At 65.3% G+C, this 57671-nt stretch carries 38 protein-coding genes and 1 tRNA gene (1 of these 39 running past the window's edge); 23 read left to right on the top strand and 16 right to left on the bottom strand.

The genetic code is table 11. The annotated features are described in order from the left end of the window. Positions 1–1515 (top strand): 3-keto-disaccharide hydrolase (locus tag G4L39_RS00040; RefSeq protein ID WP_205880669.1); only part of this gene is annotated, 1515 nt, incomplete at its 5' end. Positions 1516–1541: 26 nt separating this feature from the next. Next, the gene (locus G4L39_RS00045; protein ID WP_165104981.1) at positions 1542–2882 is read left to right on the top strand and encodes a Gfo/Idh/MocA family protein; all 1341 of its coding nucleotides are present in this window, start codon (positions 1542–1544) and stop codon (positions 2880–2882) included. Between the two features lie 125 nt (positions 2883–3007). Here G4L39_RS00045 and G4L39_RS00050 read toward each other — a convergent pair whose 3' ends face one another. The 3 genes from G4L39_RS00050 to G4L39_RS00060 form a co-directional block, all read right to left on the bottom strand. After that, positions 3008–3922, bottom strand: coding sequence for a metallophosphoesterase family protein (locus G4L39_RS00050; RefSeq protein ID WP_165104982.1), 915 nt, complete (start codon positions 3920–3922; stop codon positions 3008–3010). A 54-nt stretch (positions 3923–3976) separates the two neighbouring features. After that, entirely contained in the window at positions 3977–4588 is a 612-nt protein-coding gene (locus tag G4L39_RS00055; protein WP_165104983.1) for an OmpH/Skp family outer membrane protein, read from the bottom strand. A gap of 282 nt (positions 4589–4870) precedes the next feature. Next, the gene (locus G4L39_RS00060) at positions 4871–5914 is read right to left on the bottom strand and encodes an L-threonylcarbamoyladenylate synthase (protein ID WP_165104984.1); all 1044 of its coding nucleotides are present in this window, start codon (positions 5912–5914) and stop codon (positions 4871–4873) included. Positions 5915–6300: 386 nt separating this feature from the next. Between G4L39_RS00060 and G4L39_RS00065 the strand changes: the two genes are divergently transcribed. The 7 genes from G4L39_RS00065 (at position 6301) to G4L39_RS00095 (ending at position 22632) form a co-directional block, all read left to right on the top strand. After that, the gene (locus tag G4L39_RS00065) at positions 6301–7128 is read left to right on the top strand and encodes a type II secretion system protein (RefSeq protein ID WP_165104985.1); all 828 of its coding nucleotides are present in this window, start codon (positions 6301–6303) and stop codon (positions 7126–7128) included. Between the two features lie 105 nt (positions 7129–7233). Continuing rightward, positions 7234–10584, top strand: coding sequence for a translocation/assembly module TamB domain-containing protein (locus G4L39_RS00070; RefSeq protein WP_165104986.1), 3351 nt, complete (start codon positions 7234–7236; stop codon positions 10582–10584). 155 nt (positions 10585–10739) lie between these two features. Next, the gene (locus G4L39_RS00075; protein WP_165104987.1) at positions 10740–12914 is read left to right on the top strand and encodes a T9SS C-terminal target domain-containing protein; all 2175 of its coding nucleotides are present in this window, start codon (positions 10740–10742) and stop codon (positions 12912–12914) included. 37 nt (positions 12915–12951) lie between these two features. Continuing rightward, positions 12952–14514 (top strand): MGH1-like glycoside hydrolase domain-containing protein, encoded by a 1563-nt coding sequence (locus G4L39_RS00080; RefSeq protein ID WP_165104988.1) that lies wholly within the window; start codon positions 12952–12954, stop codon positions 14512–14514. Then, positions 14499–17630, top strand: coding sequence for a DUF6298 domain-containing protein (locus tag G4L39_RS00085; protein WP_165104989.1), 3132 nt, complete (start codon positions 14499–14501; stop codon positions 17628–17630). The genes G4L39_RS00080 and G4L39_RS00085 overlap by 16 nt, the downstream gene beginning before the upstream one ends. 249 nt (positions 17631–17879) lie before the next feature. Beyond that, complete coding sequence (locus tag G4L39_RS00090) at positions 17880–20546, top strand: hypothetical protein (protein WP_165104990.1); 2667 nt, start codon at positions 17880–17882, stop codon at positions 20544–20546. A 58-nt stretch (positions 20547–20604) separates the two neighbouring features. Then, positions 20605–22632: a glycoside hydrolase family 127 protein gene (locus G4L39_RS00095; RefSeq protein WP_165104991.1), complete on the top strand. Its 2028-nt coding sequence runs from the start codon at positions 20605–20607 to the stop codon at positions 22630–22632. 86 nt (positions 22633–22718) lie between these two features. Here G4L39_RS00095 and G4L39_RS00100 read toward each other — a convergent pair. Together G4L39_RS00100 and G4L39_RS00105 are read right to left on the bottom strand one after the other, a co-directional pair. After that, positions 22719–22794: transfer RNA gene (locus G4L39_RS00100), tRNA-Met, on the bottom strand. 92 nt (positions 22795–22886) lie between these two features. Further along, positions 22887–23909, bottom strand: coding sequence for an aldo/keto reductase (locus tag G4L39_RS00105; protein ID WP_165104992.1), 1023 nt, complete (start codon positions 23907–23909; stop codon positions 22887–22889). 244 nt (positions 23910–24153) lie between these two features. Between G4L39_RS00105 and G4L39_RS00110 the strand changes: the two genes are divergently transcribed. Beyond that, positions 24154–25554, top strand: coding sequence for a Gfo/Idh/MocA family protein (locus G4L39_RS00110; RefSeq protein WP_165104993.1), 1401 nt, complete (start codon positions 24154–24156; stop codon positions 25552–25554). A 178-nt stretch (positions 25555–25732) separates the two neighbouring features. Here G4L39_RS00110 and G4L39_RS00115 read toward each other — a convergent pair whose 3' ends face one another. From G4L39_RS00115 to G4L39_RS00125, 3 genes are all read right to left on the bottom strand, one after another. Next, positions 25733–27139 carry a glycosyl hydrolase gene (locus G4L39_RS00115; RefSeq protein WP_165104994.1) on the bottom strand — a complete coding sequence of 469 codons (1407 nt, stop codon included), beginning with the start codon at positions 27137–27139 and terminating at the stop codon, positions 25733–25735. A 38-nt stretch (positions 27140–27177) separates the two neighbouring features. Continuing rightward, positions 27178–27972, bottom strand: coding sequence for a 3-ketoacyl-ACP reductase (locus G4L39_RS00120; RefSeq protein ID WP_165104995.1), 795 nt, complete (start codon positions 27970–27972; stop codon positions 27178–27180). Between the two features lie 390 nt (positions 27973–28362). After that, the gene (locus G4L39_RS00125; RefSeq protein WP_165104996.1) at positions 28363–29112 is read right to left on the bottom strand and encodes a sulfite exporter TauE/SafE family protein; all 750 of its coding nucleotides are present in this window, start codon (positions 29110–29112) and stop codon (positions 28363–28365) included. 113 nt (positions 29113–29225) lie between these two features. Between G4L39_RS00125 and G4L39_RS00130 the strand changes: the two genes are divergently transcribed. The 4 genes from G4L39_RS00130 (at position 29226) to G4L39_RS00145 (ending at position 33152) form a co-directional block, all read left to right on the top strand. Further along, positions 29226–30356, top strand: coding sequence for a M20 family metallopeptidase (locus G4L39_RS00130; protein ID WP_165104997.1), 1131 nt, complete (start codon positions 29226–29228; stop codon positions 30354–30356). Positions 30357–30391: 35 nt separating this feature from the next. After that, entirely contained in the window at positions 30392–31675 is a 1284-nt protein-coding gene (locus tag G4L39_RS00135) for a lipopolysaccharide biosynthesis protein (protein ID WP_165104998.1), read from the top strand. 197 nt (positions 31676–31872) lie between these two features. Next, positions 31873–32733, top strand: coding sequence for a 6-phosphogluconolactonase (locus tag G4L39_RS00140; RefSeq protein WP_165105000.1), 861 nt, complete (start codon positions 31873–31875; stop codon positions 32731–32733). A gap of 164 nt (positions 32734–32897) precedes the next feature. Next, positions 32898–33152, top strand: coding sequence for a hypothetical protein (locus G4L39_RS00145; protein WP_205880670.1), 255 nt, complete (start codon positions 32898–32900; stop codon positions 33150–33152). A 413-nt stretch (positions 33153–33565) separates the two neighbouring features. On the opposite strand, the gene dps is transcribed toward G4L39_RS00145, so the two are convergent. Then, a complete protein-coding gene (gene dps, locus G4L39_RS00150) occupies positions 33566–34057 on the bottom strand; it encodes a DNA starvation/stationary phase protection protein Dps (RefSeq protein ID WP_165105003.1) in 492 nt (163 codons plus the stop codon). Positions 34058–34530: 473 nt separating this feature from the next. Between dps and cysS the strand changes: the two genes are divergently transcribed. From cysS to G4L39_RS00165, 3 genes are all read left to right on the top strand, one after another. Continuing rightward, positions 34531–35973 carry a cysteine--tRNA ligase gene (gene cysS / locus G4L39_RS00155; protein WP_165105004.1) on the top strand — a complete coding sequence of 481 codons (1443 nt, stop codon included), beginning with the start codon at positions 34531–34533 and terminating at the stop codon, positions 35971–35973. A gap of 72 nt (positions 35974–36045) precedes the next feature. After that, positions 36046–36702 carry a dTMP kinase gene (gene tmk, locus G4L39_RS00160; protein WP_165105006.1) on the top strand — a complete coding sequence of 219 codons (657 nt, stop codon included), beginning with the start codon at positions 36046–36048 and terminating at the stop codon, positions 36700–36702. Positions 36703–37145: 443 nt separating this feature from the next. After that, a complete protein-coding gene (locus G4L39_RS00165; RefSeq protein ID WP_165105161.1) occupies positions 37146–40124 on the top strand; it encodes a vitamin B12-dependent ribonucleotide reductase in 2979 nt (992 codons plus the stop codon). Between the two features lie 169 nt (positions 40125–40293). Here G4L39_RS00165 and G4L39_RS00170 read toward each other — a convergent pair whose 3' ends face one another. Next, entirely contained in the window at positions 40294–41334 is a 1041-nt protein-coding gene (locus tag G4L39_RS00170; protein WP_165105008.1) for a helix-turn-helix transcriptional regulator, read from the bottom strand. 456 nt (positions 41335–41790) lie between these two features. Here G4L39_RS00170 and G4L39_RS15265 point away from each other — a divergent pair, with 456 nt between their 5' ends. The 3 genes from G4L39_RS15265 (at position 41791) to G4L39_RS00185 (ending at position 46316) form a co-directional block, all read left to right on the top strand. Beyond that, on the top strand, positions 41791–42780 hold the full coding sequence (locus G4L39_RS15265; protein WP_165105009.1) for a uracil-DNA glycosylase: 990 nt from the start codon (positions 41791–41793) through the stop codon (positions 42778–42780). 214 nt (positions 42781–42994) lie between these two features. After that, the gene (locus G4L39_RS00180; RefSeq protein WP_165105010.1) at positions 42995–43828 is read left to right on the top strand and encodes a FecR domain-containing protein; all 834 of its coding nucleotides are present in this window, start codon (positions 42995–42997) and stop codon (positions 43826–43828) included. 85 nt (positions 43829–43913) lie between these two features. Next, a complete protein-coding gene (locus tag G4L39_RS00185) occupies positions 43914–46316 on the top strand; it encodes a CHASE2 domain-containing protein (protein WP_165105012.1) in 2403 nt (800 codons plus the stop codon). 65 nt (positions 46317–46381) lie between these two features. Here the strand turns inward: G4L39_RS00185 and G4L39_RS00190 are convergent, their stop codons facing one another. From G4L39_RS00190 to G4L39_RS00205, 4 genes are all read right to left on the bottom strand, one after another. Beyond that, positions 46382–47074 carry an acyltransferase gene (locus G4L39_RS00190; protein WP_165105013.1) on the bottom strand — a complete coding sequence of 231 codons (693 nt, stop codon included), beginning with the start codon at positions 47072–47074 and terminating at the stop codon, positions 46382–46384. A gap of 273 nt (positions 47075–47347) precedes the next feature. Next, the gene (locus G4L39_RS00195) at positions 47348–47989 is read right to left on the bottom strand and encodes an NAD(P)H-dependent oxidoreductase (RefSeq protein WP_165105015.1); all 642 of its coding nucleotides are present in this window, start codon (positions 47987–47989) and stop codon (positions 47348–47350) included. A gap of 228 nt (positions 47990–48217) precedes the next feature. Beyond that, positions 48218–49120, bottom strand: coding sequence for a SphA family protein (locus tag G4L39_RS00200; RefSeq protein ID WP_165105016.1), 903 nt, complete (start codon positions 49118–49120; stop codon positions 48218–48220). Next, the gene (locus tag G4L39_RS00205) at positions 49117–50451 is read right to left on the bottom strand and encodes a TrpB-like pyridoxal phosphate-dependent enzyme (RefSeq protein ID WP_165105018.1); all 1335 of its coding nucleotides are present in this window, start codon (positions 50449–50451) and stop codon (positions 49117–49119) included. Before G4L39_RS00205 ends, G4L39_RS00200 begins: the two co-directional genes overlap by 4 nt. Before the next feature lie 564 nt (positions 50452–51015). Between G4L39_RS00205 and G4L39_RS00210 the strand changes: the two genes are divergently transcribed. The 3 genes from G4L39_RS00210 to amrS all read left to right on the top strand — a co-directional run bounded on the left by G4L39_RS00210 (position 51016) and on the right by amrS (position 54607). Continuing rightward, positions 51016–51924 carry a sulfide/dihydroorotate dehydrogenase-like FAD/NAD-binding protein gene (locus G4L39_RS00210; RefSeq protein ID WP_165105019.1) on the top strand — a complete coding sequence of 303 codons (909 nt, stop codon included), beginning with the start codon at positions 51016–51018 and terminating at the stop codon, positions 51922–51924. After that, positions 51921–53348: an NADPH-dependent glutamate synthase gene (gene gltA, locus G4L39_RS00215; RefSeq protein ID WP_240893695.1), complete on the top strand. Its 1428-nt coding sequence runs from the start codon at positions 51921–51923 to the stop codon at positions 53346–53348. The genes G4L39_RS00210 and gltA overlap by 4 nt, the downstream gene beginning before the upstream one ends. Before the next feature lie 86 nt (positions 53349–53434). Then, a complete protein-coding gene (amrS, locus tag G4L39_RS00220; protein ID WP_165105020.1) occupies positions 53435–54607 on the top strand; it encodes an AmmeMemoRadiSam system radical SAM enzyme in 1173 nt (390 codons plus the stop codon). 85 nt (positions 54608–54692) lie between these two features. On the opposite strand, the gene G4L39_RS00225 is transcribed toward amrS, so the two are convergent. After that, positions 54693–56318: a M16 family metallopeptidase gene (locus G4L39_RS00225; protein ID WP_165105022.1), complete on the bottom strand. Its 1626-nt coding sequence runs from the start codon at positions 56316–56318 to the stop codon at positions 54693–54695. Beyond that, positions 56315–57671, bottom strand: the 3' portion of a protein-coding gene (locus G4L39_RS00230) for a M16 family metallopeptidase (protein ID WP_165105024.1). Its footprint extends 251 nt past the window's final position; 1357 of the gene's 1608 nt are visible here — the last part of the coding sequence; its start codon lies beyond the right edge, outside the window; its stop codon occupies positions 56315–56317. Before G4L39_RS00230 ends, G4L39_RS00225 begins: the two co-directional genes overlap by 4 nt.

The raw sequence follows: 57671 nt of genomic DNA on the forward strand, positions 1-57671 counted from the left end.
GATGACGACCGGGGGGTGGGGCACGGCGGCGCAGGCGCGCGGGTCATGCTCTGGGGTGGGTGTGGGGGCCGGGCTTACCAGTTAGCCAATGGTGCAGAGTCCGGGTGGATGGGGGGTGCGGACTTGACGGTGGATTGGGTGGGGGTGAGTCTGCAGGCTGATGGAGCCGAACGGGGAGTGGCCAGGCATATGAATCCGGATGATCAAAAAAGTTGGGGTTGGTGGTGGCCGGTGCGGATCACATTGGGTGCGGTGCTGTGGGTGGTGGCGCGGGTGTGGGCTGCGGAGCCGGCGGACGAGCCCGGGTTTGTGCCGTTGTTTGATGGCCGGTCGCTGGCGGGCTGGCAGGTGGTGGATGGAGCGCCGGACGGGTACGAGGTCCGGGACGGGTTGTTGGTTTGCACCGAACGGGGCGGCAAGCTGTACACGACGCGGGAGTATGCGGATTTTGTGCTGCGGTTTGAATTTCGTCTGCCGGAGGGGGCGAACAACGGGGTGGCGGTTCGGGCTCCGCAGGGGGGCGACCCGGCCTATGTGGGCATGGAGATCCAGATTCTGGAGGAGACGGCGGCGTTGAAGGGCAAGTGGGGTCGGTTGCGGCCCGAGCAGTTTCACGGGTCGGTGTATGACGTGGCGGCGGCGCGGCAGGGGGCGCTGAAACCGCCGGGGCAATGGAACACGGAGGAGATCCGGGTCGAGGGCCGTCGGGTGCGTGTGCAGGTGAATGGCCGGGAGGTGTTGGATGTGGATTTGAACCAGGTGCGGGACCCGGCGGTGCTCCGCAAACATCCCGGGTTGTTTCGGGACCGGGGGTACATCGGGTTTTTGGGGCATGGCGATCGGGTGGAGTTTCGGAACATTCGGTTGAAGGAGTTGGCGGTGTCGGCGGCGCAGAAACGGGCGGGTTTTGCGAGTTTGTGGAACGGTCGGGACCTGGAGGGGTGGCGTGGCTGGGTGGATCCGCGGAAGGCTGCGCAGATGACTGCGGAGGCCCTGGCGGCGGCCCGGGCGGAGGCGGATGAGTTGATGCGCCGAAACTGGCGGGTGGAGGAGGGGGCGCTGGTGTACCGGGGACAGGGCTTCGACAATCTGTGCACGGAGCGGGAGTTTGGCGATTTTGAGCTGGAATGCGAATGGAAGATCGCGCCACGCAGTGACAGCGGGATTTATTTGCGCGGGGTTCCGCAAGTGCAGATTTGGGATCCTTACACCCCGCCGGTGGAAGGCGGGCGCGAGGTCGGATCGGGCGGATTGTACAACAACCAGCAGCATCCGTCGCGGCCGTTGGTGCGGGCGGATCGGCCGGTGGGCGAATGGAATCATTTTCGGGTGGTGATGGTGGGGGAACGGGTGCACGTGTTTTTGAACGGCCAGTTGGTGGTGCAGGACACGGTGCTGGAGAATTACTGGGACCGGACCCGACCGGTGCCGGCGCGTGGGCCCATCGAGCTGCAGGCGCACGCCACGCCGGTGTGGTTTCGGGAGTTGTGGGTTCGTGAAATCCCGTCCCGTTGAGGGGCGTCATTGCGGAGGGCAGGGAGATGAAACAGGGCCATCTGACGCGGCGTGAGTTTTTGGGCTGGTTGGCGGCGGGTGCGGTGGCCGGTTGGGGTACCGGTTGTGCGAGCGGGCCGAGGGGGCGGCGGGTGGCCCCTTCGGAGACGGTGCTGCACGCCTGCGTGGGGGCCGGCGGCATGGGGGCGAGCGATCTGGCCAGTTTCGCCCAGCACCCGTTCGTGCGGATTGTTGCGATTGCGGATGTGGACCTGGCCCGGGCCGAAGCTTGGCGGGAAAAATTCCCCGGGGTGCGGATTTACCAGGATTGGCGGCGGCTGCTGGAACGGGAGAAGGAGCTGGACAGTCTGAACGTGTCCACGCCCGATCACATGCATGCGCCGATCGCGATGGCGGCGATGCAGCGCGGGTTGCACGTGTATGTGCAGAAGCCGCTGACGCATGATTTGTACGAGGCCCGGCAGTTGACACGGATGGCGCGCGAACGCGGTCTGGTGACGCAGATGGGCATCCAGATCCATTCGCTGGCGGAGTATCGCCAGGCGGTGCAGGTGTTGCGGCGGGGACTGATCGGGAAGGTGCGGGAAGTCCATCTCTGGAGCGACAAGTCCTGGGGCGATCCGGAGCCGTTGCCGGCGCGGGTGGATCCCGTGCCGGAGGGTTTTGACTGGGACGGCTGGCTGGGGGTGGCCGAATGGCGGCCGTTCATTGGCGGGGGCTATTATCACCCGGCGAACTGGCGGCGGCGATTGGACTTCGGCACGGGCACTCTGGGGGACATGGGTTGTCACATTTTTGATCCGGTGTTCCTGGGGCTGGCGCTGACCGCGCCGCGGACGGTGCGTTCGGAGGGGCCGGCGCCGAACGCATGGAACTGGGCCACCGACGGGCGGGTGGAGTACGTCTTCCCCGGCACGGCGTATACTGCGGGGCCGGAAGTGCGTTTGACGTGGTATGACGGGCGACAGAAGCCGCCGCGTGCGGTGGTGGCGTTGTTGGAGGGTGATCCCCTGCCGGCCCAAGGGTCTATTTGCGTCGGGACCGAGGGCGTGATGTTGTTGCCGCACATCGGATGGCCGCGATTGTATCCGCGGCGGCGGTTTGAGGGGGTGCGGTTGCCGGAGGTGGAAGCGGGCAACCATTACACGCTGTTTTTGGAAGCGGTTCGGGGCAGGGGCTCGACCACGGCGGGGTTTGATTACGCAGGGCCGTTGACCGAGACGGTGTTGCTGGGGTGCGTGGCGAGCCGGTTTCCGAAAACCACGCTGGCTTGGGACTCGGAACGGCTGCGGTTTACCAACGAGTCGGAGGCGAACCGGTTTGTGCGGCGCAGATACCGCCGCGGTTGGGAGGTACGGGGTTTGTAATCGCGGCCGGCCTCGTCGTAGGGCTGTGGGGCAGGAATCTTCAGCCCGGTCCGCGTGGCGGAGCGAAGGGGTGTGGAGCCGGTGAAGGCGGGGCGCCGGGGACGGGCCGGGCGGGTGAAAGGGTTTCAGGCGGTGCGCCAGGTGAGTTGGACGTGGCGGCCGTGATCGGGATGGTGCGGGTCCAGGCAGCGCAAATGGAGGTGGATGCCGGTGGGTTCGAGGCGGGCTTGTACCCAGCCGACCGGGTACTCGGGGCGGAAGACGTAGGAGGTGGGGGGCAAATTGATCAGGTGAATGCCGCTGGGGTCGGTGGCGAGATTCCAGCGATGGGTATGGCCAAAGATGATGGCCTTGACCTGGGGACGTGGTCGCAGGATGGCGAGGAGTGTTTCGGTGTCTTTGAGACCCAATCGGTTGGGGCTTTTGTCGGGGTGATGATGGAGGACGATGATGGCGGGGCGGCGCCGACGGGCATCCAGTTCACGGGCCAGCCAGTTGAGTTGTTCCGGGCCGAGCAGGCCGGGGGTGGAGAGGGTTTGCTCGAGTGAGTCGAGCAGGAACCAGTTGGCCCTGGGCGAGGGTACAATGGCGCAACATCGGGCGCGCCAGGGGCGGTCGGGACGAAACGCCCACGGGATGGCTTCGAGGAAGCGTTCCCTGTGGTCGTGGTTTCCGACTAACAAGTGGATGGGCAGGCCGGCGGCGCGCAGTGGCTGGAGGATGGAGAGGAGTTGATGGTAGTCGCCGGTTTCGCCCTGGCTGTAGGCGAGGTCGCCGGCGATCAGGGTGTGGGCGGGTCGGGGTCGGGCGGTGAGGATTTCGTGGATGACCGTTTCGAGGTTGGGCGCCATGGCGACGCCGTTGTGGAGCCGGGTGCGGTCGGCTGCGATGTGGGTATCGGCCAACAATGCCCAGTGGTGCGGATCGGGTCGGAGTGTGCCGGCCCACAGCCGTGTACGGCCGAGGCCACCGGCCAACCCGCCGATCAACAGGTGTCGGAGGAAGGTGCGTCGGCTGAGTGGTGGGAGACGAACCGGCATGTGGGGTTTCGGGTGTGACGGTGCGTGTGGGCGGGTGCTTGGCAGTGGCCGGGGTTACGGGGCTTTGGTTCGGGAGGACGTTCCCGTGGCGGAGGCGGGTGCATTGAGGTTGAGCTGGTCCAAGACGGCCTGGGTGATGTCGTTGTCGCCGCTGCTATAGAGGACGATGGGGGTGTTTTGGGCCGACCTGGCGGAGACGTCGAGGACGAGGGAGTACCCGGCGGCGCGGGCCCGGGATTGTACGGCGGTGCGGATCTCGCCCAGGAGGTTGTTGCGCATGCGATTGCGCTGTTCGTCGATGGTGGCGCGGGCCTGGCGTTCGAACTGGGCGATGGACTCTTGCAGGTCGCGCATTTGTTTGAGTTTGGCTTCGGCGCTTTGTTTGCGGCGTTCCCGTTCCTCTTCCGAGACGGCCTGATCGGTGGCAGAAGCGAGAAGCCTTTGGTACTCCTCACTGTGTTTGCGCAGTTCTTCCAGCATGCTGCGGTGGTCCTGTTCCAGGTCGGAGGCCCGCTTTTTGAGGGCCGCCTCGGCTTCCCTGGTTTTCCAATAATTGTCGAACAAGTGGTTCAGGTCGACTGTGGCGATGCGGCCCTGGCCGAGCGCGGAGGCCGCCAGACCCATGGAGACGACAAGGGCAAAAAGTGATGCCAACCGTTTTGTCATGGGCCCAGTTAAGCAGAAGCGGTCCTGTCCGCAACGGCAAAGGCGTGGAGGCGGACGGCTGCGAGGGCGACTTGTTTCGGTGTGGGGATGGGAAGTCGGGCAGAACACGCAGCCGACCGGCTGGCCGGCTGCATGGGTCGCTTTCCGGGGGCGGGCTCGGACCGGGGTTGAATTCATGTCTTCGGGTAAACTGGCCGGGGAAGCCGTGAGGAGTTGGCCGGCAATGGCAGCGGCAGAACTGTCGCGTGGTTGGGCAACCGGGCTGGCGCGTTTGCGGATGAGCTAGGCGGGTCCGGCGTTTTCGCCCTGGGCACGTTGCAGACGGTCGGCGATGCCGGCCCAGGCGGGGTCGTCGGGCACGGCTTCCATGACGATGAGTTGAGCCCCGGATTGGTCGCAACGGTGCCAGGCGGCGTAGAGGGCGCGGGCATAAGCGCCGGGTTCGTGCGGCAGGAGGCGGACTTCGGCCACGCGCGCGGGGTCGGGCACGCGGCTGTGGGCCAGCACGTGGGCCCGGGCCGGGTCGAATCCGCGGGTGCGGAGTTTCCGGCACAGGTCGTCGGTGTTGTGCCAGCGGAGGACCAGGAGGGGCGCGGCCGGGGCGTAGTGTTTGGGGAACAGGCCGGGGCTGGCTTGTGGGGCGTGGGGGTCGGGCGCCGACCGGAGCCGGGTCACGGGTGTGTTCAGCACGGCAGCCAGGGCGTCGGCGTGGATCATGCCCGGGCGCAGGATGCAGGGGGGAGAGACCGTAAGGTCCAGGACGGTGGATTCGATGCCCACGGTGCAGGGTCCGCCGTCCACAATGAGTGGGATTCGACCGCCCAATTGGGCGGCGACGTGACCGGCTTCGGTGGGTGAGACCCGGTTGGCGAGGTTGGCGCTCGGAGCGGCCAAGGGGAAGCCGCAGGTTCGAATGACAGCCTGGATCAGCGCATGGTCGGGCCATCGCAGGGCCACCGTGGGCCGGCCCGCGGTAACTTCGGGGGGAATGATGTCTGTTTTGGGGAGGACCAGGGTTAAGGGCCCCGGCCAGAAGGCACGGGCCAGGGCCTCCGCTGCCGGGGGCCAGGCGCCGGCGCAGCGCCGGGCCATTTCGAGCGAAGCCACGTGGACGATCAGCGGGTTTGACGGCGGGCGGCCTTTGATCTCGTAAATCTTGCGGACAGCGGCAGGGTTCAGGGCATTGGCCGCCAGGCCGTAAACGGTTTCGGTGGGCAGGGCCACGACGTTGCCCGCACGCAACAGTTCCGCCGCCGCCCGCACGGCTTCTTCGAGCCGTTCCGGCGTGTCGGCCGACAGAATGAGTGTCTGGTCGGGATCTGTCATTTTCCACAGGCCCGGCCGGCTTTGTCCGCGGGGCTCGGTGGACCTGCACCGGGCGGGATCTGATGGTGCCGAACGGGCTTCACCGGGCCGGTCATCATGAGGCGCCGCAGCACGGAGGGCAAGGCTGCCGGGGGTGATTGCGGAAACTGCCGGGGGCCAATGGCAGGATTCGCAAGGCTTTTGGCGCAATGAACATTATGGTTCGTGATGGGGGCCGGGTATATTCGAGGTGAGATGACGGAAATTCCGCACAGCGCCAGCGGCAGGGTACCGCGCGGACCGGAGAGGCCGGTTGAAGGGGAAGACCGGCGGTTTCGAAACAAGCCGGGGTGCGGAGGAGTTCCGTCGGGATACCAGGCTGAGAACATTTCCACAGGATGGCTCCCATGCGCGTGACTGTTCCGATGCGGAATGACCTGCGTACGTTGCGGACCGGGTGCGGTCCGGTGCCGAAGGGGTTTACGTTGATTGAGCTGCTGGTGGTGATTGCGATCATTGCGATCCTTGCGGGGATGTTGTTGCCGGCACTTTCGAAGGCGAAGGGCAAGGCGCAGGGCATTGCCTGCATGAACAACACCAAGCAGGTGATGACCGGGTGGATGTTGTACGTGGGGGACAACGACGATCGGATGCCGCCGAAACTGGTGGGCAACGGTGTGGACTGGTTCATGAACCCGGACAATACCAATGCCTTGAAGCTGATTGATCCGGAGTCGTCGCTGCTGGCGCCGTATGTGCGGCAGCCCGGGGTGTACAAATGCCCGGCGGACACGGTTCCCTCCCAGAACGGGCCGCGGGTCCTGAGCATTTCTGGTAACGCGTTTTTGGGCGGGATCAGCGTGACCGTGATCAATCCGAACGTTTACAACCGGATCTACCCCGAGAAAGGGTTCACGAAGGTGACCCAGCTTGTGAAGCCGGGGCCTGCGATGACGTTCGTCACGTTGGATGAGCATCCGGGGAGCATTGACGATGCGGTGTTCCATTCCGTGGGCGGGGCGGATCTGGCATCGGCCGTGTTCCGCAATTTGCCGGCCAGCTATCATGCCGGCGGCGGCGCCAACTTCTCGTTTGCCGACGGGCACTCGGAGATTCACCGGTGGAAGGATGCCAGGACGAAACGGCCCGTGGTGCCGGGCCAGGTGGAACGGAACGTGCCGGCCCGCGGCAATCCGGATTACCTTTGGCTGAACGATCGGCTGCCCTACAACTGACGGTGGCGCGTGGCCGCAACCCGGGGGCGGTGCCGCCCGGTCAGTTGTTTTGGATGTTTCAGGACCAAACCCGGAACCCCAACCTTGGACTCAGGAGATGTCAACATGCTGCAGAAACCGGCGGATTGGCGTGGGAACCTGACGAGCGTGCCTGGCGGATGGCGCAGGTCGTGGCGGGTGCGGGAGCTGGCAGTGTTGCTGGGCTGTTTGTTGCCCGCATGGGTGGGGGCGCAGACGGTTCATTTCCGCACCATGCAATTGCGTCACACGGTGCCGGTGGGATCGTCGGGCTCGGTCGTTTGGTCCAACTATGCGGTTTTGACGGGGGTGACCGGGCCGGTGAACGTGACCGTGTCGGGTCTGCCCGCCGGGGCGTCTGCGACCGTGAGCCCGTCGTCGTTGACGGAATCGGGGCCGGTGATGTTGACGCTCAACTGGAACAATGTGGCCGAGGGCGAGTATCCGTTCCGGCTGGAGGGTTCGGGTGGCGCGACGAACCACCTGGTCCTGACGTTGCAGGTGGCGCATTTCTGGAACGGGAGTGACGGCGTGGCCGGTTCGTGGTCATCGCCCTCCAGTTGGTTGGGTGGGTCGGTACCGCCGGAAGGGGCTGACATCGTTTTCAGCGATCTGGGCGGTCAGACGGCGCAGTTTACCAATGTGTTGGTGGACCGTGATGTGCGGGTGGGTTCGATTCGTTTCGCCACCACCAATACCACGCGATACTACACGCTGGCGTTGGAACCCGGCCGCACGCTGGAGGTGGTGGGTCCGCTCGGGTTCAGGGTCCTGCGGGACTATATCGAGGACAACTCCACCGGCTGGTTGTGGCTTGGTAATTCCCCGATGATTTCCGTGGTGGGGCCGGAGGCGACGATGGTGGTGAGCAACACCGCGGCGGAGATTGCGGTGTTGGTGGGGGGGCAGCAGAACCATGAGCTCAATCTGGCGGCCCTGGGGACGCTGGTGGCGCACGTGCGCCGGCTGGGTTTTGGTGATTACGCGTCCTGGCCGAATTACATGAACCTGCTGGACAACGGGTATGCGGGGCGTCCCCGCCGGTTTTTGCCGGCGGTGTACCTGGCCCGGACCAATCGGATCACTGCGACGTACACGGATCCGGACAATTACCAGAACCCCGATACGCGGATCTTTTCGATGACGTTCCTGAGCAGCGCGCTTTCGGGCACGACCTCGCAGCGGGATTTCTTCCTGGGGGCATACAACGAATTCTTCATGGAGAGTGTGTGTTTTATCGGGGCCAATTCCCAGGGGCGGGTTCGATTTAATCCGGCCTTTGCCACGAACCGTCCGGTTGCGATTTTCCGCAATGTGGATGGGGGTCGGATGAAGGTGTTTGCCGTGTCGGACGAGAGCGGTCCGGGGGCGGGGTCTAGCAACATCAAGAGCTGGTTGTACTTCGGCGACAACAACGGCAGCGTGGATATTTTGGCGGATTTGTTTTACATCTCGCGGGACCGGCCGGTGTTGTCCGGGGACCCCAACTTTCAGGGGCAGATGTTCGTGGGTGGGGGTGTGATTGATGTGAACCGGGCGGTGCTCGGTTTTCAGGATGGCGGATCGCGGGAGGGGATGGCCGGTTTCAACGCGCGCGGCTACTGTCAGGGGTTGCTGGTGATCAGCAACACGGCGGTGCTGCGGGTGAACGAGGTGTTGGAGTTGGGTTATACCACCGAGACCATCGCCGAGGGCGAGCCGTGGAACACGCGCGGGCAGTTGGTTGTGGGGCCGGGCGGCACGGCCATGATCAACCGGATCGAGGTGGGCGGCGTGACGAAATTGTCGGGCGACAACGCGGTGGTGGTGACGAATGGCGCGACGCTGATCCTGACCAACACGGCGGCCGGTCCGGAGAAGAAACTGGCGCGGCTGGTGTTGCAGAATGCGCGGCTGGTCTTGCACGTGGACGGTACGCGGACCGAGCCCTACATCTACGTGACCAACTTTACCGCGACGGGCACGGCGACCGAGCTGCGTCTGGCGGAAATCCGGAATGTGTCGCAGTACCCGGCCGAGATTCCGCTGGTTGCCTATGAGACGGCGTCGGCGAGTCTGGCGCTGACGCTTCCGGACGGGTTCTATGGTTACCTGGTGGATGACACGGCCCGGAAACTGCTCGTGGCGGTGGTGGACACCAACGCACCGGCGCAGGTGGTGTGGGACGGCACGGTGAATGGTCAGTGGGACTTCACCACGGCCAACTGGAAGGGTGGCGGGAAATTCGCCAATGGCGCCCCGGTGGTGTTTGACGACACGGCTTCGGGCACGACCAGTGTGACGGTGATGGGGACGGTGGCGCCCGGGGCGGTATTGATCACCAACCAGGCCAGGCCCTACTCGTTCAGCGGCGGCATCATCGCGGGCACGAGTCCGATGACCAAACAGGGCACGGGCATCGTGACCATGGATGCGCAGAGTCAGCTGCCGTTGATGTTGGAGCAGGGCACCGTGCAGGGTGCCGGGACCCTGGGGACCACCACGGTGGGGCCCGAGGGCACGCTGAACTTTGCCGGGACCATCAATGGTTTGATCTCCTCGGGCCGGGTGGTGAGTTCGGGCCTGATCAACAACGGGATCACGATCGAGGGTGGCAGCTTTGAGGCTTCGGGCATCATCACGGGGCCGGTCCGGATCAATGGGGGCACCGCGCGGATCACCGCCACGGGCACGGTGAACGCGACGGGCACGTCCACGGTGGAAGCCGGTGGGACCCTCATCCTGGACGGGCGGTGGGTGAACACCGAGGGCCGTTTGAATGTCAACGGCACGTTGATGGGTGAGGGGGTGGTCAGTGATCCCGATGGGTACACCCTGGGCGTGGACGGACGGCTCTCCATCAACAGCGGGGGCGTGCTGTCGCCGGGCCATTCGATCGGCGTGCTGTCGGTGGAAGGTCGGTTCGACCTCAACCCCGGTGCGCGGCTGATCATCGAGGTGGACATGAATCACCCGGCCCGGAACGATGTGGTGGCCGTGGACGTGTTCGGCAACATCCGCGGCATCATCACGATGACCAACATTGGCAACGTACCGTTCGCGGTGGGTCAGAGCTTCCTGATTGTGAGCAACAACTTCAACCTGCCCAATTCACCGCTGAACCCGAACATTGACTTCCAGTTTGATCCGCCCTCGCCGGGGCCGGGCATGCGCTGGGACGGCAGTGATCTGGCGACCAACGGCATTGTGCGGATCGTGGGGGCGCCGTTGGAACCGCCGCAGGTGGGTGTGACCGTGGCGGATGGCAGGATCACGTTGGAATGGCCCCAAGCGTACGTGGGTTGGACGCTTCAACGGCAGGTCCGCACGCTGGCGCAGGGCATCAGCCTGAATCCGGCGGACTGGGAGCCCGTGCCGGGTTCGCAAAGTACGAACCGGTATGTGATCACGGTGGACCCGCAGGCGCAGGCGGTGTTCTATCGGTTGGTTCAGCCGTGATCCGGTTTGGCGATGGGATTTGGCGCCGGTCCGGTTTCGCCCGGGCCGGCGCCCCTTTTCGTCGGCTGGCCCGACAACGTTTCGCGCGGCCCGGGTTTGGGCTCCTCTTGCTGACCGCCCTTGTCCTGGTCTGGTGGGTTTGGGAAGGGCACGCAATGGCGTCCGTACGTGTGGACCTGAATCCACCGGAGCCGCGGCAGGATGTGCGGACGCCTCACTGGGAGAACTGGCACTGGCGGGGCGACCGGGAAGCGACGGCCGGCTTTGATGGTGTGCGTGTGACGTTGCGGCCGGTGGGTTCGAACCGGCTGGAGGTGTTGTGGGTGAAGGCGTTTTTGGACGACGGCGTGCGATTGGGGTCGGACGGCGTGCGGGTCCGATGCCCCGGTGGCACCGGCGGCCTGGAACTGCTGTTGGAAGGGCTGTCGCCGGGGCGGCACACGCTGGCCACCTGGCACAATGAGCCGCGGGAGACCGTTCCGACCCCGTTTTCGGTGTGGCTGGAGGGTCGCAAGGTGGTGGGACCGATCCGGCCCTCGCATCGGGTGCGACATGACGACGACATCACCACGGTTTGGGTGGAGTTTGAGGCCGGGTCGGATGGGGCAGTGGTGTTCACGTTTCGCCCCGAGCCCGGTGGCGGTGGCGATGGAGGGGAACTGGTGCTGAATGGTTTTGCGCTGGACGTGCCCGATCCTTCACGACAGGCGCGGCGACCTTGGCCGGCCCGGGACGATGAGCATGTGGCAGCCGGGCCGGGCGGCACGGTCCGTTTGACCTGGGTGTCGGGCGCGGGGGCGGTGGCGCATCATCTGTACTTTGGGACGAATTGGGCCGAGGTGAGTGCAGCCCGGCCCGGTGACGAACCCTACCTGGGCCGTCTGACGACGATGGCCCATGCGGTGAGTGGGCTGAATCATTTTCCGGAGTATTTCTGGCGGGTGGATGAGGAGGACGCGACGGGGCGGATCACCCGGGGTGAAGTGTGGCGGTTTCGTGTCCGGCATCGAGCCTTTCCGACGGCCGAGGGGTACGGTGCCTTTGCGCGCGGGGGTCGGGGCGGGCGCGTGATCAAGGTCACGAATTTGAACGACAGCGGACCGGGCAGTTTGCGGGCGGCGGTGGAGGCGGAGGGGCCGCGGACGGTGGTGTTTGATGTGGGGGGCATGATTACGTTGAAATCGCCCCTGGTGGTTCGGAATCCGTATTTGACGGTGGCGGGGCAGACGGCGCCCGGCAAGGGGATTTGCATTCGGGGGTACAACTTCGGTGTGCTGGGCACGCACGACGTGATCATCCGTTACATCCGTGTCCGGCCCGGGAACATTTCGGGCGAGACGCTGGACGGCATGGGTTTGGCCTCGAGCGATCACTGTATTGTGGACCATTGTTCGATCAGTTGGACGCTGGACGAGGCGTTCAGTTCCCGCGGGGCACGGAACATTACGTTACAACGGACACTGATCGCGGAGGCGTTGAATGAGGCCGGGCACCGGAAGTATCCGCCCGGGACGCGCCACGGGTACGCGGCCAGCATCGGCGGGTTGATCGGCAGTTTCCATCACAATCTGTTGGCCCATTGCGCGGGGCGGAACTGGAGTCTGGCGGGTGGTCTCAATCAGAGCGGGCGGCACACCGGCTGGCTGGATATCCGGAACAATGTGGTGTACAACTGGCATCATCGGACCACCGACGGCGGGGCGGCGAAGGTCCAGTTTGTGAACAACTACTACAAGCCCGGCCCGGCCACGGAATGGTTCTGGATTCTGCGCCCGCAGCGTGAGGGAGTGGCTCGGTTCGGACCGCAGGACTATTACGTGGTCGGCAATGTGCTGGAGGGTCGGGTGGGGCCGGACGAGAAATGGGGTGGTGTGCGGTTTTGGCCGGGCGAACCTCCGGAGAGTTATTTGCACGAGGAACCGTTTTTCGATCCGATGGTGCGGACGCATACCGCTTACGAGGCGTTTACGAACGTGTTGGCGAACGTGGGTTGCAATGTTCCCGTGCAGGATGAGACGGACCGGCGGATCCTCGAGGAGGTGCGGACCGGCACGGCGCGGTATCGGGGGAGTCGGACCGGCCTGCCGGGGTTGCCCGATTCGCAGGAGGACGTGGGCGGCTGGGAGGAGTATCCGGAAGTGCACCGGCCGGAGGGATGGGACCGGGACGGGGACGGGATGCCGGATGATTGGGAGAGACGTGCGGGGCTGGACCCGCTCGACCCGACCGATGCGTGGGGGGATCGGGACGGCGACGGGTACACCAATTTGGAGGAGTATCTGGGCTGGTTGGTGGGCGAGTTTCCGGACCCGGACCGACCGGGATCGTGACCGGTCGTGGCGCCGGACGCGGAGACCGGGGTGACGCATGCGCAACGAGTTGCAAGGTGGGTGGAGACCGTGGCTGTCGGGGGTTCTTTGGGCCTGCGCCTGGGGTGTGTCCGTGGCCGGGACGGACCGGTTGCAGGTGTTGGATGCGGAGGCTCATCGCCGGTGGGTGGAGGAGTTCAATTCCGGCGATGTGGAAACGGTGGTGAATGCGGTTCCAAACGCCGTGGCATGGGGTTGGTTGCGGGACCAGATCCCTTTTTTTGATTGTCCGGACGCTGCGGTGGTGCGGACGTACTATTTCCGGTGGTGGGTGTACCGGAAACACCTGCGGTGGACGCCGACGGGCTGGGTGGTGACGGAGTTTTTGCCGCCGGTGAGTCATGCCGGGCCCTTCAACACCATCAGTTGTGCCCTGGGCCATCATTTGGCGGAGGCACGCTGGTTGCGTGATCCCGTTTACGGGGAGGACATGTTGCGGTTCTGGCTGCGGGGGCATGAGGGCGGGCCGCAACCGCACCTGCACCGGTTCAGCCAATGGCTGGCGGCGGCGGTGCATGACTGGTATTGCGCACGGGGGGATTTGCGGGCGGCCGGTGCGTGGCTGGACGATCTGATGGCGGATTACGAGGCCTGGGAGCGCGAGCGGGGTCGGCCGGACGGTCTGTTTTGGCAGTACGACGTGCAGGACGGGATGGAGGAATCCCTGAGCGGGTCGAGGACGCAGCGCCATGTCCGTGTGCCATTGAACGCCTACATGTACGGCAACGCACGGGCCATTGCGGAGATGGCGCGCCGGGCGGGGCGCGGGGAGCTGGCCGCCGCGTATGAACGCAAGGCGGAGCTGCTGCGGGAGCGGTTGCTCCAGCGGTTATGGGATCCGGAGGCGCAATTTTTCAAGACATTGCGGGAGGATGGACGTTGGGCGGATGTGCGGGAGGCGACCGGGTTTCTTCCCTGGGCGTTTGGCGTGGTGCCGGCGGGACGGGGTTATGAACGAGCGTGGTTGGAACTGACGAATCGGAGCGGGTTTTGGGCGCCGGCGGGTCTGACGACGGCGGAACGGCGGCATCCGCGGTTTCGGTCCCATGGGGTGGGTCGGTGCGAGTGGGATGGTGCGGTGTGGCCGTTTGCCACGTCGCAGACGTTGGGTGCGTTGGCGCGTGCGTTGCGGGAGGATCCGGCCACGCCGCTGTCGTTGAGGGACTGGTTTGAGGCATTTCTGATCTACACGCGATGTCACGAGCGGCGGGGTCGTCCGTGGATCGGGGAGTATTTGGACGAGGTTACGGGCGACTGGATTGACCGGGGCGATCGGAGCAAGGATTACAACCATTCCACGTACGCGGATTTGTTGATTACGGGCCTGGTGGGGGTGGTGCCCGGGGCGGGGGCTCGTTTGGAGATCCGGCCCTTGTTGCCGGGATCGGTCTGGGACTGGTTCTGTTTGGACGGTCTGCCGTATCACGGTCGGACGGTGACGATTCTCTGGGATCGGGATGGCACGCGGTATGGTCGGGGTGCCGGCTTTCAGGTGTGGGTGGACGGGGTGTTGATGGCCCGGTCAGAGAGTTTGGGGACGTTGTCATGCGAACTGCGGTGAGAGGATTCGGACTGACGTTGTGGCTGGGTGCGGGCCTGTTGTGGGTTATCGGGGTGCAGACCGCGGGAGGGGAAATGCAGGTCCGCGTGCCGGAGGTGCGGTCTGATCGGCAGGGGCGCCTGGAACCGGTGGCGACGGAGCGGGGCGACCGTATCCCTGACTTTTCGTACTGCGGGTACGCGGAGGGCAGGGAGCTGTTGCCCGGGGTTCCCGTGGTCTGCGTGGTGCGGCCGGGTGCGGGAGACGACACGGCACGAATTCAAGCGGCGCTGGACCAGGTGGGCGCGCGGGAGCCGGACGCCCGCGGGTGGCGTGGGGCAGTGTTGCTGTTGCGGGGCCGGTATGAGGTGGGAGGTCAGCTGGTGCTGCGTGCTTCGGGTGTGGTGTTGCGCGGGCAGGGGATGGGCGAAGATGGCACGGTGTTGGTGGCGACGGGGGTGGATCGCCGGCCGTTGCTGCGCGTGGCGGGGGTCGATGACCGGCGGATCCGGACCAACGCGGCTTGGGTGATGACGGATGGATACGTACCGGTGGGAGCCACCAATTGTTCGGTTGTCGATGCGGCGGGGTTGGAGGCGGGTCGGCGGGTGTTGGTGGTGCGGCCTTCGACCCGGGCGTGGATTGAGCGGTTGGGGATGCAGGAACTGGGCGGGGGCGTGGGGGCGGGATGGAAGCCGGGATCGCGGGACGTTGCGTGGGAACGCACGATCACCCGGGTGGAGGGCAACCGGGTGAGCTGGGAGGTACCCATCACCACCGCGCTGGAGTCGGACCTGGGTGGGGGCTGGCTGGCGGTTTTGGACTGGCCGGGCCGGATCCGGCAGGTGGGGGTGGAAAACCTGCGCATGGAATCGGCTTATGACGTGCAGCGTCCCCTGGACGAGGATCATGCCTGGTACGGGGTTACGCTGGAGAACGTGGAGGATGCGTGGGTGCGGCGGGTTGTCTTTCGACATTTTGCCGGCGGTGCGGTGGCGGTTTATGAGACGGCGCGCTGTGTGACGGTGGAGGATTGTCTGGCTCTGGCGCCGGTGTCGGAGCCGGGGGGGCACAGGCGACAGAGCTTTTTCACCGCCGGGCAGCAGACGTTGTTTCTCCGGTGTTACGCGGAGGAAGGGGTTCATGACTTTGTGGTGGGGCACTGTGCGGCCGGGCCGAACGCGTTTGTGTTGTGTGAGGCGGAGAGGTCTCTGGGCGACAGTGGCCCATGGGAGAGTTGGGCCAGTGGCGTGTTGTATGACAACGTGACCGTGGACGGGGCGGCGTTGAGTCTGGGGTTTTGGCCGGGGAATCATCGTCGGGTGGGCTGGGCGGCGGCGAATTCGGTGTTGTGGAACTGCAGTGCGTCGGTGGTCCGGTGCTGGAATCCGCCGGGGGCGTGGAACTGGTCGTATGGGTCGTGGGGTGCGTTTGAAGGGGACGGTGTGTGGCGGCAATCGAACGAGTTTGTGCAGCCGGTGAGTTTGTGGGCGGCCCAACTGGTGGCGCGCGGGGTGGGGGACGCGGCGCGTCTGCGATTTCCGCCGAAGTCGCGGGAGGATGTGACCAATCCTGCGCCGGACCGGGCCCGGGAACTCAGCGAGGGCTCGCGCCAGCCGGCCCTGACGTTGCGGGCGTGGATTGAGAACCTGGTCGAGAGGGAACCGCTGCCGTGCGAGCCGGGGTCGGCGCCGGAGCTTGCCGCAACGGCTCCTGCAGGGGCGGAGGACGTGGGGCGACCGCGATTGCCCGTGCGGGTGGAGAATGGCTGGGTGGTGGTGGGCGACCGGTTGTTGACGGGCGGGATTTTGGAAACGGCCTGGTGGCGCGGCAGCCGTTTGCCGGGAGAAGCCGGGGAGCACGGGCCGGCGCTGACGCGGTTCATGCCGGGCCGGGTGGGGCGAGGCTGGACGGATGACCTCAACGAGGTGGCGGCGCAGATGGAGCGGGAGAATCGGCCGGTTTTCGAGCATCACTACGGGTTGTGGTATGACCGACGCCGGGATGATCATCAAATGGTGCGGCGGCGGGACGGCGAGGTGGTGGCGCCGTTCTTTGAGCAACCGTTTGCGCGGAGCGGACAGGGGAAGGCCTGGGACGGGTTGAGCCGGTACGACCTGACGCGGTTCAACCCGTGGTATTGGGATCGGTTGCGGGCGTTTGCGCGGATTTGCGATGCGCGCGGTTTGGTGCTGCTGCATCAGCACTATTTCCAGCACAACATCCTGGAGGCGGGGGCGCACTGGGCGGATTTCCCCTGGCGCCCGGCCAACAACATCAACGACACGGGCTTTCCCGAACCGCCGCCGTATGCGGGGGACAAACGCATTTTCATGGCGGCGCAGTTCTATGATGTCGGTCACCCGACCCGGTCGGCCCTGCATCGGGGTTACATCCGGCAATGTCTGGGGGCGCTGCGGGAAGCGGGCAACGTGTGGAATTCGCTGGGTGCGGAGTTTACCGGACCGGAATCGTTCATGCGGTTTTGGCTGGAGACCGTGGCGGCGTGGGCGGCGGAGACGGGCTCGGACCCGGTGGTGGTCCTGTCGGCGACGAAGGACGTGCAGGACGCGGTCCTGGCGGACGAAGGGCTGCGGTCGGCGGTGGACGTGGTGGATTTCCGGTATTGGTGGCGGACGGCCAGGGGTGAGTTTGCGCCGCCGGGGGGTGCACATCTGGCGCCCCGGCAATTTGAGCGGCGCTGGACCGGCGGGCGTCCCACGGACGAGGATCTGGCCGGGATGGTGAGCGAGTACCGACGACGTTATCCGGGTCCGGCGTGGATCTGTAACTTTGACACGGCCCGTTGGGCGTGGGTGTGTGCCGGGGGGTCGCTTCCGCGGCTGCCGTCCACGACCGATGCCGGGTTGTTGCGGGCAATCCCGCGCATGCAACCGTGTTCGGGGCTGACCGGCAATGGTGCCTGGGGTTTGGAGGAGACCGGTCGGCAGTGGCTGGTCTATGTCCGGGCGGGCGCGGAGGTGACGATCGAGTGCGGGCCGGAGGGTTGGGAGGTTTGCGAACTGGAAACCGGCTCGGGTCAGGTCCGGCACCGCCTGGATTCCGTGGGTCCGGTTGTGAAATTGACGGGCCCGGGCGTGTGGTGGCTGATCCGGCAACCGGCGGGCGCGGGCTGAGGCGGAAGCTCCGTCCGGAGTGGCCCGAGGCGACCTGTCGCAACTGCGGGTCGCGGAGGCATGGGCTCCGGGTTGAGTCCGTTGCGTGGGGAAATCGCACGGCGGCGCCCTGCCGGGGGTCGGGTGCCCTGGCTCGTGTGGAGGATTGAGGACGGGAGCAAGAACAGCGGTATGTCGAGTTGCCTGGTGCAGAGGAGTGGGAGCAAACCGCCTTTGGGGGCGGCGTGCGTGAGGTGGGTCGTTGCCTGGATGTGGTTCCTGTGGGGAATGGTTTGGGCGGTTGGGTCGCCCGGGTTTGCCGGACCGGCATGGGGGCCCGGCGTGACCGTGGTGTTGGACAGTGGCGATGTTGTCGGTCCGCGGGTGGAGTACGGTTTGCATCGGTTGAGGGAGGCGTGGATTTCAGCGGGGGCGCGGGTGGTTTCGGCGGGGACTGCTTTGGGGACGAATCCTGTCGTGCGTGTGCGTCTGGAGCGCAGGAAGGTCGGGGCGAGCGTGGCGGAAAGTTTTGCGGTGCGGGTACGTCCCGGCGGGTGGGTGGTGGAGGCCGGAGATGAGACGGGGTTTTTGTACGGCTGCCTGGGCCTGGCGGAGGAGGTGCGTCGAAAAGGGGGCGGGCCGGTGGAGGATCGGGTGGAGAGGCCTGCTTTGAAGCTGCGCGGGGTTTGTGTGGGACTACAGAAGCCGACGATTCTGCCGGGTCGGCAGGTGTACGAGTATCCGTGGACGCCGGAGCTGTTTCCGTGGTTTTACGATCGCGCGATGTGGAGGGAGTTTCTCGATGTGTTGGCGGAGTGCCGCTACAACACGCTGTATTTGTGGAACGGGCACCCGTTCGGGTCGGTCGTGCGCGTGCCGGAGTATCCGGAGGGCGTGGAGGTGCCGGAGCCGGTGCTGCAGCGGAACATGGACATGATGCACTGGCTGGCCCGGGAGTGTGATCGGCGGGGTATCTGGCTGGTGGTGATGTTTTACAACATCCTTCTGCCGCAGCCGCTGGCGGAGAAGCACGGGTTGCCCACGCAGTTGAGCCGACCGCATCCGGTGGCGGCGGATTACACGCGCAGGGCGATTGCCACGTTCATCCGGGAATATCCGCATGTGGGGTTGCTGGTCTGCCTGGGCGAGGCGTTGCAGGGCGCGGAGCACCAGTTGGATTGGGCGACGAACGTGATTCTGCCCGGGGTGATGGAAGGCGCGCGTGCGGCGGGATTGAAAGAACTGCCGCCCCTGATCATCCGAACGCACGCCACGTATGCCGAACGGGTGTTGCCGCCGTGTTTTGCGTTGTACACAAACCTCTACACGATGACCAAGTTCAACGGCGAATCGCTCACCACGGATCGTGTGCGCGGGCGGTTGCAGGAGTTGCACCGGCGGATGGCGGCGATGGGGCCTCACGTGGTGAACGTGCATATTTTGGCCAATCTCGAGCCGTTCCGGTATTTCGCGCCGGGTTTCATTCGGCGATGCGTGCAAGGGATGCGGGAGGATCTGGGCGCGGCCGGGTTGCATTTGTATCCGCTGGCGTACTGGAACTGGCCGGACGCCCCGGACCGGGTGGAACCGCCGCTGCGCCAGTGGGAGCGCGACCGGGGTTGGTTCGAGGCGTGGGGCCGATATGCATGGGATCCGGACCGGCCCGAGGAGGGAGAACGGGTGCATTGGCGGGAGCGGGTGCAAGAATGGTTTGGTTGTGGTGCGACAACGGCGGACCGGTTTGTGGAGGCGTGTGATGAGGCAGGGTTGGTGGCGCCAATTCTCCTGCGGCGCTTCGGCATTACGGAAGGGAACCGGCAGACGTTGTCGCTGGGGATGACCCTGGAACAGTTGGTGCATCCGGAACGGTTTCAACCGGTGCGAGATTTGTGGGAGTGTCTGGCCCCGCCCGGCTGGCGGTTGCAGGAGTACGTGGCGCGGAGTGCGGCAGGGGAACCGTGTCCGGGGGAGACGCCGGCGCGGGCCCGGGAGGAGGCCCTGGCAAGGGCGGAACGTGCGGTGGCGCTGCTGGAGGGTGCGGAGGCGGACGTACGGAGGAACCGGGAAGAATTCCGCCGGTGGCAGAACGACCTTCGGTGCCTGGCAGCGATGGCGCGCTTTTACGAGGCCAGGACGCGCGCAGCCGAAGAGGTTCTGAGGTACCGGCGGGACGGCGATGCGGTGCGGTTGGACCGGGCGGCGGCGGCTCTGGCGGAGAGTGTGACCGCGTTTGAGGAACTCACCCGGCTGGCAGGCCCGGCTTATCGCTTTGCGAACAGTTTGCAGACGGGACATCGGCGGATTCCGTTTCCCGGGGTGGTGGCGGGTGTGGTGACGAATTATCACTGGTCGCATGTGTTGCCGCTGTATCGTGCCGAGCTGGCCACATTTCAAGGGCGGTTGGAACAGTGGAGACAGGGCCGGTTGCAGGGCCGGGAGCCGCCGCCACGGCCATGGCGGGCGGCAAGCGTGCGGGTGTGGAGCGACTGGGCGGAGACCTATGAGGTTGTGCCGGGCGCGCAGCCTTTTCGGGACCGCGGATATCGTCTGGTGGAACTGGCCCCGGAACTCCACGGCTTGACGGGGATTCGGTTTTCGCATGAGGAGGCCAAGAACGGTCGGTACCGGCCGGTGGAGTTTGAAGTGGAGGAGGCGGTGTACGTGTTGCTGGGCCTGTTTCGGGACGAACGCGACATCTGGTTGCAACCGCCGAACGTGGATGCGGCGGCGCACTGGGCGGAACAGGGTGGCTCGGAACCCATTCTGCGGGGGGCGGCGCGGGTGGAACAGTGTCCCTTGGTGGACGTGTACGCTTTGCGGTATCCAGCGGGGCGGCACCGTCTGGAAGTGCCGGGTTCGGGAAGTTTTGTGGTATTGGGCGTGGTACCGGCTTCCGAGACCTTGCGCCGGCGGGACCTGGAAGATCAATGGCCGTAACCCGGCCGGGGCTGTGTTGGGAGGAATCGTGACGGTTGGGACCGGAGGAGATTCGAGGATGAAATCCGGAGTGAAGAGTCTGAGGCGGGTCGGCCCGGTGCTCTGGGTTGCGGCATGGCTGGTGGGTGTACCGGTGTCCGGCGCCGGACCCGGGGAGCCGCGGTGGGAGACGTTGGAACCGGGGTCCTCGCGTTGGACCCAGGGATTTTGGGCGGGACGATGGGCGTTGTGTCGGACGCAGACCCTGCCGGCGCTGGACCGGCTGTTTTCGGGGGCCGAGCCCACACATTTCTGGCGCAATTTCGAGGTGGTGGCCGGTGAAGCGGAGGGGCGGCGCCGCGGCGCGCCGTTCAACGATGGGGAATGTTACAAGTGGCTGGAGGCGGCGGTGGCCTTTCTGGCGTTGGCACCCGATCCCGGACTGGAAGCGCGGGTGGAGGACCGGATTGCGTTGATTGCCCGTGCCCAGGATCCCGATGGCTACCTGCAGACCAGTGTTCAGTGGCGCATGCGTCAGGGGGACACGAATGCGGTACCGTTCGGCGACCGATTTCAATTCGAGCTCTACAACCTGGGGCATCTGTTCAGTGCGGCGGCGCTGCATTACCGGGTGACGGGTCGCACCTCGTTGCTGGCCGTGGCGGAGAAGGCGGCCGGGCGTCTGGAACGTGCGCTGATCGAGCCGGTGCCGGAGGCGGTCCGTCGACCGGTTTGCCCCTCGCATTTCATGGGTTTGGTGGACCTGTACCGGGCGACGGGCCGGACGCGCTGGCTGGATCTCGCCCGTCGTTGTTGGGCCGTGCGCAGCGGGGTGGCGGGCGGGGATGACGACAATCAAGACCGACTGCCGTATCGCGATCATGCCGAAGCGGTGGGACATGCGGTGCGGGCCAACTACCTGTATGCCGGGGCGGCCGATCTGTATCTGGAAACGGGAGACGCCGGGCTCTGGCCGCCGTTGACGCGGGTCTGGTCCAACGTTGTGGAGAAGAAGCTCTATCTGACCGGCGGCTGCGGCGCCCTCTATGATGGGGCTTCGCCGGACGGGGCTCGGGACCAGGACCAGATCAGCCGCGTGCACCAGGCCTACGGACGCGACTATCAGTTGCCGCAATTGACGGCCCATTGTGAGACCTGTGCCAACATCGGCTGGGCGTTGTGGAACTGGCGGATGCTGCGGGCCACGGGTGCCGTCCAGTACGCCGACGCCCTGGAACAGGTGCTGTACAACAGCGTTCTGTCCGGCATGGGGCTGGACGGGACAAACTTTTTCTACACGAACCCGCTTCGAGTGACTGATCCGATGCCGTTTGAACTGCGCTGGCCGCGACAACGGGTGCCGTTCGTCAGCTCGTTTTGTTGTCCACCCAATTTGTTGCGGATCGTGGCCGGGTCGCCCGGCTGGGTGGCGATGGTTTCCAACCGGACGGTTTGCGTGGTGTTGTACGGGGCCAGTGAGGTCCGCGTCACGGGGCCGGAGTTGGGTGAAGTGCGGTTCCGGCAGGAGACCGAGTATCCGTGGAGTGGACGGGTACGGCTGGTGATGGAGCGGGCGCCGGAGGGCCCCATGACGTTGCGGTTGCGCGTGCCGGCGTGGACGGGTTCGGCCCGGTTGCGGATCAACCTGGGCCCGGAACAGAAGGGGCCTGCCCCGGGTGCGTGGTGGGATGTGACGCGGGAATGGCGGGCCGGGGACGTGGTGGATCTGGATCTCGAAATGGAACCGATCTGGTGGGAGGCGCATCCGTGGGTGGAGGAGAGTTACCAGCAGGTGGCGCTGCAGCGCGGGCCGGTGGTTTACTGCCTGGAATCGGCCGATCTGCCCCGGGGGATCAGCCCGATGGACGTCGGGCTGGTGCCGGGGTCACCGCTGCGGGTGCGCTGGGACGGCCGCTTGCTGGGCGGGGTGGTGGTCCTGGAAGGGACGGGCCGATGGCGGGCCCGCGGGGATTGGACCGGCCGGTTGTACCGGCCATGGATGGAAGCGGAATGGCAGGAGCTCACGGTGCGACTGGTTCCGTACTGTGTGTGGGGAAACCGACAGCCGGGCGAGATGACGGTCTGGCTCCGGGCGCTGGTGCGGTAAACCGTTGTCGCGTGAGGTGCGGCGACGCAGCGGGGCGGATGGAAAAGGGCAGCGGCTTGTGCGGTGCCGCACAAGCCGCCGAAAACTGGTGCCAGGGGAGGGACTCGAACCCCCGACCAAAGGCTTATGAGTCCTCTGCTCTACCAACTGAGCTACCCTGGCGTGTCGGTGCGGGCATGTGGGCCCTGCTCGGGCCTGCCCGCTGTCACCGCACATGAATCTAAGCACGCTGCGCGGGGCGCGCAAGCGCCGTCTCACGAGGTGCGGGCCTGCCGGTGCCACCAGTCGCAGCCGTAATTGCCGACCTTGTATTGTTCGATGTGGCCGTCTGCGGCGGGGCGTTCGGCTTTGGCCAGCAGGTCGGCAATCTCGGATTCCGTGAGCGGCTGGAAGTTGCGCGCCATGGTGATGTCCTGCCGGAGATCGTCGCGGGATTGAATCCCACAGACGAGGCTGGTCACCGGCAGACTGAGGACGTAACGCCGGAGGGTGGGAGCCGGGATGCCGAGTTCACGGACCAACCGGCCGTTCTGGGACGCCAGGGCCTTCATTCCCAGGACGCCGATGTTTCGTTTCTGGCACACGGGCAGGACCTGTTTTTGGAAGCTCTGGTAGTGGGCGTCCAACAGGTTGAGCGGCATTTGGACGGCGTCCCATGGGAAGTCGCGGGCCAGCATGGCCAGGTGGTATCGGGGATGTTGATGGCCGGTGAAACCGATGAATCGGATTTTGCCCTCCTTGCGGGCTTCCAGGGCGCATTTCAGGGCGCCGTTTTCGGCGAAGATGAGGTCGGGATCGTCATCCCACTTGATGCCGTGAAATTGCCAGAGGTCGATATGGTCGGTGCGGAGCCGGCGGAGGCTGTCCTCGAGGTGTTGTCGGGCGGTTTTGTAGTCGCGCCCGCAGACCTTGGTCATGAGAAAGACCTTGTCGCGTCGGCCACCGGAACTGAGGGCGCGGCCCATGAGTTCCTCGCTGCGTCCGTCGTGATAATCCCAGGAATTGTCGAAGAAGGTGAGCCCTTCATCGATGGCCTCGTGCATGATGGCGATGGCCTCGTTGTCGTCGCGGACGGCGCCGATGTTCCAGCCGCCGAGGCCGATGATGGGGATTCGGACCCCGGTGTGGCCCAGCGGGCGTGTAGGGATACCGCCGGGGCCCGGTTGTTGCGCCTGGAGGAGGACGCGGCCCATGGCCAGACCGGCCAGGGCGGTTTGCAGGAAGGTGCGCCGGCTGATGGGGCCGGCGCCGGCGAGGGGTTGGAAACGCGTGTTCATGGCGCAAGTAAGACGGGGTGGGATCGCTTGTCAACCGGCGGGCCCGGGGCCGGGAGATTCATTGGGCTGAAGGGCCGGGCCGGTGCCGGCCGGCTGGTTGCCGGATTGCGTGGGGCACAACCCGCGCGCGGCCCGTGCCCGTGCGTTGAAGGTGAAGCGAATGTGGCAGCCGGCTTTGGCGTCCAAGCTCCCGGAAACAAAAGGCGCGTTGACATGCAAAGGGCGCGCCGGAGAGCATGCTGCCATGCAAACGGAATCCTCAACCGACAAACGATGGCCCAATCGAAGGGAGTTCCTCATTCAAACCGGTCGTCTTGCCGCGGTTTCGGCCCTGGCGGGGGTGTCCCTGCCCCATGTCCACGGCGGTGAAGGCGGTGGACTGCGACTGGCACTGGTGGGTTGTGGCGGCCGGGGCACCGGAGCCGTGGGCGACGCGATCCATGCGGGCGTGGTGCCGGTGAAGCTGGTGGCGATGGCGGACGTGTTCCGGGACCGGCTGCAAAGCAGTTACGAAAGCCTCAAGAGCCAGTTTGCCGATCATGTGGATGTGCCGGAGGATCGCCGGTTCCTGGGGTTCGACGCCTACAAATATGCGATGGACTGCCTGCGCCCGGGCGACGTGGTGATCCTGACCACACCACCGGCCTTCCGCTGGGTGCACTTCACCTATGCAATCCAGAAGGGTTTGAACGTGTTCATGGAAAAGCCCGTGACGGTGGACGGACCGACCAGCCGGCGGATGCTGGAACTGGCCAAGCAATCCGAGGCCAGGGGGTTAAAGTGTGGCGTGGGCCTGATGTCGCGGCACAGTCGGGCCCTGCAGGAGCTGGCCCAGCGGGTGCGGGACGGCCAGCTGGGCGAGATCATCCTCCAACGCGGCTACCGCATGCACGGGCCGGCTGGATACTTTGCTTCGGTGGCCAAACCACCCGACATGAGTCACCTGCTCTACCAGTTGCGGCGGTTCCACAGCTTCATTTGGGCCAGCGGTGGATGCTTCAGTGACTTCTACATCCACATCATTGACCATCTGGCGTGGATGAAGGGGACGTGGCCGGAACGGGCCCAGGCGGTGGGCGGCCGTCATTACAAGACCGATCCAGAGGGCCGACCGTACGTGGACCAGAACTTTGACGTCTACTCGGTCGAGTACACGTACCCCGATGGGACCAAGATGCTGTTCGACGGGCGGTGCATGACGGGATGCCGCGATTTGTACGCCAGTTACCTGCACGGCACGAACGGGATGGCGGTGGTGTCGAGCAGCGGCGATTGCGGCCTGCCGTCACGGATTTTCAAGAGCCACCGGATGCGGCGATCCGACCTGGTGTGGGAGTCCCAGGTGCCGGAAAACGAATCGAACCCTTACGTCAACGAGTGGCGGGCGTTGTTGACGGCCATCGTCAAGGATCAGCCGTTCAACGAGGTGGAACGCGGGGTGATGGCCAGTGTGGTGACCTCCATGGGGCGCATGGCCGCTCATACCGGCCAGGAGGTCACCCTGGATGAAATGCTGAATCACGATCACGAGATGGCGCCGGGACTGGACCGGTTGACCTACGACTCGCCCGCTCCGCTGCAACCGGGTCCGGACGGCCGGTACCCGGTGCCGGAACCGGGCCGAAAACGCAATCGGGAATACTGAGCCTGCTGCAGGCCATCGCAGTTCCCAAACCTCACGAGGGCAACCGGTGCGGTCCGGGTTGAACCCCCGTTGGGGCCGCGATTTTCGTCAAGGGTCTGGCCGGCCCCGCCCCGGCCGTGGTTTCCCATGGCCGGGCGCGGCACGGGTGGGCGTCGTCGGCCGGACTGGCGGTTCCGGATTATTTCGAGAGAACGCCGCTGAAGAAGGTGGGGTACACCTCGCCCCGGGCCTCGCGAAGGATGAGCAGGGCCAGCTCCCGCGCGTGGTAGTCGCCCCACATGGAGCTTTCGCCGTTGGGGACCTTTTGCCCGCGCGGGACGTGGTCCCAGCCGTTGGGGCGATGGTAGACCGAGTGCAGGATGAGCCCCTGGTGGCAAGGATCCGTGCTGAGGTAGGGTTCGCGGAAAAGGGTTCGGGCGATGGTCAGGGCGGCCTGTCGGTATTTGCGACCCTGCGCGGTCCGACCGTGAGCCTGGAGGTAGTTGCCCAGGCGGAGCAGGCCCTGTGCGGCGATGGAGGCGGCGGAGCTGTCGACCGGCTCCCACGGATTGAAGGGATCGGACGGGCGGTCGAGGTAGTCCGCCGGCAGGCGATGGAGATTGGGCGCGCCGGTGTCCCACATGGGGACGCCGTCGGCGCAGCAGTGGGTCAGGTAGAAATCCGCGGTGACCGTGGCACCGCGCAGCAGTTTTTCGATGAAGGCGTCGCGCCCGCCCACCGCCGCGAAGTCCTCGTCCGCTCCGGGCACGCCGGCATGGAAGAACTCCAATTGCTCGGCACAACCGAGCAGGGCCCAGGCCAGTCCGCGGGTCCAGGTGGTGAAGGGCGAGAAGCCCTGCTGGGAGTTGGGACAACGGTAGACGCCGCTGGTGGTGTTGAAGATGGCCTCGTGAGCGACGCGCCCCGGCACGTCGTACGCGTCGCGTCCCTCGCCATAGTAGATGTTGTAGCGAAGGGTGTTCCAGGCATGGTGGACGAGGCGTTCGAGCAACGAGATGCGCCGGTCCTGCTCGCCCATCAGCACATGCCCCAGCGCATGGGCCACCCCCAGCACGCGCAGGGAGCGGATGGTGTCCACAAACAGGGAATGCGGGCCGTTGAAGCTGTGGATGAAACCGGTGCCGTCGGCAAGGCGGGTCCAGCGGGAAGCCTGGATGGCCCCACTGACCTTGAGGGCCAACTCATAAAAGGCGCGTTCGTTGGGGTCGGCGGGAATCCTGCCCTCGTGCATGAGCCGCAGCAGTTGGCCGTAGGTGGAGATGTTGTTGAACCCGTGGTCATGGACGCCGATGTGGGACAGGTGCGGGGCCATGCGTTCGAACGTGCCGCGGCGACCAATTTCCAGGAACCGTTCATCGCCCATGGCATCGAATTGGAGCAGGGCCGACCCGTATTGGAACCCCTGGGTCCATTCCGTCCAACCGCGGGTGGTATAGCGCCCATTGACGGTGAACACGGGCGTACCGCGCTCGGGCGACCAGCTTTTTTCCAGTGCGAGGATTTTGGCGGCGGACAGTTCGAACAACCGTTCGATGTCAGGGACGAGCTGACGACAGGTGAGTTTCGAGTCAATGCGAATGGCCATGAGACGTCTCCTCGGCTTGCGCTGGGCGGGCCGGCGCTTCAGAGCCGGTGAAGGTGGAACCCGCCGTCCACGTTGAACACTTCTCCGGTGCTGAACGGGAAAAGGTCCTGGGCAATGGCAGCAACGGCACGGCCGACGTCCTCGGGCGTGCCCCAGCGCCGGATGGGAGTGAGCCCCTCGGCAATCAACCGGTCGTACTTTTCCTTCACGGCGGCGGTCATGTCGGTGGCGATGACGCCGGGCCGGATCTCATACACGCCGATGCCGTGTTCGGCCAACCGCACCGCAAACAATTTGGTCATCATGGAGAGGGCTGCCTTGCTGAGACAGTAATCGCCGCGGTTGATCGAGGCGGTGTAGGCCGAGATGGAGGAGATGATGATGATTTTGGGTCGGGGTGCTCCGGGGGGGGCTTCCCGGACCTGGTCGATCATCCAGCGGGCGGCCTGTTGGGTGAGGAAATAGGGGCCTTTGAGGTTGATGGCCAGCACGCGATCGAAACTTTCCTCGCTGGCCTCCAAAATGTCGGCCCGCACGGCGGGTGCCACCCCCGCGTTGTTTACCAGCAAATCCAGCCGGCCAAAGCCGGCCCGGGTGAAGTCGAGCAGGCGCTGGCGATCCGCGGCCTGGCTGATGTCGGCCTGGCAGGGTTCGACCCGGATGGTATGACCGGCGGCGCGGGCGGTCTGGCGACAATCCTCCGCGGTTTGGGCGGCGGCGTCGGCGCGTCCGGCGTAATTGAGCACCAGGTCATGCCCGAGCCGTGCCAGGGCCAGTGCGATGCCCCGGCCGATCCCGCGGGAAGCACCCGTGATGAGAGCGACCCTGTTCATCGCCGGCAGCATAGGGGAGAAGGCCGTCCGATGAAAGCCAATCCGACACCGGGAGACAGTCCCGGGCGACAGACCATGTCGGCTGCTTTGACCCGAACGTTGCCGCTTGCGGGCCGACGCAGGGGTGCCGGATGGGACCGCTTGGGGCGGCTTTCCTGCCGGATGAGTTACCCGCCCTAAAGGTGGGTACCGTCGATTGGATGTGCGGGCTCGGGGGAGCCTCAAGTGCGTCGGTTCCGGACGGCAGGTGGACCCGACGTCCCTGCCAGAAGGTGGCGAGGTCCGCAAGCGCGCCCGTTTTCCCGGCCAAGGGTCGGAGGTGAAGGGGACTGGCCGGGTGGCGGCGCCTGCTTCTGGTGCCGAACTTTTCCCCGGGCGCCTGCCAGGGGTTCAGAAGTGAAACTGGAAGATGAGCTGCAGTCCGGTGAGGAAGATGGTGACCAACACGATGCGGCTGAACAGCTCCTCCGAAAATCGCCGGTTCAGATGCACCCCCAACCAGACGCCGAGCGGGACCAACGGCAGATACAACAGGCTCTGGCGGACCGTGTGCAGGGTGATGACGCCGTTGGCGATGTAGAACGGGACCTTGATCCAGTTGATCCAGGTGAAAATCAGCACGGTGGTTCCCACGTAGATTTCCTTGGGCAACCGTTGGGGAACGAGGAACATGCTCACCACCGGTCCGGCTCCATGGGCAAAGGTGGAGGTGATGCCGGCACCCAGGCCGAACAGGAATCCGATCCGTGAATTGGGTTGAAAGGTCCCCTCCACCCGCAAGATCCAATCACGTCCGACCTGGTAAAGGACAAAGCCGACGGCGATCAAGCCAATGGCGACGTTGAGTTCGCGGGGGGAGAACCGGCCGACCCATTGGGCCCCGAGCACAACGCCGGGGATCACACCCGGCAACAGGTACCACAGACAGCGTTTTTCCCACCTGCCCCAGTAGTAGTAGAGGGAAAAGGCGTCGCCGGCGCAAAGCAGCGGCAACAACATGCCCAGGGCGTCGCGGGGCGGAAAAGCCAGCGCGCACAGGGGCGTGGTGAGCATGCCCAACCCGCCACCGAACCCGGCCTTGGACAGGCCGATGAACAGGACGGCGAGCGCTGCCAGCCATTGGTGGTCCCACGATTGCATCCGTAGGCGTTTAGGGGGATTGAAGGCCGATGTCCAGCCCGGCGAAACGAGCGGAGCCGGGCCGGCCCTGCGGGCTTGGCCCGGGTACAGGGTCCCGCCTAGATTGATGGCCCATGTCGCGTGTGATCCAGTGGCTGGCGGAGCTGATCGAGCTGCCGAGTGTCAACCCGGCCTTTGCGGAACCGGGAGATCCCGTTGCGGGTGAGCAACGGGTGGCGGCGTATGTCCAGGACCGGGCACGGGCCGCCGGACTTGAGACGGAACTTCAGCCGGTCACGGAGGACCGGGCGAACGTCCTGGTACGGATGCGGCCGCCGGGGCGCGTGCGGCATCGTGTGGTGTTTGCGCCCCACATGGATACGGTCAGTGTGACTTCTGCCGATCAGTTGCGGGCGCGGCGGAAGGGCGACCGCCTGACGGGGCGGGGGGCGTGCGACACGAAGGCTTCCCTGGCGGCGATGTTGTGGGTGTTGGTGGAGGCGGCGCGACATGGGCGATATCCCAGGCAGACGGAAGTGATTCTGGCCGCCCTGGTGGATGAGGAATACGGGCAGGCGGGTTCACGGCGGCTGGCCCGGGACCGGCTGCGGGTGGATTTGGCGATTGTCGGGGAGCCGACGCGCTTGCGCGTGGTGACGGCGCACAAGGGAAGTTTATGGTTGCGCCTGGTGGCGGAAGGACGGGCGGCCCATGGGGCCACGCCGTGGATGGGTCGGAATGCCATCACGGCCCTCATGCGAGCGATCCTGGTGCTGGAGAGCGAGTATGTGCCGGGTTTGGGCGAACATCGGCATCCGTTGTTGGGGCCGCCCACGTTATCAGTCGGTCGGGTGGGCGGAGGCCGGCAGCCGAACGTGGTCCCCGAGGAGGCGTGGGCGGAGATGGACCGACGGTTGGTACCCGGTGAGAATGCGCTCCGGGTCCTGCGGGAGATTCGCAGCTTGTTGCGGCGCCACGCCCTGCCGGTGCGTGTGGAGCCTTTGACGAAGGCCACCTGTCCGCCCCTGGAGACGGATCCGTCACATCCGTGGGTGCGGATGTTTCTGGAGATTTTGCAGCAACGGGAACCGGCGGGTGCGCATTATTTCTGCGACGCCGCGATCTTGTCGGCCGGTGGCATGCCGGCGGTCGTGTTTGGGCCGGGGGATGTGGCGCAGGCGCATACCCGGGATGAGTGGGTGAGCGTGCGGCAGGTGGAACGGGCCTGCGCACAACTGGGCCGTTGGCTGGAGCGCCTGCCGTGAGCAGAGGCGGGGGGACGGTGACGCACATGAGTGGCATGGAGACTCGCACGGGAGGGTTGAGCTCGGTTGCCTCGGATCGGGCCACTTTTTTCCGACAGAGCGGGTGGCTGATGGTGGTGAATCTGGTGACCGGGGTGGTGATGCTGGGGGTTCATTTCCTGGCCAAGTGGATCCCTCCGTCGGAGTACGCCACGGCGGTGACGTTGCTGACATTGACGATGCTGATTCCGGCAATTCCGTTGCAGATGGTGGTGGCCCAGCAAACGGCGGCGGATCTGGCGCTGGATCGGCTCCGGGTGTTGTCGGGGAAGATCCGGGGTTTGTGGGGCTGGCTCACATTGGCATGGGCGGTGGGCGCGACCGTGGTCGTGGTGTTGGAACCGTTTTTGAGCCGGCGACTGAGCATTGCCAATCCGGCGTCCATCTGGGTCACGTTGTTGCTGATGCTGGGGTGTTTGTGGATGCCGGTGGTGTGGGGAATGTTGCAGGGCGCCCAGAACTTTCTGTGGTTGGGGATCTCGATGCTGGCCAACGCGGTGGTGCGGGTGGGGTCGGCGGTGTTGCTGGTGTGGTTTTGGCGGCGGGAAGCCACCAGCATCATGACGGCTGCCTTGCTGGGCGTGGGGGCGTCGGTCCTGCTGGGATTATGGCAGAGCCGGGCGCTCTGGACCGGGCCGGCCGAACCGCTGGCGGCGCGGGCGTTGTTGCGACAGACGCTGCCCTTGTTCCTTGGGTTTGGCGTGACGTTGTTTCTGTTCAGCGCCGATACGGTATTTGTGAAGTGGTGGTTTCCGGAACAGACCGCGTGGTACGCCAGCGCGGGCACGCTGGCGCGCGGGTTGATCTGGTTGGTGGGGCCGCTGGCGGCGGTGATGTTTCCAAAGGTGGTTCGCAGCACGGTACGGGCGGAGGATGGCAATCTGCTGACGGTCACGCTGGTAAGCACCGCCGTGTTGGTGGGTGTGGCCGGCCTGGGCCTCTGCCTGGTGGGCCCGTGGTTGATCCGATTTGTGTACACGCCCGCCTACGTGCAGCCCACGATGGAAATCCTGCCATGGTATGCTGCCGCCATGATCCCGCTGGCCCTGGCCAACGTCCTGGTGAATCATCTGTTGGCCCGAACCGATTACCGCGTGGTGCCCTGGCTGGTGGGGCTGGCGGTGTTGTACGTGGCCGGGTTGCTGGCCTTTCACGCAAGCCCGATCCAAATCCTCCACGTGCTTGCGGTGGCCTGTTCGGTCATGTTCGGACTCTGCTGGTGGTTCGTGAAAAGGCCGTTGCCGGTGCCCGGACAGGTCACCGTACCCGAAGTGATGTAAACGGGCACCGACCCGGAGCGCGGCAGGGGGTGCGACCCTGGGCGTGGGCGGGTCCGGTGGTGATTACGGCCCAAGTCCCACCACCGGACGCGGCGGGCCGGTCGGACGGGTTGAGACCGGGCCCCGGGCGGGGCTGGTTTCAAGCTCCGGGCGGGTCAGCGTGGACACGACAAGGGTGGGGAGTTCACCATAAAGCCATGAGTACGGAAGTCCCCGGTTTCGGACCGGCCCCGGGCGAGCAGGAACTGCGGCAGTGGCGTGGGCTCCTGCGAGGCGGAGCCCGGGTTTTTGAACCGGAATGCTGCATTGCCGCAGATGCCGATGCGATGAGTCGGATGGCGGCAGAGCGTGTGCGCGAGGTGCTGCTGGCCCGAGGGGACGCATTGGTGGGCCTGACCACCGGGGCATCGCCGGTGGGGCTTTATGCGCATTTGGTGGAGATGGGCCGGCAGGAGCCCGATTTGTTTCGGCAGGCACGTTGGTTGGCTCTGGACGAGTGGGGCGGGTTGAGCGGCGAGGAGGAGGGATCCAACGAACGGTACTTGTGGGAGCGGTTGCTGGGGCCGTTGGGGGTGCGCCCCGGACAGTATTGCGGGTGGCGGGGCCTGGCCGAGGACCCGGCGGCCGAATGCCGGCGCGTGGCCGAATGGTTGCGGGCGCAGGGCCCGATGGACCTGTGCATTTTGGGGGTGGGCGTGGATGGTCATGTGGGGATGATGGAACCGGGTCCGGCGGTCCTGCCGGGACCGCACGCGGTGGAACTGAGCGCCGGCATGCGGAGCCATCCGACGCTGGGTCGGGCCTCGGGCCGGGTGAAGTTTGGGTTCACGCTGGGGATGGGCGACCTTCTGGGGGCGCGGCGCATTCTTTTGCTGGCCACCGGTTCCTCCAAGGCGCCCGTGCTGCGCCGGTTCTGGGAGACGCGCGAGGTGACTCCATGGTTCCCGGTGTCCTTCCTATGGCTGCATCCGGCGGTGGTGATTTGCTGTGACCTGGCGGCTGCGGCTGAGATTCCCCGATCAGGGGTTGGCCATAGTCGGTCGACCCGCGCCGGGTGACTGACACACCAGCCCTCCGAACGGTGAGCGAGGTGGGTGCGGCGACGGCCCTGTGTGAAACGGGGAGACCTGCGAGGGGTGCGGCACGGTGAAAGTGGGGATCGGGAGGGGCCAAGCCCACGCCGCCGGCCGGTTTGCGGAACGTTTTGGCCGTGGCGGCGGGTGTGGAACACAGTTTGGCCCTGGTGCAGGTCGGTCCGCGACTGGAGTCGCCGCGGTGGGTGGCGGACGGGGCGTTTGAGTTCAGTGTCCGGGGCGAAAGCGGCGTGCCGTATCGGATCGAGTATTCGGCAGACCTGCAGACCTGGCAGGCGCTGACCAACGTGGTTTGCGATTGCCCGTTGATCACGGTGAGGGACCCCGCGGCAGGGTCGGCGCCCCGGCGGTTTTACCGGGCGGTGTCCTTGGAGTGGCCGTGATTGGTTGGGGTTGGTCTGCACGCCCCCACTCGTGCTGCCGGGAAATGCAAGAACGCGGCGGCCCTTTCCGGGTGCCCCGGGGCGCAAAGTTAACCCGGTTTCGCGGGCGTGTCGGGTGCGACAGGCCCCGCTTTTTGCAGGATCGTTTTTCCGCGCTTGGACTCCGGGGTTTGCGGAGCACCGACCAGCGCCGGTTTTTGGAGGTCGCGGCGAGGAACCGAGAAGCCGCGCAGCGTCGGACTTTGAGCCGGCGTCCCATTGAACCTTTTGGGATGGACGCAGGGCGGGGCCGGCAGGCCGTTGCTTCAAGCAGGCCGCCAGATCGCCCCTTCAGCAGTCCCGCAGGCTGAAAGCGCCGCGCGCCGGGGTCATCTCGGAACCCCGGGGAAACGGCCCGGCCGGTCAAGGGGGGTTCACGCCTGCAGGTGAGCTTCCAGGAACCAGAGAGCCTTGTCGAGGGCCCGGCTGATTTCCGTGAACAGGTCAGCGGTGGCGGCGTCGCCGGCCCTGGTTGCGGTTTCAATGGCGGCGCGGGTCGAGGCGGCCAGGGCGGCGTAGCGATCGGCCAGGAGCCTCACCACGGCGAGCCCGTCGTGGAATCCGGCGGGCATTTCGGGGAGTCGGGAAACGGCTGCGGCCATGCGCAGGGTGCCCCGGGCTGCGCCGCCCAGGGCCGTGGCCCGCTCGGCCAAGAGGTCCAGGTGCCCGATCAGTTGGCCGGCCAGTTCGTCGAACAGCTCATGGAGCTGTTGGAACTGGGGTCCGGTGACGTTCCAGTGGGCTTGTTTGGTCTGGGTGTAAAGGTCGAGGGTATCGGCCAATTGCCGGTTGAGCAGTTCCACCATGGCCTCGCGGGTGGCGGGTGCGAGGTCGATTCGAGTAGGTCGCATGTGGTGCGTGTTCATATGAGTAAGAATCATGCACCGATTCTGGTGTTCGTCAATCTTACCCGGCGATGGGATGGTGAATGCGAGCCCGGGGTGTGGGGGCGTTGGCAGGCGGGGTGGTCGAGATGGGCGCGGGATGGCCGGGGGCAACGGCAGGATTGAGGGTCCGCGGTTCGGGGTCCGGGTGCGCGGGGCCGGGGGCTGCCTGCAGGTGGGAGCGGGCCGGTGTGGGGTGATGGGCACCTGGTTGTGGATGGGCTTTTGTGCCGGGACGCCGATTCGGTGCCGGGGGCGGTATGGGCGGGGCGACCAGTGGGCACGCGGCGGTGTCCCTCGGCGGGGCGGTTGGTGGGTTTGACGGCGTTGCCCGAAGCTGTTCGGCTGCGGTTGCGAGGGCCATGGATTCCGGGATCCGGGCTGCGGGGTTGGGGCGGATTTCCTCTTTGCGGGTGGGGTCGGGGTGCGTACCCTGCGCGGGCGTCGCGAGAGAGATGAAACTGTTCAACACATTGACGCGCAGTTTGGAGCCGTTCGAGCCCTGGGACCCCGGCGGGCGGGAGGTGGGGATGTATTGTTGCGGGCCGACGGTGTATGACTTCGCCCACATTGGCAACTGGCGCACGTTTGTGTTTGCGGATTTGCTGCGGCGGTATCTGGAATTTCGGGGGTACGCCGTGCGGCACGTGATGAACATCACCGATGTGGAGGACAAGATCATCCGACGCGTGCGGGAGACGGGGCTGCCGTTGCGGGAGTACACGGCGCGGTACGAAGCGGCTTTTTTTGAGGATTTTGAGGCGTTGCGGTGCCGGCGACCGCATCACACGCCGCGGGCCACGGAGCACATCGGGGAGATCCTTGGTTTGATTGAGCGGTTGATGGCGCGGGGCCTTGCGTATCGGGCGGCGGACGGCTCGGTGTATTTCAGCATTGAGAGGTACATGGCCGCCGGCGGTCGCTATGGCCAGTTGGCGCGGATCCGGATGGACCAGTTGCGCGCGGGCGAACGGGTGCGGTCGGATGAATACGCCAAGGAAACGCCGGTGGATTTTGCGTTGTGGAAGGCGCGGACGCCCGAGGACGGCGATGTTTACTGGCCGAGTCCGTGGGGCGAGGGTCGGCCGGGCTGGCACATTGAGTGTTCGGCCATGAGCATGAAATGGCTGGGGCCGAGTTTTGACCTGCACCTCGGGGGTGAGGATCTGATCTTTCCGCATCATGAGGATGAGATCGCGCAGAGCGAGGGAGCGGGGCTGCAACCGCCGGGGCGGCGGTTCGTCAAGTACTGGGTGCACGGCGCGTTCCTGCTGGTGGAGGGGCGGAAGATGAGCAAGTCGCTGGGCAACTTTTTTACGTTGCGCGATCTTTTGGCCCGCGGGTTCACAGGCCGGGAGGTGCGGTACGTGTTGTTGTCGGGGCATTATCGGGAAACGCTCAACTTTACGCTGGAGGGTCTGCAGGGGGCCCGCAGCGCGTTGGGCCGGCTGGACGAGTGTCTGACGCGGCTGCGCGATCTGGCGGGCGAGGTCGGGGCGGGCGCGGCTGTCGGGGCTGAGACCGGCGGACCGGTGCCGGACCTGGTGGGGCCCTTTCAGGCGGCCATGGACGAGGATTTGAACATTTCGGCCGCCTGGGCGGCGGTGTTTGAGTGGGTACGAGAGTTGAACCGGAGGATGGGGTCGGGGAGTTTGAGTCCGGCCGGGGCGGCCGCTGCGCTGAAGCAATGGGCAAGGGTGGACTCGGTCCTGGCGGTGGGTGAGCAGATTGAGGAGACGCCGCCGCCGGAGGTGCTGCGTTGGGTGGAGGAACGGCAGGCCGCGCGCAAGGCGCGGGACTTTGCCCGGGCGGACGCGTTGCGGGAACAGATTCGATTGGCGGGCTGGCTGGTGGAGGACACGCCCCGGGGGCCGCGGTTGAAACGGCTGGCGTCGTAGGTTGGGTTTTGAGGGGTTGTCGGGCCACCCCGCCATGGCGTTTGGGACGCGGTGATGGACGGATTGGCGTCGATGGGTGTGAAAGGGTTGTTTATCACATTTGAAGGGACGGAGGGCAGCGGGAAGACGACGCAGGTGGCCTTGCTGGCGCAAAGCCTGCGGGAATGGGGTCGCCGTGTGCGGGTGGTGCGGGAGCCGGGGGGCACGCCGATTGGTGAGGAGATTCGGCACACGCTCAAGCACAGTCATCAGAACCATGCGATGGCGTGGGAGACGGAGTTGTTGTTGATGAATGCGAGCCGGGCGCAATTGGTGCGGGAGGTGATTCGGCCGGCGCTGGCCGCGGGGGAGATTGTGCTTTGCGATCGGTTTGCCGATTCCACGATAGCATATCAGGGGTACGGTCGGGGGCTGGATTTGGAGATGGTGCGGCGTGTGATCGAGGTTGCGGTGGGGGACACCTGGCCGGATTTGACGCTTTTGTTGCGTGTGCCGCCGGAGGTAAGCGCGGAGCGGCTGCGGGCGCGTCAGGCCACGCTCCCGTTTGTGCGGGATCGGATGGAAGAGGCGGACGCGGCCTTTTTTGAGCGTGTGGCGCGCGGGTACGAGGCCATTGCGGCTGCGGATCCGAAGCGGGTTCGGGTGATTGATGCGAGCGGGTCGGTGGAGGAGGTGCGGGCGGCGATCTGGCGGGAAGTGGCTCCGTTGGTGGCGTTAACGGGCCGGTGACGGGGTTGCGGGGAGGGCGTGGAGCGGGAGGGTTTGGGCGGGGTTTGGGTGCCGGGTTGGATTCGGCCGGGTTCCGGAAACGGCGTGAACGGGCCTATAATTAACGTTAGCGTAAAAAGTCGCAGTTTCCCCTTGCAACCCCATATGTTGGGGCTAAAGTCGCAGCGTTACCCAACCGGTTGGGTAGCGCCCTGTGTGGGAGGCGCCACGGCAGGGTTTGGTTCTTGAAACAGTTTTTGGCAGATTTCCCCGCAGTTTGGCTCGGTCGGTCGGGCTTTTGCCGTCGAGCAGGCTGCGGGGTTGCCAACCCATCATCGAAACCTGACACCATGATCGAAGCACCGATTGTTCAGCAGGCCGAGGCGCGGCTGGGATCTTCCGGCGAGGATCGGGTGGTTACCGTCACGGGCACGGGTTCGGCGGAGCCGCCGATCCGGCAGCCGATGGAGTGGCCCCGGGTGTTTAGTGATCCGAAGGTGAAGCCGTTTGACCAGGTGGAGTGGGAACGGCGCACGGCGGAGATCACGGACGATTCGGGGAAGGTGATTTTCAAGCAGGAGAACGTGGAGGTGCCGAAGAGCTGGTCGCAGTTGGCGACCAAGGTCGTGGTGTCGAAGTATTTTTACGGGGAGATCGGCACCCCGGAGCGCGAGAGCTCGGTGCGGCAGTTGATCCACCGGGTGTGCCGTACGATTGCGGATTGGGGGATCAAGGACGGTTACTTTACACCCGAAAGCGGGGAGGTGTTTTACGATGAGCTGGTTTGGTTGTGTCTGAACCAGTACGGGGCGTTCAATTCGCCGGTCTGGTTCAACGTGGGGTTGTACCATCAGTACGGGATCGGGACCAGGTCGGCGCCGGGCAACTGGTACTATAATCCGCGGACGGGGCAGGCGGAGCGGGCGCGGACGCAGTATGAGTACCCCCAATGCAGCGCCTGCTTCATCCAGTCGGTGGAGGACAACATGGAGTCGATCATGCGGCTGGCCTATTCGGAGGCCATGCTGTTCAAGTTCGGCTCCGGCACGGGGACGGATCTTTCGCCCATTCGTTCGAGCAAGGAAAAGCTGAGCGGCGGGGGTCGGCCGAGCGGACCGCTGAGTTTTCTGAAGGTGTACGATCAGGTGGCCAACGTGGTGAAGAGCGGGGGCAAGACCCGCCGGGCCGCCAAGATGAACACCCTGTACGACTGGCACGGGGACATTGAGGAGTTCATCGAGGCCAAGGCAAAGGAGGAGAAGAAGGCCTGGGCGCTGATCGAGCAGGGTTATGACGGCAGCTACAACGGCGAGGCCTATGGGAGCGTGATGTATCAGAACGAGAACCTGTCGGTGCGTGCGACCGATGCGTTCATGGAGGCGGCGCTGGCGGGTCGGGAATGGTGGACGCGCGCGGTGACCACCGGCAAGCCGCTGGAGAAGAAGGACGCGGCGAAGTTGTTGTGGAAGATTGCCGAGGGCACGTGGATTTGCGGCGATCCCGGGATGCAGTTCGACGGTGCCATTCAGAAGTGGCACACCTGCAAGGGCACGGAACCGATCTACTCGACCAACCCGTGTTCGGAGTACGTGTTCATCAACAACACGGCGTGCAATCTGGCCTCGTTGAACCTGATGAAGTTCAAGCGTCCGGACGGGACGTTTGACGCGGAACGGTTCCAGGCGGCCGTGCGGGTGTTCATCACGGCGCAGGACATTATCGTGGACAATGCGAGTTATCCGACGCCGGAGATCGCGGTGAACTCTCACATTTTCCGGACGCTGGGGCTGGGGTACGCCAACCTGGGATCGCTGATCATGAGCTACGGGCTGCCCTACGACTCGGATGAGGCGCGGGCGCTGGCGGGGGCCATTACCGCAATCATGACCGGGACGGCCTACGAACAGTCGGCCCGTCTGGCGCAGGCGCTGGGGCCGTTCCCGGGTTTGCACGATGCGCGGTGTGCGCATGTGCCCAAGCCGCTCAAGCCCGACAACGTGGAGTCCATGTTCGAGGTCATCCAGCTGCACCGGGAGGCGGTGGAGCAGATCCAGCCCGGCCCCGAGTTTGCCCATCTGAAGGATGTGGCGCGGTCTTGCTGGGATCGGGCCCTGCAGCTGGGTCGGTGTTACGGGTACCGCAACGCGCAGGTGACGGTGCTGGCGCCGACCGGGACGATCTCGTTCATGATGGATTGTGACACGACGGGGATTGAACCGGACATTGCGCTGGTGAAGTACAAGCTGCTGGCCGGGGGCGGGATGTTGAAGATTGTGAACCGCACCGTGCCGGAGGCGTTGCGGCGGCTGGGGTACAGCCCGGAGGAGATCGATCGCATCGTGGCCCACATCGACAAGTACGACACGATCGAGGACGTGGAGGAAGACGGGCGGATCATCCGGAGCGGGTTGAAACCGGAGCACCTGCCGGTGTTTGACTGTGCGTTCAAGCCGGCGCGGGGCAAACGTGCGATTCATTACATGGCGCATTTGAAGATGATGGCGGCGACGCAGCCGTTCATCAGCGGCGCCATCTCGAAGACCGTCAACATGCCGCACGACAGCACGATCGAGGAGATCCGGGACGCGTACGTGCAGGCATGGAAGATGGGCCTGAAATGTGTGGCGATTTACCGCGACGGCTCCAAGAGGTCGCAACCCCTCAACACCCGCAAGAGCAGCGACGGTTCGGGCCAGGGCGAAGCGACCCTCGAAGCCCTGCAGAAGCGGATTCGGGAGCTGGAGGCCGAGGTGGAGCAGTTGCGACAGCAGGTGGGCCAACCCAGGCGGCGTCGCCTGCCCGAGACACGGCGGGCCGTCACGCACAAGTTCGAGATCGCCGGGCACGAGGGTTATCTGACGGTGGGGCTGTTTGAGGACGGTTCACCGGGCGAACTGTTCATCACCATGGCCAAGGAGGGCTCGACCATTGGCGGTCTGATGGATGCCATTGGCACGCTGACGAGCCTGGCGTTGCAGTACGGCGTGCCGCTGGAGGCGCTGGTCAAGAAGTTCGCCCATCAACGGTTTGAACCGAGCGGTTTCACCCGCAACCCGGAGATTCGGAATGCGTCCTCGATCACCGACTACGTGTTCCGGTGGATGGCGCTGCAGTTCCTGCCGGGTTACCGCGAGCAACAGGCCCGGTCGCAACAGCCGGAACTAGCGATTCCGGGCTTGATGGAGGAGCTGAAGAAGAGTGTGAACCGGCCCGTCCCCGAGCTGCCGCGGACGGCGGATGACACGGAGGTGGAACCGGCGCCGGTCACGCCGACGGGCGGGTCGGCGCGGCCGGAGTCGGCGGCGCCTCCCAGGTCGCTGAGTGACACCGTGGCTCATTTCCAACTGGACGCGCCCACCTGCCCGAACTGCGGGCACGTGACGGTGCGCAACGGGGCCTGTTACAAGTGCCTCAATTGCGGTGAAAGTCTGGGTTGTTCGTGACCCTCTCGGGTGGCTGCTGAGGCAGCCCCTTTGAAGGGGTGCCGGGGTTTCCGCGGGTCCGTGTCCTGCCCTTGGTGCGGGACACGGACCCTGGCGTTTTGGGGGACCGGGCGGCCCGCCGGGGGGTACGGGGTTCGGGCCGGCCGGCCAGGGGCCGGGACGTGCCTCGTTATGGGGCAGGAAGGTCGGTGGGCGGCGAATGGGCGGGACGAGTTTCGCGGGCTTTGGATTGGACTGGGGTTTGGATGGGGTAGAGCCCCGGGCAACAGCCGAAGCGTTCGTGGAAGGCCTGGCTGAAATGGCTGAGGCTGTTGTACCCCACCTCCAGGGCCACCTCCGTGACGTTATAGCGGCCGGTGCGAAGGAGTTCGGCCGCACGTTCGAGGCGCAGTTCCCGTAGGTACTGGGGGATGGTCATGCCGGTTTGGGCGGAAAAGATGCGGCTGAGATAAAAGGGGCTGCAGCCGACCTGTCGGCCCAGGTCTTCGAGGGTGGGCGGGCTGGCAAGGTTTTGTTTGAGGAGGGCGATAACACGTTCGACACGTTCCTGGGCGATCCTTTGTTGTCGGGTACAGAACAATTCGTCCTCGGGCGCCGGTTGGAGGAGAAAGACCACAGCCAGCTCGACGACCTTGCACCGGTACCAGACGTCTTGAGCGGCGGCGTAGACCGGCGGGCGCCGCAAGGTTTCCACCATTTGGCGCTGGGCGGCGGTTAATCGGGATCGAACGCCAAAGGGTTGGTGAACGGGCTGGCCCGCCATGACGGCCCGGACCATGGGGTGCAGGACCGGCTCGGCACGAGCGAGATGGTTTCTCAGGAAGGCCGGGGAGAGTTCCACGGTGAGGAAGCGGTGTCGTTGTCCGGCGGCCCGACGGGCTTCCAGCGGGGTACGGGCCCGGTGATAGAAAGCCACCGTGTTGGGTTCGAAGTTGAGCTGCTGGAGGCCGTGGCGGACGTAGCCTTCCCCGGCGAGGTTGAGGCAGATCTCCACGCTGTCCGGATGGAAGCTGGCTCCCCAATCCAGCTCGCGTTCGGCCTGGAAGTCGTGCCATTCGAGGCTGAACCCCTCGCCCTTGAAGCTGCCGAAGATGGGTTGCCATCCGTTGCCCATCGGACGCCAGACGGCCCGCTCGCTGAACGGTGGCGAAGCGGACGCGTCCGGTTGTCCTTCAGGACTCGCCTTTTGCGTTGTGAACTCCTTGCGCATGGGTGGGGCCTGACCCCGAGATGCTGTAACCCGTGCCCGGGTCGGTTGCCCTTATTTGTGGTTCAAAACGGGCACGGGTGCAAATGAGGGGTGCGGCGGCGGGAAGGGATATCGACGTCGACGGGATGACCGCCCGGATTGGATTCCGAAATTGTCGGGCCCGATGGCGGCGGCCAGCCGCACGCACCACGCGCATTACCCCAGGTTCACCCGGAGCGAAAAAAGATCGCTTTCGGCCCGCGGCGCGTTCCCGGCGGCTTTCACTGGGCTGGGCTTGGTGGATCCGGGCCGAGCCGGCATCAGCCAGCAGTCCGGGGCGTGGTCGGTCCTGATGCAGGGGCCGGGATTAGGGGCTCAGTGGGATCCGGGCTGGCGGTTTGACGGGGGGAGGTTTGTGGGGTTGGGGTGGGATTGCGCGTGCGTTGCGGACGGCTTGTCCTACCATGGGGAAGGTCTATGGGGAGTGAATGGCGGCCATTGTTGGAGGCGTTGATTGGCGAGCTGGAGTATCGGCGCGCCCTGGGGCTCCGGTTTGTGGCTTTATCCGCGCAGGGCCTGGCGGTTTTGGAGGGGTTGACGCATCCCACGGTGTTGGGGTCAGCCGGGGGTCGGGGCGGCAAGGTTTCGGCCATGGCGGTGTCGAGCTCCGGACCGGCGGCAAAGCCGCCTGCGTCCGAAGCATTGGGAGCGCAGTCGGGCGGGAAACTGAAGGGATCCGATGTGGTGCCGACCGGGCAGGTCACTGGTGGTGTTGGTGTGTTGCCCGGATTGTTCGGGGAGGCGCGGCGGTTGGGGTTGGATCGGGAGGCACGGTTGGCGGCTTTCGAGGAGTTGCGGCGTCGAGTTCTGCAGTGCACGCGCTGTCCTCATCTGGTTGCCAGCCGGAAGAATGTGGTTTTTGGGGTGGGGACACCGGAGGCGGAGCTGGTGTTTGTGGGGGAGGCGCCCGGGGTGGAAGAAGATGAGCAGGGCGAACCGTTTGTCGGGCCGGCCGGTCAGTTGTTGACGAAGATCATTCAGGCGATGGGCTTCAGTCGGGACCAGGTCTACATCGCCAACATTTTGAAGTGTCGGCCCGACACGCCAGGTCAGACCAGCGGGAACCGGAAACCGACGCCCACGGAGATGGCGACCTGTTTTCCGTATTTGCGGGAACAGCTGCAATTGATTCAGCCCAAGGTGATTGTGGCTCTGGGGGCGACAGCGGTGGAAGGGTTGTTGGGCAAGGTCGGCGTGGGCATTACCCGATTGCGAGGGCAATGGCAGGAGTGGGAGGGGATTCCGGTCATGCCGACCTATCATCCTGCCTACTTGTTGCGGAACCAATCCCCGACGGAGAAACGGAAGGTGTGGGAGGACATGCTCAAGGTGTTGGAACGCCTGGGCCGGCCCATTACCGAACGCCAGCGGAACTATTTCACTCGAAGCGGCGGAGACCGCGCCTGAACCGGGTTCATTCGACCGGGGTGCGGCGGTTTGAGGGTTCACGGCGGGCGTATTGGGGCGTCTTTCGGGAGTGCCGGTCGGTAGCCGGACAACGGGCGGGCAGGGATCGAAATTTTTTGGGGTGCGGATCTGAAATATCCTGTTGACATCCGGGCCCTTAAGCCTAAACTGGCGGCGATCGACAGAGGACCAGCAGCACTGTCTTGGAGAGCTTATGAAAACGACAGCCACGTGGTTGAAAGGTTTCCTTGCAACGGCAACGGTTTTGGCCTTCTGCTCCGGCGCTCTGGCCGAGACCAAGAATCTCACCGCCAAGGTCACGCGCATTCAGGGTGCTGCGCGTTACACGACGGATGGCACGACCTGGAAGGCTTTGCGAGTGGGCCAGAGCCTGCCAGCGGGCACGGTGATTCAGACGGCGGCCAATTCGATGGTGGACCTGGTCCTGGGCCCGGAAGACACCATTCGTCTGGCCCCGCAGGTCACGGAGAATTTCACCGTGTTGCCTCCGGCGGAAGTGATTTTCCAGCCGATCACCGGGCCGGACACGGTCCGGCTGTACTCGGACACCACGCTGGCGATTGATCGGTTGACCTCCACCGCCACCGGGATTGACGAAGTTCGCGAGACCATGCTCGACCTTCGGGCGGGCGCGATCTTCGGGAAGGTCAAACGCATGAGCGCCGCTTCCCGCTACGAGGTAAAGATTCCCAACGGCGTGGCCGGGATTCGCGGAACGGTGTATCACATCAACGCTCAGGGCGTGGTGAGCGTGCTGGTGGGCACGGTGGTCCTTTCCGTGGTGGGCCAGGACGGTCGGGTGATCACCCAGGTCATCAGCGCCGGTTACCAGTACGACGTGCGCACGGGTCAGCTGACGCCGTTGCCTGACACCCTGACCCAGGAGATGGCGGCCGCCATGCAGACGGTCGGCACCGGCGAAATGGCGCCTCCGACCATTTACACCCAGGATCAAACCACGATTTATGTCTCCCCCACCACCGGTACGCGTCCCCCCTCGAGCGGCGGCAGTGGTGGCGGCGAATGATGATTTGCGTGGCTGAGTAATTGAGCCTCTCCACCGAGGGCCAGGGCGACAAATCTGTTGCCCTGGCCTTCGCGCTTTGAGTCCCGTGAAGGTGCCGAGGAAATATTGGTTGCCGGCGACGCTCACCGCGCTGACGGTTGCGGTGGCCGCGCTGCCCATGGTGTTTTCCTGGGGGCCGGTGGAGCGGGTGGAGGCGATTACCTACGACTGGCGGGTACGCTGGGCGGCGGGGCGCGGGCCGGTGGCCTCGACGAACTTGGGTTTCGTCGACATCAATGACGAGAGCATCCGTCTGTTGAAGACGGGTGCGCTCGACCCCCGGATCCGGTACGGACTGTACTGGCCGCGGCACGTGTACGGGCGTGTTTTGAGGGAACTGCATGCGCAGGGGGCACGTGCCGTGGCGTTTGACATTTTGTTCGCCGAGGCACGGGAGGATCATGCACCGGTGCGGCTTCCGGCCGGGGAGGTTGGTGCGGATTCGGATTTTTGGGCCGGGCTACCCCCGGCGTTGCGGCCCTCAACGTTTCAGGAGGGTGGGCGCACGTGGGCGCTTGTGGATTCGGACGTTTTTTTTGCGTGGCAACTGCATCGGACGGGGATTGGGATTTTGGCGGCGGATCGGGGTGTGCTGCCGTATCCGTTGTTGGCCACGAACGCGGTGGCGGTGGCGGACATCTCAGCTCACAAGGATCTGGATGGCGTGTTGCGGCGCGTGCGGGCTTTTACGGTGTACCGTGTATGGCACCCGTTGTTCTTAAAGGCGGCGGACGAGTTTGGTGTGGACCTGCAGCGGGCCCGTGTGGAGGCGCGTCGCATTGTGCTGACCATGCCGGACGGGACCGAGCTGCCGCCGATTGAGTTGGATGCGGAAGGGTGTTTTGCGTTGCGGGATTTGGTGGGGGACACGTTGCCACCGGGCTGGCCGGAGCGTGCCAGGCCGTTTGAGGAGCGGCGGATTTGGCACATGGGAATTGTGCTGGCGGCGCAGGCGTTGGGTTTGGATCTGGACCATGCCGAGGTGGATCTGGATCGGGGACGGATTGTGCTGCGCGGGCCGGGCGTGGAACGGGTGATACCGGTGGATCGTGAGGGGTTTTTCCATGTGGACTGGACGATCCAACCCAATCATCCGGCCCTGGTGGCACGGAATTTTGTGGAGCTGCTGGCGCAGGATTTGGAGCGGGAATCGGGCCGGCCGGTGGAGGATTCGTCGGTGTGGAAGGGGCGGCTGGTGGTGGTGGGGTCCACGGCGACCGGCAACGATTTGACGGATTTGGGTGCCACACCGCTGGCGCGGGAGACGTTTTTATTGAGCAAGCATTGGAACGTGGCGAACTCGATTCTCACGGGCCGCTTTGTGCGCCGGTCGGGTCCGTGGCTCGACCTGGCTTGTTTGACTTTTCTGGCCGGGGCGGCGGCGCTTTTGACGCTGGGCCTGCGGCCGCCCTGGGTGTTTGCAGGACTCGGAGGGGTTGGAGTGGCGTATGCGGCGACCGCACTGTGGGCGTATGACCAGCACCGTCTGTGGCTTCCGATGGTGGTCCCGCTGGTGGGTGGCCTGGGGTTGACCCATGCGGTGTTGATGGCGTGGCAGGTGTTGTTTGAGCAGCGCGAGAAGCGCCGGATCCGGGCCGTGTTCAGCCGGATTGTGTCACCCAACGTGGTTCAGGAACTGTTGCAGGCGCCGTCGTTGTCGTTGGGGGGCCAGCGTCGTGAGGTGACGATTTTTTTCGCCGACATTCGGGGGTTCACGGAATTGACCGATCGCGTCCATGAAGAGGCCGAAAGGCTGGTGCAGCGTCACGGGTGGTCCGGTGCCCGGGCCGAGGCATGTCACGATGAATATGCCCGTGCGACCCTGAGCACGGTGAACGAGTATCTGGCCTGCGTGGCCGAGGTGATCAAACGCCACGACGGGACGTTGGACAAGTACATCGGCGATTGCGTGATGGCGTTCTGGGGTGCGCCGACCTCGCGACCGGACCATGCGGCGGCGTGTGTGCGTGCGGCCATTGAGGCGCAACGCGCGGTTCGGGCGTTGAACGAGCGCCGGCTGGCTTTGAATCGGCTGCGTGAAAAGGAAAACGAGCAACGGCTGGCGGAGGGCCTGCCACCACTGCCGCTGCAACCGGTGCTGTACCTGGGCACCGGCATCCACACCGGGCATGTGACCGTCGGGCTGATGGGGTCGGACCGGCATTTGCTGAATTACACCGTATTTGGCCGGGACGTGAACCTGGCGAGCCGATTGGAGAACGTGTCGGGTCGGAGCCGGATCCTGATTACGCAGGCCACCCACGCGCACCTGGTCCGATTCGCCCCGGAACTGGCCCGGCGCTGTCGGGCGCTGGAGCCGGTGCTCCTCCGCGGGTTTCGGGAGCCCGTGGCGATCTTTGAGGTGCTTTGGGATGATGGGCAGGGGGGTCCGGGGCCCGACTCCGCAGTGGCGGGGGGAACGGAAACCGCCGGCAGTGCCGGCGGGTGACGGGCGTTGGTGGGGGTCCGGCGCCGCCGGAGCGGCCCGCGGGGCGGGGTGGAGATCGGCGGGGTTCAGGGCGTGCCCGGTTCGGGTTTCCGCTCCACCACTTCGATGGATGCCCGGTTCTTGGCAATGCGATCGGCGGGGAGGTAACCGCGCCAGTTCACGCTAGGGTAGACCACGGCCCGGCGCCCAATGATGCTGCCGGGATTCAACACCGCCTGGCAGCCGATTTCGCAGAAATCCCCCAGCAGGGCGCCGAGTTTGCGCAGGCCGGTGTCCACGCGCCGGCCGTTCCATTCGACCGTGATGTTGCCGGGGAGGGAGCGGAAATTCGAGAGGATGACTCCGGCACCGAGGTGGGCGCGATGCCCGAGAATGGAATCGCCAACGTAGTTGAAGTGCGGCACCTGGGCGCCGTTGAAGAGGATGCTGTGTTTGATTTCGCAGGCGTTGCCCACCACGCAGTTGTCGCCCACGATGACGTGCTCGCGGATGTAGGCGTTGTGGCGGATTCGGCAGTTGCGGCCGATAATGGCCGGTCCCTTGATCATGGCGCCATCCTCGACCACGGTCCCCTCGCCGATGTAGACCTTGTCGCCGATATAGGCCACGCCGTCGCAGCGGTTTTTCAGCTCGGGTCGGACGTTGGCTTCGATGTATGAGGCCAGCCGCTGCAGGGCTTCCCAGGGATACTGCAGGTTCTCAAAAAGCGCCTTGTGCTCGGTTTGCGTCAGGTCGAACAAATCCGCTGTGGTTAGCATACGGGCAGGGTAGAGGGTGCGGGTTGACGTGCAAGCGAACTGTGCCGGGGCGGCGTCGGGTCGGGCCCGGCCCCGGCCGGGTGTGACGACCGGGTGCGCCGGGACACCCGTGGTGATCCGGGCTACCGGCGGCCGCAATTCGTGTCCTCGGCGGGAAGCTTCGTGCCGCCGGGGCCCTGATGGCGGGCGTGGATCCACCGTCGGGGGCCGTGCGGCGCCGGTGGATGTGGCAGGCGGGCGGGATGCCCGCCTGCGCTTTTTTGCGAGGCCGGATCAGATGTGTTGGATCAACTCCGACCCGGGCAGGCGTACCTTTGGGAGGGTGGCGTATTTGTCATCGGCCGAGCGGTAGCCCAGGGCACAACAGACCACCGAGGTGTAACCCTGCTCGGGCAGGTGCAGGATGCGGTCGAACTCGGCGGGGACGAACCCTTCGATCGGACAGGCGTCCACGCCCAGCAACGCGGCGCAGGTGAGGAGATTGCCCAGGGCGAGGTAGGCCTGTTTGGCGGCCCAGTGGACCGCTTGCGGTGCAAAGGACGGATCCAACAGCATGCCGGTCATCATGGACCGGTAGCCGTTGAGTGATTCGCGGGGCACGTTTCGGACCTCGGCGATGCGGGCGATCCACCTGTCGATGTCCGCCTCGGTGATGGTGGTGCGGGCGGCGAAAACGATGAAGTGCGAGGCATCCACGACCTGCCGTTGGTTCCAAGCGTGGGGCATGAGCTGTTGGCGCAGAGAGGGATCGTCCACCACGAGGAACCGATAGGGTTGCAGGCCAAAGGATGAGGCCGAAAGGACCAGGGCTTCCTCGAGGGCCGCCCAAACAGGGGCCGGGATCTTGCGGTTGGGATCGAAAACCTTGGTGGCGTACCGCCAACGCAGTGCTTGCAAAAGAGTGTCGGTGTTCATCGTTCGTTTTGATTTTGCGTATTCAGGTTCAAAAGGGCTGTCCGGCTCCGGTCTCACGCACCGGGTCTCGGGCGCTTGCCGCACAGCACCGGTTTCCTTCCCCGGCTCCGCTCACGAGAGTGGAAGCGGGAGGTTACTTCTTAGCCGTGAACGGGCGTGCTGTCAAAGGAGGCGGGGCCGTCCGACACCGGACCGGGTGTGGCCTCCGGTCGGAAACGACGCCGTGGTTCAGAACCGGCGCGTGAGGGTGACAACCCCGGTATGACCCTGGAGGCGGGACTCGGCCAGGAACTCGTACTGGTAGCGGAGCGAGGTGAAGAGTCCGAGTTTGGAGCAGAACAGCACGACCTCCGGTCCGATGCCCGCGACCTTGTCATGGGCGTGGGTGGGTGCGTCGGCGCCGCGGTTGCCGGTGACGCGCCGCTGGAAGTATCCGGCCACGCCGACGTCAATGGCGCGAGTGACTGCGTAACTGAGGCCGTAATCGACGGTGAAGACCTGGCCCGGGCGGTAATCCATGTCCCGGTGATCGTGGTTGATTTCGTAGCGGCAGAGTGCCGAGAGGGCCCAGCGCCGGTCCGGGTCCATGTACCAGGTCATGCCGGCGGTGAACATGTGGGTCCAGTAACCGGCGCCCGGGGCGGTGGGGTCGGTGGCGGATGAATCGCCGATGGGCGCCCAGGGCCCGTAGCCGATGCCGAAATCGGCCTGGGGTAGATGCCACGAGAGGGTGGCTTCGGCAAAGAGGTCGCCCAGACCGAAGGTGCTGTCGTCGAACCTGCCATTGGGCGTGTTGATCCGGATGTCACTGTATTTGAGGAGGACGAGGCTGTCGAACCCCAGATGGCCGCCGAGGATTTGCCAGTCGGTGATCCAGAGCAGGCGGGGTGCATTGGCGTAGATGAAGACGTTGGGATCCGCGGCCTTGATTTCGTCGCCTCCGGCGTCGTTGAGCCGGCTGGAGTAATAGAAGAAGTTGTAGTTCCTGACGTACACGCCGGGTGGTGGCAGGGTGGCGGCCTTGATCCCCTCGATGCCGGGCGGGTAATGGGCCGAGGGTTGGGCGGTGAGGACCGCGCAGGTTGCCAGGGTGAGTCCGAGGATGCCGGGGAGGAGGTGCGTACGTTTCATGACTCGGTCTGGGAGTTGCCGTTATCGGTGTCTTTCATCTGACCGCTGAGGTACTGGTCGTAGGCGGACAGGTCGAGCAGGCCGTGTCCGCAAAGGTTGAAGAGGATGACGCGAGGTTTACCTTCCTCGCGGGCGCGGATGGCCTCGTCCACGGCGGCTGCGATGGCGTGGGAGGGTTCCGGGGCCGGGACGATTCCCTCGGTGCGGGCGAAGAGGACCGCGGCCTCGAACACGCGGGTTTGGGGATAGGCGACCGCCTCGATGAGGTTGAGCTTTTTGAGGTGGCTTACCAGCGGTGCCATGCCGTGGTAGCGCAGGCCGCCGGCGTGGATTTTGGGCGGGATGAATTTGTGTCCGAGGGTGTACATCATCAGCAGGGGGGTCATTTCGGCGGTGTCGCCAAAATCGTAGCGCAGTTCCCCCTTGGTGAGGGAGGCGCAGGCGGTGGGTTCGACCGCCACGATGCGGGTCTGTTTCTTTTCCGTGAGTTTGCGGTGGACGAAGGGGAAGGCGAGTCCGGCAAAATTGCTGCCGCCGCCGACGCAGGCGATGACCACGTCGGGTTCCTCCCCGGCCATTTCCATCTGTTTGAGGGCTTCCTGTCCGATGACGGTTTGGTGGAGGCAGACGTGATTGAGGACGCTGCCGAGGGAGTATTTGGTACCGGGATGTTTGACGGTGTCCTCGATGGCCTCACTGATGGCGATGCCGAGGCTGCCGGGGCAGTTGGGGTCCTCCCGGAGCACGCGTCGTCCGTACTCGGTCTGGTCACTGGGACTGGCGTGCACGGTGGCGCCCCAGGTTTGCATGAGCAGTTTCCGGTAGGGTTTTTGTTGAAAACTAACCTTGACCATGTAGACGACGCATTCGAGGCCGAACAATCGGCAGGCGAAGGCGAGGGAGGAACCCCATTGACCGGCCCCGGTTTCGGTGGCCAGCCGGCGGGTGCCGGCCTGGCGGTTGTAGAAGGCCTGGGCGACGGCGGTGTTGGGTTTGTGGCTGCCGGCGGGGCTGACCCCCTCGTACTTGTAATAGATGTGGGCCGGGGTTTGCAGGGCCTTTTCGAGCCGGACGGCCCGGAGCAGGGGGGTGGGACGCCAGAGGGCGTAGATCTCACGGACCGGCTCGGGAATCTCGATCCAGCGCTCGGAACTGATTTCCTGCTGAACCAGGTTTTCCGGGAAGATGGCCGTCAGCATGTCGGGTGTGACCGGCTGGCGTGTGGCCGGGTGAAGGGGCGGCGGCAGGGGCTCGGGCAGATCGGCCAGAAGATTGTACCAGGCAGCAGGGATCTCCGCCTGCGGCAGTGTGAATCGGATTCGTTGGCTCATGGATGTGGTTGATCCGGTTCGCAGTTGACCCGCTCCATCCCTAGGCGAGAACGTCGGGGGCGGTCAATGAAGAAATGCCCGTTGGACATGGCTTTGGATGTGTTTCGGTTCCCGGCTGGGCGGCTGGTTGATGCGGTTGGGTTTGCTTTCCCGTTGGCAGATGGCGTGGGGTTGGAAGACCTGGGAACAGCGGCTGTGACCGTGAACCATTGGGCACAAATAGAGCTGCAATGCAGGTGTTGGGAGGTATGAGTGGAGGGGCCGGGGATTGGGTTGGTTGCGGATCCGAGGCTGCAAGAACGGGGGCATGCTTTTCGCGATTCCAGCTCGCGCCGGGCCGGAGCATCAGGGCATGGAGTGGCGTCGCGTCGGTTGGAGGGCGGTGGTAGGTGTGGGATCATGCGGGGAGTTGGGGCGAGACTGGCAAGGAATGGTAAAAGTGCGCATGAGCGAATTGAAGTTGCGGCCGGGCCGCGGACACCCTAAGCGTGGAGCGGGTTGGTGAGACCGCGGGGCGCACCGGGTGGATGCGGGGCGCCCTCCGGGTCCACCGGGGACGACACCATGTTTCGAATTGTTGAGGCAAGGTTCCTGGGGCCGGAGATCAAGTTGTTCCGGATTGAGGCGCCGGCGATTGCGCGCCGGCAAAAGCCGGGGCAGTTCGTGATTGTCCGGGTGTATGAGGCGGGGGAACGGATTCCGCTGACCATTGCGGATGCGGATGCGCGGGCGGGGACCATCACAATTATTGTTCAGGGCGTGGGGAAGACGACCCGGCTGCTGAACCGGAAAGAGGCGGGCGACTTTGTGTTGGACGTGGTGGGGCCGTTGGGGAAACCGTCCGAGATTGCCCGGTACGGGACGGCAGTGGTGATCGGGGGCGGGGTGGGCACGGCCATCGCCCATCCCACGGCCCGGGCCTTGAAGGAGGCGGGCAATTACGTGGTGGTCATCCTGGGGGCGCGGAGCCGCCAGTACGTGATCCTGGAAGACGAGATGCGTCGGATCAGCGATGAGCTGTACGTGACGACCGATGATGGTTCACAGGGTCAGCGCGGGTTGGTGACGGATGCGTTGCGGCAAATGCTCGAGTCGGGTCGGCGGGTGGATTATGTCCTAGCCATCGGACCGATTCCGATGATGGCGGCGGTGGCGGAGTTGACGCGGCCTTACGGGATCAAGACGGTGGTCAGTGTCAATCCCATCATGGTGGACGGCACGGGCATGTGCGGGGGGTGCCGTGTGCAGGTGGGTCAGGAGAACAAGTTTGCCTGTGTGGACGGGCCCGAATTTGATGCGCACCTGGTGAATTTCCGGTTGCTGGCCACACGCAACTCCATGTACCGCGAGTTTGAGCAGCGGGCGCTGGCGGAGTTTGAGCGGGCTGCAAGGACGGAACCGCCCGCGGCCGGACACGAATGCCGCATGCTTGCTCTGGCCAGGGCATTGGAAAGCGAGGGATCCCGTCCATGAGCAATCCCCTTCCGCCCCGGGAAAGGATGAAACTGCCCCGGCAGAAGATGCCGGAGCAGGAGCCCGAGGAACGGCGACAGAACTTTGCGGAGGTGAACCTGGGGCTGGACGAGGCCCTGGCGCGGCGCGAGGCGCTGCGGTGTCTGGAATGCGCAAGTCCGCGCTGTACGCAGGGTTGTCCGGTGGGGGTGAAGGTCCGGGAGTTCATCCAGCTGGTTTTGGAGGGTGACTATCTGGGTGCGGCGGCGAAGATTCGCGAGGACAACGTGTTGCCGGCCATTACGGGTCGGGTATGTCCCCAGGAGCATCAGTGTGAGGGCAGCTGCATTTTGGGCAGGCGGGGCGAACCGGTCGGCATCGGTTACCTGGAGCGGTTTGTGGCAGATTACGAGCGGGCGCATGGGGGGCCGGCGCTGCCGGCGCCGGCGCCGCCCACGGGCAAGCGGGTGGCGATCGTGGGCAGCGGTCCGGCCGGGCTGAGTGCGGCGGGCGATCTGGTGCGACTGGGGCACGAGGTGGTGGTGCTGGAGGCGCTGCACGAGATCGGCGGGGTCCTGGTTTACGGGATTCCGGAGTTTCGGCTGCCCAAGGAGATCGTGCGACAGGAGGTGGAGAATCTGAAGCGGATGGGCGTGGAGTTCCGGACCAACGTGGTGGTGGGCAAGACGGTCACGCTGGACGAGTTGTTGGGCGAGGAGGGGTTCGATGCGGTGTTTGTGGCCACGGGGGCCGGTCTGCCGGTTTTCCTGAACATACCGGGGGAACACCTTTGCGGGGTGTACTCGGCCAATGAGTTTCTGACGCGGGTCAATTTGATGAAGGCGTATCGGGACGATTACGACGAGCCGGTGTTTGACTGTCGGGGCAGGGACGTGGTGGTGATCGGCGGCGGCAACACCGCGATGGATGCCGTGCGCACGGCGCTGCGGTTGGGCGCGGCCACGGCCACGATCGTGTACCGACGTTCCGAGGCCGAGATGCCGGCGCGGCTTGAGGAGGTCAAGCATGCCCGGGAGGAGGGGGTTCGGTTCCAGTTCCTGACCAGTCCGGTGGAGTTTCTGGATGACGGGCGGGGATGGCTTGAAGGGTTGCGTTGCGTTCGGATGGCACTGGGTGAGCCGGATGCATCGGGCCGGCGTCGGCCCGTGCCGGTGCCGGGTTCGGAATTCGTAATTCCGGCCAGGATGGCAGTGATCGCGGTGGGCAATCGGGGGAACCCGCTGGTTCAATCCACCACACCCGACCTGGAGACCACGCCCGAGGGTTACATCAAGGCGGATCCCGTGACGCTGAAGACCTCGAAACGGGGTGTGTTTGCCGGGGGCGACATTGTGACGGGCGGGGCGACGGTAATCCTGGCGATGGGAGCCGGTCGGCGCGCGGCCCGGGCGATTGATGAGTATTTGAGGACGGGCGTCTGGTAGGGGCGGGTCCGGCGCGAGGTCCCCGGCCACGGCGTTCCCCTTGCCGGCATGGCGGAAGGGGCCTACGTTCTGATCGGGCAGGGCGTATGAAGGCAACCCGCGAAGCGGAGACGCTCAAGGAAGAAGAATCGCGCCGGCCGGCCGGAGTGGCGGATGAGACCCTGGCCGATTTGCTGGACCGGTACACGGTTCGGGGTGAACTCTGGCGGGCCGAGGAGGGGGGCAGGATTCGTTGTGTGGCGTGCGGGCACCGTTGTTTGCTCCCGCCGGGTCGGCGCGGGATCTGCAAGGTGCGTTTCCATCGGGACGGTGAGTTGCGGGTACCGTTTGGTTATGTGGCGGGGGTGGCGAGTGATCCGATTGAGAAGAAGCCGTTTTTCCATGTGTTGCCGGGGACGGACGCGCTGACGTTCGGGATGCTCGGGTGCGACTTTCACTGTTCGTATTGTCAGAACTGGATTACGAGCCAGGCGTTGCGCGATCCGGCGGCCGGCGCCCCGATCCAGCCGGTGACACCGGAACAGCTGGTGTCGGCGGCGGTGCGGACCGGGGCGCGGTCGGTGATCTCCAGCTATAACGAGCCGTTGATTACGGCGGAGTGGGCCGTGGCGGTGTTTCGGAAGGCGCGTGAGCGGGACCTGCTGTGTGGATTTGTTTCCAACGGCAATGCCACACCGGAGGCGCTGGATTACCTGCAGCCGTGGATCCGGTGTTACAAGGTGGATTTGAAGACGTTTGACGACCGGCGGTACCGGTCGCTGGGCGGCACCCTGGCGCATGTGCTCGACACGATTCGTGCCGTGCACGCACGGGGTTTGTGGCTGGAAGTGGTGACGCTGGTGGTGCCGGGCTGGAACGACAGTACGGAGGAGTTGCGGGACATTGCGCGGTTTTTGGTGTCGGTGAGTCCGGACATTCCGTGGCATGTGACGGCGTTTCATCCGGACTATCAGATGACGGGGCCGCGGGCGACGACGGCGGCGGACCTGATTCGTGCGGCGGAGATCGGTGCGGCGGAGGGGCTGCACTTTGTGTATGCGGGGAATCTGCCGGGCCGGGTGGGGCCGTGGGAGGACACGCGGTGTCCGGGCTGCGGACACACGGTGGTGGCGCGGACGGGTTACGTGGTGGAACGGTACGAGGTGACGTCCGAGGGGGCATGTCCGAAGTGCGGGCAACGGATCCCGGGCATCTGGCACAAGGAGCCGGTGGAGTTGTCGGTGTCGGGGTGGCGTCTGCCGCGGCCGGTGCAGTTGTAGGGACGGCGGTTTTCGAGGGTCGCGGGTTCACGGCCCGGCCCTTGGAACCGGGACGGGGGTGACCCGGGGGTGGAGTTTGGAGGGGTCAGTTGCGGCCCGGGGTGATGGGTTTGGGCTCGCCCAGCGGCTGGAGCGTGAGGGGATCCCGCAGCGGCCATTCGATGACCGGGCCGGGCGAGAGATCAAACAAGCTGACCGGGTGATCGGGATGGCCGAGCAGGATTTCGTCCTTGTTCCCGACGATCAGGATGACGAGGCGGTTGAGGGGCAGGTGCTGACGTGCCACGCGGAGGACGTCGTCGCGGGTGACGGCGGCGATGCGGTCGCGGAACCGTTTCCAGTAGTCGGGTTCCCGGGCGTAGCGGCCGGTCAGTTCGTCCTGGGCGAACAGCTGGGCGGTTTGAGCTTTGGTGGCGAAGCGGCGCGGGAAGCTGTCGATGAAGGCACGTTGGGAGGTGTGGAGTTCATCGTTCGAGATCGGTTCGGTTTGGATGCGTTTGAGTTCGTCCAGCACGATGGAGATGGCGTACGGGACGGTGCGCGATTTGGTCTGGAAGGCGGCGCGGAAGGGCTGGGGGTAGTGGACGCCGCCGGGCAGGGAGGAGCCTGCCGCGTAGGCCAGGCCCTCATCGGACCGCACCCGGTTGACGATTCGGGAGGTGAACCCGCCGCCGCCGAGGACATCGTTCATGATCATGAGCGGGAAGAAATCCGGGTGATCGCGGGTCACGCCCGGCAGGAGCAGGGAGACGCGGCCCTGGTTGATGTCCTTGGGGACGATGTAGGTTCCCGGTGGGGCGAAGGTGGTGTTGGTGGGCACGGGCGGGGCGGGCGGTCCGGTGAAGGGCCAGTCGGCAAAGAGCGCCTCCAGTTTGCCAATGAAGGCGTCGCGATCGAAGTCGCCGCTGGCCGCCACGACGAAGTTGGATGGATGAAACCATTGGCGATGGAAGCGGATGAGGTCTTCGCGTCGGATGCGATCGAGCGAGGCGGCGGTGGGCAGGCGGTTGGCCCAGAACGCATCGCCATGGGCCAGGAAACCGATCTCGCGTGCCTCGATGGAGGCCGGGTGATCGTTGCGTTGTTTCATGGCCTGGAGCAGTTGCTGCTTGCGCAGGGCGAGTTTGTCCTCCTGGAAGCGGGGGTGGGCCAGGACCTCGCGGAGCAGTTGCAATCCCTCGTCCATGTCCTTGGAGAGCCAGTTCAGGCTCACGGCACCCTGGGTGTCGCCCAGGGAGGAATTCAAGAGTGCGGCCAGGAAGGCCAGGCGTTCCTCCAAATCATCGGCTGCCCACGAGCGGGTGCCGCCCCGGGCCAGCAGGTAACCGGTCAGGTCTGCCAACCCCTCCTGGCCGGGTGGGTCGAGGTAGGCGCCGGCGCGGACCAGGACCACGAGGTTGACGAGTGGCAGTTCGCGGTCCGGGATCACGTAGGCGACGGGCCCCGAGCGCAGCACCACCCGGTGGGCGGCCGGGTCCGGTGGCTCATATTGGAGCGGGGGGAACTGAAGTTGTTCGGGTCGATCCGGGATGTCACCGGCGGCTGCCAGGCAAAGGTTGGGCACGACCGTCAGCCACAGCCCCTGCCAGACTCGCATCCAGCGGGCGGACCGGGTGGGGCCGGCTGGAGGTTTGCCGGGCGGGTGTGGGGGCGTTGAGCGGGGCATGGGAACCTCCTGCGGGTGGGAGGGACGGCGGCGATCAGGTTTCATGGTTGGGCAGCGGGTGTGGGTTGCGAGGTGGTGTTGGCGGCGCCGGTGGGTTTGCGCGTGTAGATGGCCACGGTCCGCGCCTCCCTGGTAAAGTAGGTGCGTGCGACCCGTTGGATGTCTTCGGCGGTAACGGCCTGGTATTTGGGACCTGCGGCATTGATTTCGCGCCAATCGCCCAGGCCATCGTAGATCAGCAGTTGGACGAGGATGGCGAAGTTGGAGGTGAGCCGGCGGTATTGGTTGGCGGCGAAGTTGTTTTTGACCTTCTGCAGTTCTTCCGGCGGGACCGGTTCATCTTTGATGCGCTGGAGTTCCTCGTAGATGGCCTGTTCCACCTCTTCGGGTGCGTGGGGTTCACGGGCTTCCGCGGTGATGAGGAAGTTGCCGGCCCATTTTCGGGAGTTCTGGCTGGCAGTGACCTGGGTGGCGATTTGCCGTCCCAGCACGAGGCCCTTGTAGAGCCGGCCGGTGCGGTGTGAGAGCAGCTCGGCCAGCAGGTCCAGGGGATAGGAATCCTTGTGTGCGAACGGGACGGTGAGCCAGGCGATATGGACCTGGGGATTGGCCTCGGCTTCGGCGTACATGCGGCGTTCGGCCACGGGCGGGATCTCTTCGGTGACGACGTCCGGCGGCGGGCGGTTTCCGGGTGGGATGCGGCCGAAGTACTGCTGGGCCAGGGGCACGGCCTGGTTGGTGGTGAAATCGCCCACCAGCACCAGGGTGATGTTTTCGGGGGTGTAGTAGGTGGCGTAGAACTCGTCGGCCTGTGCCTTGGTGATGGCCGGGATGTCCGAGGGCCAACCCACGACCGGCCAGAGGTAGGGATGCGACTGCCAGAACAGCGCATTGAAAGTTTCCTCGAACCGGCCCAGCGGTGTGGACTCGGTCCGCAACCGCCGTTCCTCGAACACGACATCGCGTTCGGCATAGAACTCGCGGAAGACGGGCCGGAGGAGCCGTTCGGACTCCATCCACATCCAGAGTTCCAGTTTGTTGGCGGGCACGGTGATGAAGTAGGCGGTGAGGTCTTCGGTGGTGAAGGCGTTCATGCCGGAGGCGCCGGCGGCGGTGTAGATGCGGTCGAATTCGTTTTTGACCAGCAGCCGGCGCTGTTCCTCGACCAGTTTTTGGAATTCCGCTTCCAGTTGGCGCAGGCGCGGTGTTCGGTTCTCCGGTTTTCGCCAGTCGTCAATTTCGCCGCGGCGCCATGCGGCGCGGAGTTTGGCTTCCTCCCTTCGGATTTCTTCACGGATGCGTTCCTGTTCCTGGATGATCTGCAGGTCTCGTTCCGGGTCGCGCGTGCCGATGGTGCGGGTCCCCTTGAACATCATGTGTTCGAAGAGGTGGCTGATC

The organism is Limisphaera ngatamarikiensis, from assembly GCF_011044775.1.
GTDB lineage: Bacteria > Verrucomicrobiota > Verrucomicrobiia > Limisphaerales > Limisphaeraceae > Limisphaera > Limisphaera ngatamarikiensis.

Coding starts and splice junctions, on each gene's coding strand:
- G4L39_RS00045 (WP_165104981.1), top strand. CDS start 1,542: ATGAAACAGGGCCATCTGACGCGGCGTGAGTTTTTGGGCTGGTTGGCG.
- G4L39_RS00050 (WP_165104982.1), bottom strand. CDS start 3,922: ATGCCGGTTCGTCTCCCACCACTCAGCCGACGCACCTTCCTCCGACAC.
- G4L39_RS00055 (WP_165104983.1), bottom strand. CDS start 4,588: ATGACAAAACGGTTGGCATCACTTTTTGCCCTTGTCGTCTCCATGGGT.
- G4L39_RS00060 (WP_165104984.1), bottom strand. CDS start 5,914: ATGACAGATCCCGACCAGACACTCATTCTGTCGGCCGACACGCCGGAA.
- G4L39_RS00065 (WP_165104985.1), top strand. CDS start 6,301: ATGCGCGTGACTGTTCCGATGCGGAATGACCTGCGTACGTTGCGGACC.
- G4L39_RS00070 (WP_165104986.1), top strand. CDS start 7,234: ATGCTGCAGAAACCGGCGGATTGGCGTGGGAACCTGACGAGCGTGCCT.
- G4L39_RS00075 (WP_165104987.1), top strand. CDS start 10,740: ATGGCGTCCGTACGTGTGGACCTGAATCCACCGGAGCCGCGGCAGGAT.
- G4L39_RS00080 (WP_165104988.1), top strand. CDS start 12,952: ATGCGCAACGAGTTGCAAGGTGGGTGGAGACCGTGGCTGTCGGGGGTT.
- G4L39_RS00085 (WP_165104989.1), top strand. CDS start 14,499: ATGCGAACTGCGGTGAGAGGATTCGGACTGACGTTGTGGCTGGGTGCG.
- G4L39_RS00090 (WP_165104990.1), top strand. CDS start 17,880: ATGTGGTTCCTGTGGGGAATGGTTTGGGCGGTTGGGTCGCCCGGGTTT.
- G4L39_RS00095 (WP_165104991.1), top strand. CDS start 20,605: ATGAAATCCGGAGTGAAGAGTCTGAGGCGGGTCGGCCCGGTGCTCTGG.
- G4L39_RS00105 (WP_165104992.1), bottom strand. CDS start 23,909: ATGAACACGCGTTTCCAACCCCTCGCCGGCGCCGGCCCCATCAGCCGG.
- G4L39_RS00110 (WP_165104993.1), top strand. CDS start 24,154: ATGCAAACGGAATCCTCAACCGACAAACGATGGCCCAATCGAAGGGAG.
- G4L39_RS00115 (WP_165104994.1), bottom strand. CDS start 27,139: ATGGCCATTCGCATTGACTCGAAACTCACCTGTCGTCAGCTCGTCCCT.
- G4L39_RS00120 (WP_165104995.1), bottom strand. CDS start 27,972: ATGAACAGGGTCGCTCTCATCACGGGTGCTTCCCGCGGGATCGGCCGG.
- G4L39_RS00125 (WP_165104996.1), bottom strand. CDS start 29,112: ATGCAATCGTGGGACCACCAATGGCTGGCAGCGCTCGCCGTCCTGTTC.
- G4L39_RS00130 (WP_165104997.1), top strand. CDS start 29,226: ATGTCGCGTGTGATCCAGTGGCTGGCGGAGCTGATCGAGCTGCCGAGT.
- G4L39_RS00135 (WP_165104998.1), top strand. CDS start 30,392: ATGGAGACTCGCACGGGAGGGTTGAGCTCGGTTGCCTCGGATCGGGCC.
- G4L39_RS00140 (WP_165105000.1), top strand. CDS start 31,873: ATGAGTACGGAAGTCCCCGGTTTCGGACCGGCCCCGGGCGAGCAGGAA.
- dps (WP_165105003.1), bottom strand. CDS start 34,057: ATGAACACGCACCACATGCGACCTACTCGAATCGACCTCGCACCCGCC.
- cysS (WP_165105004.1), top strand. CDS start 34,531: ATGAAACTGTTCAACACATTGACGCGCAGTTTGGAGCCGTTCGAGCCC.
- tmk (WP_165105006.1), top strand. CDS start 36,046: ATGGGTGTGAAAGGGTTGTTTATCACATTTGAAGGGACGGAGGGCAGC.
- G4L39_RS00165 (WP_165105161.1), top strand. CDS start 37,146: ATGGAGTGGCCCCGGGTGTTTAGTGATCCGAAGGTGAAGCCGTTTGAC.
- G4L39_RS00170 (WP_165105008.1), bottom strand. CDS start 41,334: ATGCGCAAGGAGTTCACAACGCAAAAGGCGAGTCCTGAAGGACAACCG.
- G4L39_RS15265 (WP_165105009.1), top strand. CDS start 41,791: ATGGGGAGTGAATGGCGGCCATTGTTGGAGGCGTTGATTGGCGAGCTG.
- G4L39_RS00180 (WP_165105010.1), top strand. CDS start 42,995: ATGAAAACGACAGCCACGTGGTTGAAAGGTTTCCTTGCAACGGCAACG.
- G4L39_RS00190 (WP_165105013.1), bottom strand. CDS start 47,074: ATGCTAACCACAGCGGATTTGTTCGACCTGACGCAAACCGAGCACAAG.
- G4L39_RS00195 (WP_165105015.1), bottom strand. CDS start 47,989: ATGAACACCGACACTCTTTTGCAAGCACTGCGTTGGCGGTACGCCACC.
- G4L39_RS00200 (WP_165105016.1), bottom strand. CDS start 49,120: ATGAAACGTACGCACCTCCTCCCCGGCATCCTCGGACTCACCCTGGCA.
- G4L39_RS00205 (WP_165105018.1), bottom strand. CDS start 50,451: ATGAGCCAACGAATCCGATTCACACTGCCGCAGGCGGAGATCCCTGCT.
- G4L39_RS00210 (WP_165105019.1), top strand. CDS start 51,016: ATGTTTCGAATTGTTGAGGCAAGGTTCCTGGGGCCGGAGATCAAGTTG.
- gltA (WP_240893695.1), top strand. CDS start 51,921: ATGAGCAATCCCCTTCCGCCCCGGGAAAGGATGAAACTGCCCCGGCAG.
- amrS (WP_165105020.1), top strand. CDS start 53,435: ATGAAGGCAACCCGCGAAGCGGAGACGCTCAAGGAAGAAGAATCGCGC.
- G4L39_RS00225 (WP_165105022.1), bottom strand. CDS start 56,318: ATGAAACCTGATCGCCGCCGTCCCTCCCACCCGCAGGAGGTTCCCATG.